Here is a 40,416-nt window from a genome sequence, read left to right as displayed (position 1 = left end):
GCATAAGGCGAACCAAGCGCAGACGCGTCGCCGCCGATCTGACCATATCGGAGGGCGGCGCCGACGTCAAGTACAACGTCTATCTGCGCGAGAACGCGATCATGCTCCAATTCGTCTCGACCGACCGGGGCCGCGCAGAGCTCGCGGCGCGCCTCCTCAAGCTCGCGGGCGTAGACGCGGAGGTGAAGAGGGCGGGCAATAGAGACGAGTGGCATGTCGAAGCCACTACCGACAGGCTTGCGGCGGGCCGCAAGGAGCTTAGGGACGCCCTCGCCGAGATCGTCAGGAAGGCCGCCGAGAGCGGCTGGGTGAACAGGGAGACGGCTGACCGCTGGCTCGACAAGCTAGAGAGCGGCATCACGCTGAGGGAGGGCTGGCCGAAGTACTACGTGGGGCTGGCGCGTAGCGGCGCACTTGAGGTCAGATACGAGACCACCAACCCCGGCAACATAGAGCGGGAGGCCAAGCGGCTTAGGGACATGGGCCTTGAGGAGGGCAGGCACTTCGCAGTCAGGATGCCGGAGGGCGGCAGGGAGGGCTACGTCTCAATCCTCAGGGAGGGCTTGGCGTACGCCGCATGGCTCTCCGTACACGGCGAGGGCGACCAGCAGAGGCTCGCGGCCGAGTTCGTAGACCTCATACCGAAGAGGGCCGAAAAGGAGGGCAAGGAGGTCTTCGAAAAGGCTCAAAAGATCATAGAGGAGGGCAAGGAGAGAGGCTCTCTAAAGCTGGAGGACTTTGAGAAGAAGGTTGAGGTGAACGGCAGGCCATATGTCATGAAGGTGATAGGCGGAGAAGCCGTTGAGGAGGATAGAGGCGGCAGGAAGTTGCTAAGGATTAAGATAAAGGCGGAGGTGGGCCGCGTGGAGGGCGAGCACATTGTAGACCCCGTGGTGCGTGAGTACACGATTACGTTTGGCAGGTATGGGAAAGACAACGCGGCCGTGGGCTACGCTGTGGCTAGGGCCGACGCGCCGGGGGGCAGGGAGGCGGACGCCGAGAGGCTCGCCGCCGTGATTAAGGCCCTGACGGGGAAGGAGCCGAGGATACGCCGGAGGAGCGACGGCACCATAGAGATTATATGCAACAGAGAACACCTCGACGGCCTCGCCCGCTTCGCCGAACTTGCAGACGCCATAAGGAGATGGCTCGAGGAGACGGGGCGGTAGGCCATCCCGAGGACGCCCGAGCCTCGGCCGTGGGGCCCGTGGGCCTTGCAGATACAGGCCGAGCTCGCGAAGTCGAGCCGCCGCTGAGGCGAGCCCGCCGCTCGGGGCCGGCATCCACTATATACAACACAAAGCCGCGTTGCGTACACACAGCCCCCACCGCGAGGGGCCTCCAGCAGGCGCCTCATGTTCTCTTAATTGCGCTTATATGTATTGGATTCTCATACCGCCTAACCAGCGAAAATCTGATCACAGAAACCACGTCGCCCAGCTCTATTCTCGGGTACAACTCCCTCAGCTCCGACAGAGCCTCGTCGAGGTCTCTGAAGCCCTCCTCCCTCAAGACGTCCTCGCCGAGATCCCTCAGCCGTATGTACTCCACCTTGGTTATTACAGCCTCGCCGTACAACATGCCGCAACACGCTACGTATACCAGCTGGAAGCGGGGCCTTAAGGTGCCCAGCCTGATGGTCACGCGCTTCTCCCCGCTCAATACCCTCGCCAGGTATTTCTCCTTGAAGCTCAGCAACGGGCCCATCTCCCCCCGCACGGACGGTCATAAACCTTTATATTAATACGGTGCGCCCTCTCCGTGTGTCTGGCGTATAGGGACGGAGACGCCTTGGTCTTCGAGGCCCCCGAGCTTGAGCGCGTCGTCGCCTACCTCTCCCTGAGGGGCCTGGCCGAGAGGGTCGAGGAGGAGGGGGGACGCATAAGGGCGGTTCCCTACGTCGACGGCGTCGAGGAATCCCTGAGATCTCTATGCGCCACGATGCCCAGCGACCTCAAGCTGGACCTCCTCTACGCGTTGGCGAGCGACGGATGGATCGTGGACAGAGATCTGTCCAGGATGCGCAAATCGGCGCCTTCGGGCTCCCGCATAACCGTCGTGGAGTGCGACTGCGTCAACAGGCGCCTCCAGCTCTTCTCGACGGCCGACTGCAGCGACCACCTGAAGCAACTCGGCTTCTCCGTGCGGAGAGTGGGGGCGGGCGTCGAGGCCGAGAGGGAATTCAAGACGTTGGTCGAGGCGCTGGACGTCTCCGACGCCGCCCTGCAGAGGGCAGGCGCATGCTAGGCTATCTGTTGCTGGCGCTGGAGCTCGCCCTCCTTGCCCTTGCAACGTACACCGGGCGGCGGCGCATCCTGAAGGCGCTCAACAGCTCGCCGAAGGAGGAAAACCTCGACGGCCCGGCCGACGTCGACGAGCAGATACTCAACTACCTAAGAGCCCGCGGCGGGCTGGCCTATCAGGGGGACATAGTCAAGGACCTCTATCTGCCCAAAAGCACGGTGCATAAGGCGGTCAGAAGGCTCGCCGAGCGGGGCCTCGTCGAGGTGAGGCGGCAGGGCCGCATAAATATAGTCGCGCTCAGAGGGCCGGCCCAGCAACAGCCCTCCTAGGGTTGGACAGAAATACGTCCAGCAACATGGACGGCGATAGGGCCAGCAGTCTGCCCATATAGGCCCAATGCACGCCGTAGGCCTCCCTGAAGAGACCTACGGCCATCTCCCTGAATTCGTCGGCCCTCTGCGCCGAGGCGGCTATCTCCACCACGGCGCTCGACCTCCCCCTCGGCTCCACGTACACCGCAAGTCCGGGGGCATAGTATATCCTCCCCCTGCGCTCCAGCGCAGCCTTCGGCAGAGGCACCTCGGAGAGCCCGGCCAACGCCATCGAGGCCAGGCACCCGAATATGCAGCTGGACACATATTCCCTGACGTAGTTCTCAAAGGCCTTCTCCACGGCCCTGTACTCGCCTGATTTGACAAATCCATTGAAAAGACCTATCTCGTGTATACGCCTCAAGGAAGCCCTCCCGCCCCTCACGACCATTCTATATCCGCCCAGCCCGAAGCCGCCGACCACGTAGAAGTCGAAGAACTCGACGGCGCTGTCGCTGAACGGCCTAGCCGGCGCGTTGCGCCGCGACACGCCTCTGTAGGGCTCCAGCACCAGGTAGTCCACGTCCTCGCAGTCCCTCCTAACCAAGGGGCCGCCGCGCGCGTACTCGACGCAGATGCCTCCCCCGGCGTCTATCCGCAGACGCGGATGCGACTCCGTTATCAGATATGACGGCAACACGCCATCTTCCGACGGCGTTAATTTAACTACAGCAGTTACTTCAGGGGCTTCAGCAACTTGACGTCGCCGTATTTCTCGAGGACGTCTATGATCAACGGCAGAGGCTCCTCGTCGAGCGATGAGAAGCCGGCGATCCTCACCCCGTCGACAAGCCTTATGAACCCCCTCCCAACCCTTATCGTCGCCTCCCTGGGGCCGAACACCACCTTGAACGCTATCCTGTTCTCGGCAAGCCTCCTGGCGATCTCGCCGGCGGCCTCCAGCTGCTTCTTGGCAGGCCCGCCCCGCGGCCTTCTCTTCTTGAGGTCGGAGAGCTCCTCGGCAGATATATCGCCCTTGACTATGCCCCTCACTCTGTCCACGAGCGCGTATTCGCCCTCATATCCGCCGACCTCCAGATTCTCGCCGGCCTTGATCCTCTCGACTAACGCCGACAGCGAGATCCTCTCCATGGACCTACCGATAGTGGACGGTTATTTAAGCCTCAACCTTTTAATAGTGCCTTGGTGGCGCCACCGTGGCCGTGGATCTCGAGCTGTTGTCGATATGCCCGTCCTGCGGAAGGCCCATGAACGAAGACAGCAGAATCATGAGGGTTGAACACCTGACTGGCAATAGGGTGCTGGAGCGTCTGCTCATCTGCCCCCACTGCAAGGTGAAGATCAGGGAGGTAGTCTATCTGACCAGATGAGCCGAGCGCGCGCATTGAGGGAGATCGAGGACAGGAGGGCCCAATATAGCAGGTATATATGGGTAGCCGTGGCCCTCTCCATGTCGGCCGCGGTGGCCGGCATAGCGATATATATAGCGTTCGGGCTACCCAGCTACTTCCTCTTCGGGGAGCTGCCTAGCGGCATGTTGATCGCATCGTATTTCCTCTCCATCGTGGCCGCGGTAGCCGGCTATCTGTCCAAGTCGGGCGTAGTGAGGGGGGAGTACGGATCGGCCGCCAAGTTGCTTCTAGCTGCGTTGCTCTTCTCGGCGGCGGCCATAGCTCTGTCGGCCGTCGCTTTCACCCCGTTGATGTACGGCATAGTGCAGATGATCTGCCAGACCCAAGCCGTGGCCGCGTCAGAAATTTCCGCCTGTATATCTAATTTTAAGATGAATATATATATCGGTTTCGGGGCGTATCTAGTTATAAATATAATTGCGACGATTATGTATATATTATCTCGGAGGATCTTGGGCGCGTTGTTCGCCTACTACGCCCCGAGGGCGGTCAGACGTAGTTAAAGTACCGGGAGGGGTCGGCAACGCCTTCTATCAACGACAGGCTCAGTATAGATGCGAGGAGGTTCGATAGGGGGGCCTCGAGGCCGCGGCATCCGAACTCGGCGCAGAACCACCTGAACTCCTCGTAGAAATCCCCGGCGAATACGTATGGCGTCCTCGCCAGCTTGGCCACGGCGTCGCGTCTCAGGACGGCGGCTACCCAGGCCGGGAACGCGACGTTCGGCGGGGCCTCCCTCAGCGCCTTGACGAGCCCCATGAGCGACTTCATGAACGCCACGGCCACGTCGACCCTCCCGTACTTCTCCGCCTTGCTGACAACTCTGCGCGACACGTCCACGAAGACGTCCAGCCGCGGCTCGAGCGACTTGACGAACCTCAGACCCTCCAGCGCGGAGTCGCAGCGGGCCTTCTCCGGACAACGGGCGCAGGCGTCCCCCAGGGACTTGCGGGCGCACTCCACGCATGTGCCGGTCAGTTCGCATATGTCCAGACCGGGCATGGCGAATCCGCAGGAGGGGCACATGGCGACCCCACCGCTTGGGCGCAGCCTCACTTGAGGCATGTCGTCTATTTATATAAGCTGAAATACGGCCCCCTCCGTGGAGGCGCTAGTGGTTGCGGAGTCCTCGATACCGGACGAGCCCGCCAGAGACGTCTTGCTGGAGCTGAGGAAGAGGGGTATTAACTGCAGATATGTGCCCATCCAGCGGCTGTCCGTCAGAATGTCCCAGGAGGGGGTCTTCGTCGAGACCAGGAGGGGGCCCGTGAGGCCCGACGTGGTGGTAATACGGGGCATCGGCTTCCTCCTGGACTCCAACACGATGATAAGGCGGGTGACCACCCTCGAGATCTTGGAGGAGGAAGGCGCCACGGCCATAAACCCAGTCCGCGGCCTGATGGCCTCCAGGGATAAGTTGATGAGTCTATACATACTGAGGAGGGCGAAGATACCGGTGCCCCCCACGGTCGTCACCGAGGATCTCTTCTACGCATACAACGCGACTAAGGCCCTCGAGACCGTGGTCGTCAAGCCCATACAGGGCAGTAGAGGCTTCGGCGCAATGCTCTTCTCCGACCCCGATCTGGCCTTCCAGGTGATGAGGACGCTCCTGATATCTCGCAACCCGCTCTACATCCAGAAATACGTCGAGAAGCCCAACAGGGATATCCGCGTGATAGTGGTCGACGGAAGGGCCATCGGGTGTATGTACAGAATCTCCAATATGTGGAAGACGAACATAGCCCAGGGGGCGAGGGCGGAGCCGTGCAGCTTGAGCCCCGAGCTCGAGGACATAGCGGTGAGGGCCACCAAGGTGCTCGGCCTGGTCTACGCGGGTATCGACATAGGCGAGGCCAAGGACGGATATGTGGTCTTCGAGGTCAACGCCTCCCCCGACTGGAGGGGCTTCAAGTCGAGCACCGGCATAAACCCTGCCCAGCATATAGCAGAATATATCGCTCTGCTCAGACGATGACCAAATGGCTGCTCCGCTGCACCGTCTGCGGCAGTGAGCGCGTGCTGGACGTGGGATTCAACTTGACGGCGTTCAGAGGCCGCCTCTACATATATTGCAGGAGGTGCAAGGCGAATAGGGAGCACGCCGTGCTGGGCTACTACGACGACAGCGGGCGCCTCGCCCCACCGGGCGATTTCGCCGGGGTCGATATCGCCGACTAGCAGACCAGCCTCAGCTGCAGCAACAGGGTGTTCAACATCTGCTCTATCGACGTTATGCTGGACTTCAAAACCGTCAGGTTGGCCAGCGTCTCCTCCTCGCCCCTATCTAATCTGTCCAGGAGCCTCTTGGCCTCCAGCGCCTCCCTCTTCGACTCGACGTCGCCCAGAAGCCTCTTCAAGTCGTCGTTTATCTTCACGAAGCTCCTCTCGGCCTCCATGCACGAGGCGACCAGCCTCTTCTCCTTCTCGGCTATCCTCTTCTTCGACTCCTCGTATATCTGCATGCTGATCGCCCCCCTTATCAGCGCCTCCTCGAGCTTCCTGTACGAGCCCTCTATGTCCCTCCTCTCGTCGCCGAGCTTCTTCACCACGTCGTTGAGCTCGCGCATCTTCACCTCGAAGAACTTAGGTACTGCAGATATCTCCAGGTCCACGCTCTCTTTAGATATCTTGACCTTGACGTCGCTCGTATCCAGCCTATATTGGCTCGAGCCGTCCCTTATATATATAGCTATCAACTTGTGCCTCCTCACGTCGAACTCGCCGCGCTCCGCCGTGCCCAGAAGCAGCATTCCCCCTATGTATACAGGCTTCCCGCCCACCTTAGGCACCTCTCTCCGCCTCTGGGGCGCGAACAAACGCCAGAACACGACATTGGGCGCGCGGAGCGATAAAAAGGGTAATAGTTAATTGCATGTATTAAGCGGCATCTGTGGATAGGCTGCTGGAGATAGCCGAGCGGATACGTAGATGCGCGAGGTGCAGGTTGCACGAGACCAGGCGGCTGGCGGTTCCAGGCGAGGGAAGGGCGGAGAAGGGCGTCATGATCGTCGGCGAGGCGCCCGGCGAGAAGGAGGACGAGGAGGGCAGGCCGTTCGTGGGGCCCGCCGGCAAGCTTCTGACCGCCATATTGGCGAGACACGGCGTAGATAGGGGGCGCGACGTGTTCATAACAAACGTGGTTAAGTGCCGGCCTCCGGGCAACAGAGAGCCTCTGGAGGACGAGATAGCCGCGTGTACGCCCTATCTGGTGGAGCAGATAGCGGCGGTTAGACCCAGGCTGATAATAGCCCTTGGCGTACACAGCGCCAGGACGCTGATGGGCCTCGCCGGCCGCAAAATCGCGAAGATCGCGGACGTGAGGGGCAAGTGCTTTGAGGTCCGCATAGGCGCCGTCGACACCACCCTCTGTGTGACGTACCACCCGGCGGCCGCGCTCTACAACCCCAAGCTGAGGGGCGCCCTCGAGGAGGATCTCGCGAGATTCATCGGAGGCGGGGGAGGCCTATTAAAATACATGTAGCGGAGAGAGGCTGTGATGACTTATCCCCGGCTGGATCGGTGAAGAGCGCTCGATTGTCTGAAAAATTATTAAAGGGCTTGTGGTTCCGTGGATCTGCTCTGCGCCGCGAGGCTCTCGTGCACTCCGGCCGACTATAGGGGCGAGGCCGAGAGGGCCGGCGAGCTCTATCCCCAGGAGGCAATACTGGAGAGGGTAGTCGAAGTGCCCGGCGAGGCGCTGAGGGCCCTAGCCTCCCTGAGGAACAACGGCATAAAGAATAGGGCCTTCGGCTTCCTCTCGGGGAGCCTCCTCGTCGACTGCTCCGGCGGGTCTGGAATATGCCGGCAGCTTCAAGCGATGTCGAGGGCCGGGCTGGCGGAGGGCTTGGGCGATTTCTACTACGTGCCCCACACGGCGCTGAACGAGAGGTTGCTCGACTATCTACCTGTGGAGGACGAGGGGGCGCAACAGATCAAGAGGCCCTACGCGGTGAGCCTTTCGGGCATCTCCGGGGGGGATCCCATAGAGGCGTTTACCGGCTATGTGGGCTCCGCCGGATATTTTATGTGGGGAAAAGTCGAGAAAATATTAACTAAAATATCATTTATACCTCAGTTAATAAATAAGTATAATACACAAATAGATATTTTGATAAAGCTTGATAATAAATATATTATCAGTATTAAGTATATGGATATCACTAGGACGGTGCACATGGGCTTCTCCGCCGTGAACGACTACTTGAGGTACGGCGTTGACTACGCGGTCCTCATGCATCCCTACGTGAATCCCGGAGTCCATAGGTCCGTCGCCAACAGGCTGGCCGAGCTCGAGATCTCGCCGAGCGGATACATGGCGCTGGATCTCGTAAACGAAATGTTATACATATATAGATTTCCTAGGCATAATACATATCTCAGCAAGTATATCTCATCTCATTCACAATCCATGGCTTTACGTTCATATATTGAAAGTCTATGAAGAGGACGTTCGAGGAGGCATATAGCAACATCTTCAGCGAGGCGCCCAATATATTATCATATATTTTAATTATAGTTATTCTAATTGATACTATTATTAAAAGAACTTTATTATATATAATATTCTTTTTAATTTTCTACGCGTTCTTCTTCTTCGTCGGGCGGCGCCTATGGACGCGGACCACCGTGTTTAAGGTCACCTCCTTCGCCCTAGGCCTCGGCGCGTTGTTCGACCTGCTTTTGGGCAGACCTCCTCTGCACTACCTGCTGATCTCGTCCGTAATAGCCTCCTCCATGTCCATGTCCCTACACTGCAGGGACGGCGTATATCTGGCGCCTGTCGTATTAACTCCGCTATATTACCTCTATGTAGGCGACTACCCGCTCGCGGCAGTCGCCGCGGCCTACGCCGTCTCCATGCCGCTGTTGAGGAAATATCTGGCGGGCAGAGTCAAGGGCAGCGACGCGCTGTGTATGTTCAGCAGCTTTCTCTACTCCTCGGTCTCGGCCGAGGGCATGTTCGACCACGTCTTCAAGCCTCTGGGGGTTAAGGACTTGGGTAAGATCCATCTATACCTCATAGAGGGGAGGCACTTGGTTGTCGTCTCGGATTTCCACCCAGGGCCGTTTAGGAACGTCGGCGGGGGCATCCTGGTGGAGAAGCTCGTCGCCAGAGGGCTCAGAGGAGGCTACGACGTTGTGTTCATCCACGGCGTAGGCGGCCACGAGCGCGATCCGGTGTCTTCCGACGACGTCGAGAGGATAGTCAGCGAGGTCTTCAGGGCCGCGTCCTCCATGCAGGCCGTCGACGTGCTGAGGGGCATAAGGCCTAGGAGGATAGAGGTCGGCGACGTGAGGCTGACGTCCTATTCGCTGGGGGTCGGCCCGCCGCTGGCCATAGTGTCGCGGGTCAACTCGGCCTCCGACGACGTGCCTCTGGACGTGGCGCAGAGGGTGGACCCCAGAGGCTACGTGATGGTGGACGCGCAGAACAAGTTCGACGGTCCTCTTCGGTGGGATGACGACGACGTGGCCTCCCTCCAGAGGGCTCTCGACGACGCATCGAGGGCCGAGGGCTGCCGCGACTTCAAGATAGGGATAGGCAGAGCCGACTCCTCGCTGGTGGACCCCTTGAGGCTTGAGCTGGGGGCCGGGGGAGTTGCTGCCGTCGTAACCGACTGCGACGGGCAGAAGAGCCTCTTGCTGATATTCGACGGGAACAACATGGACGGCTCGTTCTATAGGGAGCTGCGGGACAGACTTAGCGGCGCCTATGCCCTAGTCGAGGCCATCACCACAGACACCCATGCGTCTACCGGCATGGGCGTCGGCGGAGGCGGCTACAGGGTGGTGGGCTCCGGCATACGGCGCGAGGAGCTCCTCAAGCTGGTCAACAGGGCCGTCGCCGCGGCCGAGAGCTCCCTGGGGGCCAGGAGGGGGGCCTACAGGGTGCTGGAGATCGAGGCGGACGTGTTCGGGCCCAACTTCGCCAAGATAAGGAGCGTGGTGGAGAGCTACAAGAGGCTGGGGGCGTTGGCAGTGGTCTATCTGATACTGGCCCCGCTGCTGTTCGCCTCCCTTCTCTAGCCTCGGCGGAAACATAACTTTATTAATGTCGGACGATGTGCTACGTATGTCGGATGTACCGGCCTCAGAGCCGATAATGGACTACCTGGAGAGCATGATAGAGCGGCTGGAGCAGTGGGTCAAGGAACAGCAACGGATAGTGAACGACCTGGAGACCCACGGAAAGGTCATGGAGGTCGCCGACCGGCTGACCCTGCTCTACTCGGCCCAGGCCATGCTGAACTATATAGGCCGCGTGTTGAAGGACTTCGAGTCGTGGCTGAACAACCCGCTCGTCACCGCCATAATGCCGCTGGACATGCTCAGACGTCTCGAGAGCATGTTGCGCGAAGTCGCCGTGAAGTTCATCCAAGTCGACATAGACCACACGTCGGAATACCGCGATCTGCTGGCGAAATACGCCAAGGAGGGCAAGGTCCCCGAGGTCGTCACCCTCTACATAATGCAGAGGGGGGCACAGGGACAGGGCGAGGGCGGCGGAAGGAGGAGGGGAGGCGGCCAGGAGACCCCTAGGTTCTTCTGACCCTTACGTCGATCCTTATTTTGTATACATGCGGAGCGTAGTCCCTCACGATTTTCCGGCTCACTACGGCGCATCCGCCACATAGAGACCTTACGAGCTCCTCAGCCTCGCCGAATGGATCCTCCTCGGGCCCGGTGTAGTAGAAGTGGAGATATCCGCCGTCCTCGACGCACCTGAGGACGAGGTCCAGATAGTCCTTCGCGCCCAGCGGCAACGTCATCAAGACCCTGTCGGCTCTGGCGGCGAAGGCTGAGCAGAAATCCGCCACGTCGGCCTTGACCGGCACCACCGAGGTCAGCTTGTTCATCTTGACGTTTTCCACCATATACTTGAAGCCCCAGGGGTTCAGCTCGACGGCGTATATCCAGCGGACTTTCCGCCTCTTGGCTATGGCCACGGCGTACGGCCCGACGCCGGCGAACAGGTAGAGTATCCGCTCGCCGTCTTGGGCCATATCGGCCAGCTCGGCTCTGTCGCTCTGATCCCTGGGAGAGAAGTAGACCTTTGTGGGGTCCACCTTTATGAGGTAGCCGTGCTCTCTGTGCACGACCTCCGTCGGCCCCTCTATCAACACCTCGTAGTTGTAGAGCCTGTAGGGACCGGACCTGGCCCCCCTGCGTCTAAGCACAGCCTTGATGTTTTTATTCAGCCGCCTCACGGCATCCGCTATCTCCAACTTGTAGGGCTCTAGCTCGTCGGGCAGCTCCACGATGGCGAGGGCTCCCTGCCGCGAGCCTATTATGTCGAACGACGAGGGCACGGCCGCCAGAAGATCCTCGGGGACGACCCCCTTCAGCATATTCCTGAGGGCCACGATACGTAGTGCGCACTATAAAAGTCAGTCCCTGACCCCGGCCTCATCCATCGGCGCCAGTAAGCTCTCCATCAAGTTTATAATGTTCGGACCGATATTTAAGACGTGCCGAGGCCGAAGAAGAGGGAGGAGGCTCAGGAGGAGCCGGAGGTGGAGGTGGTGGAGCGGCCTGCAGCCGGACAAGCCGAGCTGGACGTAGAGGAGCTGGAGGGCATCGGCAAGGTGACGGGCCAGAAACTTAAAGAGAGAGGGTACTACACAGTGAGGGATCTCGCCTTCGCCTCCGTCAAGGAGATAGCAGATATCATAGGCAATGAGGAGAGGGCCGTGCAGATAATAGAGGCGGCCAGGAGCATGCTGGGGCTGTCCGGCTTCATATCGGCCCTTGATGTATACAGAAGGCGCGTCAACATAAAGCGTATATCCACCGGCGTGCGTTCCCTGGACGAGCTGCTGAACGGAGGCGTGGAGACGGGCGCGGTGACCGAGGTCGCCGGTGAGTTCGGCGCCGGGAAGACGCAGTTCTGCCACCAGCTGGCCGTGATGGTCCAGCTTCCCGAGGATAGAGGCGGGCTCAGCGCCAAGGCCATATACATAGATACGGAGAACACGTTCCGCCCTGAGCGCATTACGCAGATGGCCAGAGCGCGGAGCCTCGATCCGGACCAGGCGCTTAAGAACATATACTACGCCAGGGCCTACTCCTCTGACCACCAGATGATCTTGGTGGAACAAGCCAGGCGGATCATAAAGCAAGATAACGTAAAGTTGCTGATGGTCGACTCGATAGTGGCCCACTTCCGCGCCGAGTTCCCGGGCAGGGAGAACCTGGCCGAGAGGCAACAGAAGCTCAATAAACACATAGCGGATCTCCTGAAGGTGGCCGACGCCTACGATGTGGCTGTCGTCGTGACCAACCAGGTGATGGCCCAGCCGGACGTGTTTTTCGGCAATCCGCTGAGGCCCGCCGGAGGCAACGTGCTGGCCCACGGCGCAACCTACCGGCTGTGGCTCAGGAAGAGCAAGGAGAACATAAGGATAGCGAAGATCTTCGACTCGCCCTACCACCCCGAGCGGGAGGCCACATTTAAAATAACTGAGGACGGCCTCACGGACTAAATAGGGATAAATAATTGTATATATACTCGAACTTAAAGTTCTTTATGACAAAATCCCTAAATCTGCCGTAGAGGTTGTATATCGGGATCCTTCTGGCGCGTAGGTAGAGCTCCTCGGCGAGGCTTTTGAAGCCGGCGACCGCCATGCTGACAGTCGCGTCCAGAGCCAGCGTGTAGACCAAGGATCTCCTCACGTCGTCGGCCTCCACCGGTATGTCCTGCGGGTTGAAGCGGGCCGCCAACAGCCGGACGTCCCTCCGCGCTATATATAGATCCACCACGCGTCTATAGAGGGCCGCCGACAGAATCCCCGCGAGCTCGCCGACGGCGTGCTCGGGCCGCGCCCATATGGACACGGCATCCACATCGTTCAACGCGCTTATGGCCGCCAGCTCGCGCCACAGCGACAGCTTGTCGGGACTCACCACGACTACGGCGTAATGGCCCCCGCTCTCGACGGCCTTGGCCCCCTCAACGTCGGCTCCGGCCAGCTCCCTCGCAGAGTCTCTGTCCGCAAATATCAGGACGACGTCGGCGGGCACCTCCCCGAATTCCCTCAACGCGGCGAGCACCTCCTCGACCTCCCGCCTGTCCACAGGCCGCAGCTCTATCACGTCCATGGCGGCCTACGACTGCAATACTTTAAATTGACGTAACGGAACTCGTCTATGGGTTTCGACGTTGTGTTGACCACGGATAGGGGCATGATGAGCAACTACCACGGGAAGGAGTTTTTGGGCTTCGGCACCACCGGGCCCGTTTTCGTCGAGCTCCCCTTCGGTTTCTCCGAGAGATTCCACACCTTCCTCTTCGCGCCGAAGATCAAGACGGACAAGATGGGGAGGCCCGCGCAGGCGCCCTACGGCATGAGGAAGATAGAGGCTAAATTGCTAGATGCGGGCATAAACGCCGTCATAATAGATCCAGACCACGTCCCTAGATACCTCAAGAGCGCCAAGATCCTGATGTTGAGCCACCACGACTACTTCGGCGTAAATCCCCCGTCGAGCACTTGGGGCGTCATACTCGGCAGAGAGACCCTCAACGCTTACCTCTTCAGGAGGTTCATGGAACGGATAGAGGGGCATATACGGGAGGCCAAGAGGGCGGGCGGCTTGAAGGTCATGGTCGGGGGGCCGGCGGCCTGGCAGTGGCTCTACTACCCAGACTTGGTGGAGCGCTGGGGCATAGACACGATATTCGACGGGGAGGGTGACAGGCTGATAGTGGAGATAGTCAAGAATACTCTGGAGGGGAAGACGCCGCCGAGGTATATCTACGTGGGGGCCTCCGAGGCCCCGAGCGTCGAGGAGATCCCCACCATCAAGGGAGCCTCCATAAACGGCTTGGTCGAAATAGGCAGGGGATGCCCCAGGGGCTGCGCCTTCTGCTCAGTCACGTTGAGGCCTCTGAGGTGGTATCCCCTCAGCAAGATCGAGGAGGAGCTGAAGGTCAACGCGAGGGCCGGCGTAATCGACGGCATTCTGCACTCTGACGAGGTGCCTCTATACGGGTCCAACGGGGTTGAGCTAAACCCCACGGCCCTCATAGAGCTACATAAGCTGGCCAAGAGGTACTACAGAAAGGTTGGGTGGAGCCACACCACCTTCGTGGCGGTTCTGCTCGCCGAGAGGAAATACGGGAAACTCATGACGAAGATAGCCGACATAATAGAGGATGAGCATCAGGACTGGTGGGGCGCCGAGATAGGGCTGGAGACCGGGTCCGTGAGGGTCGCCAAACAGATAATGCCGGGCAAGGCGGCGCCCTACAAGATAGAGCAGTGGCATGATATCGTTGAGGAGTCCATGGCCATAATGCACGAGCTCAAGCTCATACCCGCGGTGACCCTCATAGTGGGTCTCCCCGGCGAGCAGCCCGACGACGTGGTTCAGACCATAGAGCTGATAGAGCGGCTGAGGCCGTACAGATCCCTCATAGTCCCGCTGTTCTACGTGCCCATGAGCCACGTCAAGGCCGAGAAGACAGGCTGGCTGGATAAAATGAACCTATACCCTGAACATATAGACCTCTTGAAGGTGGTCGCGAAGCACTCCATCTTCTGGGCCCGCGATATAGTCAACAAGTTCTATTTCAAAGGCCTCCGCTACTCGCCCATTAGATTATTAACAAATTATTTCATAAACTATGCAGAGAAGAAGCTGGACAGCATAGAGCCTGACATAGAGCGGTATAAGGAGATGTTGAGAGCCAAATGGAACGAGAAACGCCTAGATGTGTTGAGATACGCCTAGGGCCTCGGCCAGCTTCCTCGTCAGATCCACCACGACCCCGCGCCTCATGTTGGCCTCCAGCTTGGCCAGCTCGCACAAGGCGCCGCAGCTCGATCCGCAACACGACAACTTCGTCTCGCCGTCGCACTCCGCCGCGTCGATCCCCCCGCAGATATGTCTGGATAGATAGGCCCACGCCGCCTCGAAGAGGGCCGAGCGGCCTACGCCGCTCTTCAGGGCTACCCTATTTACTATGCCATAAATATCTGTTATATATATTATAGATTCATACTTATATTTTTTCAAGAGAATTTCTATACATGATAATTTATACCTCGGCAGCTCCGCTGTATTTAAGGTGGAGACCCCGCAGGACGACATCACGTGCGCAACCGCGTCCCTCACGGACTCGTCCGCCTTGACCACGGCTATTACGCCGTCTCTCCAGTCAGGCATAGCTATGCCGAACACGTGGAGGCCGGCGTCAAATTTAATAAAAGCTACTCCCCCAGCCGCATGGCCGGCGAAATCTGCCTGATCTGCCAGGCCAGGGGCAATGGGTATTTCGTGGCGGCGACTGAGTATAAATGCACCATATGCGGCGCCGCGATAGATTGGGACAACGCCGTGTCCCACTACATGAAGCACGTGAAGCCGTCGGGCAACGACGTCATCTGCGGGATATGTAACGCCAAGGTTAAGAAAAACGATGTGAGGAACCACATCCGTGGCCACTTCGCGGTGGGCGAGGACAATAGGTATTTCTGCGGCGTCTGCGGCAGGGAGTTCGTCGATCGGGAGGCTTTGCTCGTCCACATAACGAGGACCCACGAATGAGCCCGCTGGACCTCCTGGCGTATTCGCTGGTGCTTATATGGCCCCCCTACGTGGCCAACGGATTGGCCGTGTTGGCCTCCGCCCTGCCGAAAAGGCACCCGATAGATTTCGGCAGGAGGTGGCGCGGCTCTAGGATATTCGGAGACGGGAAAACCTTCGAGGGCTTCGCGATAGGCCTCACCCTAGGGACCACCATAGGGTGGCTTCCCAACCTACTGTACAACGTCCTCAGCATAGGCGACGCCGCGGTTCTCTCCGCGTCCGCCCTCCTGGGGGATCTGCTCGGCGCCTTCATAAAGAGGAGGCTATGCCTCCCGCGCGGACACCCCGCGTTTCCTCTCGACCAGCTGGACTTCTTGCTCATGTCTCTGCTCGTCTATTCCCTATATACATATATACCGATAGCCGCTATATTCATCTCGGCCTTAATAACGCCGGCGATCCACAGAGCGACCAATATCGCGGCCTACCGGCTACGGCTGAAAAAAGAGCCTTGGTAATCCTTTAAAACTGGCGTGGACTATCCGCTATGTCTATAGTTCTCGGCGATAGGTACACTGTCGATTTATTCAAGTTGATGGGATTCAACGGACGCGCTTTCACCGATGCGAAGGAGCTATATGAATATATATTAAAAAATATTAATATATATAATATATTTTTTATTTCATCAAACTTCGCTAGACAGCTCAGAAAAGAGCTAGACGAGCTCAGGCTTAGAAATACAAATAAGATATTCGTGGAGATACCAAGCGTCCTGGAGAACATGGAGAGGGAGGTCAACTACCTTCAGCTCGTCCGCCAGATACTCGGCGGATAACGGCGCCGAAAACACTTTAAAAATAGGCCGTTAAGGCCTCCATGAGCCTTTTCGAGGATCTAGTGGATCAGCACATCAAGGAGCTCGAGGCCTTGAAGCAGAGGCTTCTTAGCGAGGTCGAGACTAAGATTAAACAGAGATCCTATGAACTGTTATCTAAATATTCTGAAGAGATAGGCAACGTTCAGAGCCAAGTTACGCTGGAGCGGGAAAGGATTCTCTACGAGGCGCTTGTGGAGAGCAGGCGGATTATATCAAATACCTATGAAGATTTATTAAAAGAAATTGAAAAAGATATAAGGGATTACATTGATAAAAATAGGACGAATGAGCGGTATATAAAATTCCTGGAGAACGTGCTTCTGAAGGCCAAGGAGGTAATCGGGGAGGACGTGTTGGTGTATTCATCTCCGAAGGATAGGAACGTCCTGACCATATTAATGCGAAAACATGGCCTGAGGGGAGAGGTCGTCGATAGGGACATGTCGGGGGGGCTTATCGCGTCTTCACGCGATGGAGCCATTGTGCTCGATATGACGCTGGACACCTTGCTGGAGACCAACGTGGATGAGATAAAGAGGGCGATGTCGTCGGTGCTATGAGCGGACGGATAGAGTATATATCGGGCCCTGTGGTGAAGGCCGATCTGCCCGGCGCCAGGCTCTACGAGCTCGTCTTCGTCGGCGAGCTCAAGCTATTCGGCGAGGTGGTCAGAATACAGGGCGATAAGGCGTTTATACAGGTGTATGAGGACACCACCGGTATAAGGCCCGGGGAGCCCGTTGTCAGAAGCGGCGAGCCTCTAAGCGCTTGGCTCGGGCCGGGCATCCTGGGCAGGATATACGACGGGGTCCAGAGGCCTCTGAAGGCCATATTCGAGATGTCAAATACGCCGTTCGTGGCCAGGGGGATAGGCTACGACCAGGCCCCGCCTCTGGACCTCAAGGCCGAGTACGACTTCAAGCCCCTCGTCAAGGTGGGGGAGGAGGTGCAGCCGGGCGACGTGCTGGGGGCCGTCCAGGAGACTTCGTTGATAGAACACAGAATTATGTATCCGCCTCTGCCCGGCAACGGGCCTGGGGTGGTGGAGTGGATAGCTGAGGGCAAATATAGGGTCGATGACGTCATAGCTAGGATAAGGATGAGGTCGGGCTCTGTGGAGGTCAAGATGTGGCATAAATGGCCTGTGCGTAGGCCTAGGCCCTTCCGCGAGAAGCTCCCGCCGACGGAGCCGTTGATAACCGGCGTGCGCACCATCGACACGATGTTCCCCATAGCCAAGGGCGGCGCCGCCGCTATACCGGGGCCGTTCGGCTCCGGGAAGACTGTGACTATACGCACGCTCTTCCTCTACGCGCAGAGCAGAATAATAGTGCCTGTGCTCTGCGGCGAGAGGGGGAACGAGGCGGCCGACGCGCTTCAAGGTCTGCTGAAGCTGAAGGACCCGTATACCGGCAAGTCGTTGCTTGAGAGAACCACGATAATAGTGAATACGTCGAATATGCCCGTGGCGGCGAGGGAGGCCTCGATATACACCGGCGCGGCCATCGGCGAGTACTTCCGCGACATGGGCTACGACGTGCTCGTGTCCGCAGACTCCACGAGCAGATGGGCGGAGGCCATGAGGGAGGTGGCTCTACGTATCGGCGAGATGCCGAGCGAGGAGGGATATCCGGCCTATCTGCCCACGCGCCTGGCCGAGTTCTACGAGCGCGCCGGCCGCGTGTTCCTAATAGGCAGCAAGGAGCGCATCGGCTCGCTCACCATAGCGGCCTCCGTGAGCCCGCCGGGAGGCGACTTCACGGAGCCCGTAACGTCCAACACGTTGCGCTTCATAGGGGCTTTCTGGCCTCTATCCCCCCGCCTGGCCTATTCGCGCCACTACCCTGCGATAGATTGGCTGATGGGGTTCTCCCGCTACGTGGACGCCGTACAGGAGTGGTGGTCTAAGGGCGTAGATCCGGAGTGGCGCCGCATCAGAGACGTCTTCCAGTCGATTTTGAGCAGAGAGGCGGAGCTGCAGGAGGTGGTCAGGATCCTCGGCACGGAGGCCCTCAGCGAGCAGGAGAAGCACATCTTGAACGCGGCATTTCTAATAAGGGAGGGCTTCCTGAAGCAAGACGCGTTTAATCCCACGGATACCCCGTCTATGCCCAAGAAGCAAGCCCTCCTGATGAGGGCCATCTATACGTACTACGAGGCTGGGCTGAAGGCCGTGGAGGCCGGGGTCCCCGCCTCGTCGCTCAGAGAGCTCGACTTGGTCAAACGCCTTCCCAGGCTGAGGATGGAGATCAAGAACGATGAGGCCGAGAGGGAGCTCGGGAAATTCATAGAGAGCCTCAAGGCCGAGATCAACGCTCTCATCGCGAAGGCCAGGGGCTGACGGCAAGAGAAAAAAGGTTTTATATCGACAGATGGAGGGGCATGTGAGCCGGAAGATACTGGAGCATGTGCTGGGCCCCGTAGAGGTTTCTATACTCACCAAGGAGGAGGCCAGAGCTCTCTTGAGGAGGCTTCACGTAAGGCCTTGGCAGATACCCTGGATCAGGTCGAGCGATCCTCTGGTGAAGGCCGTCGGCGCGAAGCCCGGCGACGTGCTGAAGATAGTCAGGCGCTCTGAGACCGCGGGAGAATCAGTTATATACCGCCTCGTGGTGCCCGGCTGATGGTCGATCTGCTCCCGTTACCGATAAGGTACAGGTCTGAGGACGGCGGGTTCCCCACGTCGGATGATAGGTGGACGTTGGTCAAGGCCTTCATCAGAGACCGAGGGATAGCGGATCACCAAATAAGGGCCTTTAACGACTTCATAGACAGGAAGTTGCCCAAGATAATAGAGGAGATGGGCGTCGTCGAGACCGAGATAAAGGGCTTGAAGGTGGCCATAGAGCGCGTCGAGATAGGGTGGCCGAGGATAAAGGAGCCCGACGGCTCCGAGACCGCCATATACCCCATGGAGGCCCGGCTCAGAAACGCCACGTACAGCGCCTCGATGTACTTGACGGTGACTCTCTACGTCGAGGACGAGCCGTATGCGACAGAGACCATATACGCCGGCGAGCTGCCCATAATGGTCAAGTCTAAGAAGTGCAACCTCACCAGGCTGAAGCCCGAGGAGTACCCCAAGCGGTTCGAGGACCCGGAGGACCCCGGCGGCTATTTCATAATAAACGGGAGCGAGCGAGTCGTCATAAGCCAGGAGGACCTGGTCACGGACAGGCCTATCTACGACGCGGGCGACAAGCCCACCATCAGGTATCTGGCCAAGGTCATATCGACGGGGCCCGGCTACCGCGCCACGATGACCGTCGAGTACCACAAGGACGGCGTCATATACGTGACCCTATCCGCCATACCCGTCAGGATCCCGTTCACGGTGTATATGCGCGCCATGGGGCTCGAGAGCGACCAGGACATAGTCCTGGCGGTCTCGGACGACCCAGATATACAGAAGGAGCTGCTGCCCTCGTTGCTGGCAGGCCAGGAGATAGCCACGACTAAGGACGACGCGTTGGACTTCATTGGCGGGAAGATCGCGGTCGGCCAGCCGAAGCCCATAAGGATAGAGAGGGCTCTCCAGATACTCGACAAATACTTCCTGCCGAACCTCAACCCCCAGAAGCCCGACGAGAAGGCCATGGAGGAAGCCAGGATAAAGAAGGCGTTGCTGCTGGGGCAGGTGGTTAAGGGGCTTATAGAGATGCAGCTGGGCAGAAGGAAGCCTGACGACAAGGACCACGTGGCCAACAAACGCGTGAGGCTCGTTAACGACCTCCTGGCCCAGCTGTTCAGAACCGTCATGAAGCAATTCCTCCAGGAGCTCAAGAACCAGCTAGAGAAGTACTACGCAAGGGGCAAGATACCGCATCTCCAGACCATAGTCAGACCCGATATCATAACCGAGCGCGTCAAACAAGCGCTGGCGACGGGCAACTGGGTCGGCGGCAAGACAGGCGTCTCGCAGATACTGGACAGGACCAACTACCTCTCCACGCTCAGCTATTTGAGGAGGGTCGTGTCGTCGCTCAGCAGGACCCAGCCCCACTTCGAGGCCCGCGACCTCCACCCGACCCAATGGGGCAGGCTGTGCGCCGTCGAGACCCCCGAGGGTCAGAACGTCGGGCTCGTCAAGAACCTGGCCCTACTGGCCGAGGTAACTATAGGGGTGGACGAGGCCGCCGTCGAGAAGATGTTGACCGAGCTGGGCGTGGTGCCCGTGCTGGAGGCAAGGAGGGGAGGGCTCGAGGGCGCCGAGGTCTACCTAAACGGGCGGCTCGTGGGCGTACACCAGAACCCCGAGGAGCTCGTCAAGACCCTCCGCAAGATGAGGCGGCAGGGCAGAATCTCGGACGAGGTCAACGTGGCCCATATAGGCGACGCCGTCTACGTCAACTGCGACGGCGGACGCATCAGGAGGCCCCTGCTGGTCGTCGAGGACGGCAGATTGAAGCTCACCAAGGAGCACGTCCAGAAGCTCGCATCGGGCGAGCTCACCTGGAACGACCTGGTCAAGATGGGCGTCGTGGAGTACCTAGACGCAGACGAGGAGGAAAACGCCTACATAGCGGTCGGCCCAGAGCCCGATATGGGCAAGTACTCCCACATGGAGATAATCCCGTCGTCTATCCTAGGCGCGATAGCGTCCATAATACCCTACCTGGAGCACAACCAGTCGCCCAGAAATCAATACGAGGCCGCTATGGCGAAGCAGTCCCTCGGCCTGCCGCAAGCCAACTTCATGTACAAGCTGGACTCGCGCGGCCACATGCTCTACTACCCCGAGAGGCCCATCGTTACTACCAGAGGGCTCGAGCTGGTCGGGTACTCCAGGAAGCCCGCGGGCCAGAACGCCGTGGTGGCCCTCCTCACGTACACCGGCTATAACATAGAGGACGCCGTCATCATGAACAAGTCGTCGGTGGATCGCGGCTTCCTCCGCTCCAACTTCTACCGCACCTACGAGACCGAGGAGCAGAGATATCTGGGAGGCGAGGAGGATAGGATAGAGGTGCCCGACCCCTCGGCCAGAGGATATAGAGGGCCGGAGGCCTACAGCCATCTGGACGAGGACGGAATAGCTCCCCCCGAGGTGTACGTCACAGGCGGGGAGGTCATCATAGGCAAGACCGCCCCGCCGAGATTCTACATGACCCTCGAGACCGAGAAGATCCTGAAGGAGAGGCGCGACGCCTCGATACCGGTGAGGCGGGGCGAGAGGGGGATCGTCGACAGGGTCGTCATAACCGAGTCGCCCGAGGGCAATAAGCTGGTCAAGGTGCGGCTGAGGGAGCTGCGCGTGCCGGAGCTCGGCGATAAATTCGCCTCGCGCCACGGCCAGAAGGGCGTCATCGGCATGTTGTTGAGACAGGAGGACATGCCGTTTACAGAGGACGGGATAGTCCCCGATATAATCGTCAACCCCCACGCCATGCCCTCGCGCATGACGGTCGGCCAGCTGCTGGAATCGATAGCGGGCAAAGCCGGCGCATTGACGGGGCAGCTGGTGGACGCGACGCCCTTCGAGGGAGTCACGGAGGGAGAGCTGAGGGAGCTCCTCATGAAGCTGGGATTCAGATGGGACGGGAAGGAGGTCATGTACAGCGGAATAACCGGCGAGAAGCTCGTCGCCGATATATTCATAGGCATAACCTACTACCAGAAGCTCCACCACATGGTGGCTGACAAGATACACGCCCGCTCCAGAGGGCCCGTCCAGATACTCACGAGACAGCCCACCGAGGGACGTTCGCGCGAGGGCGGGCTGAGGCTCGGCGAGATGGAGCGCGATGTGCTCATCGCCCACGGAGCCTCCGCCCTCCTCTACGAGAGGATGGTCGAGTCGAGCGACAAGTACATCATGTACGTCTGCGAGCTGTGCGGTCTCCCCGCCTATCTAGACGCCAAGACGAACAGGCCGAAGTGCCCCATACACGGCGAGTCGGGCCAGTTCGCCAAGGTAACGGTGCCCTATGCCTTTAAGCTGTTGCTTCAAGAGCTGATCGCGCTGGGGATTTATCCGAAACTAGAGCTCGCGGAGATCTTGGAATAACGAACTTAGGTCCCCTCTCGCTCTCCCGATTAGTAAGACGGGGTGCGTTGTCGTAGATGGCTAGGGCAACCTTGCTGTGCGACGACATAAAGCTCGTATGAGGTGAATGGTCAAGAAAGCGGAAAATGAATAGGTACATTCTTGTAGGAAAAATTCCGGCGATATTTGACGTATGGAGATCTAATTACTCGCTAGATCTTCCTAGTAATTTCTCGTTGAACCAAGGAACTAACGAGTTCCTTACTGCGGTAATTATCGTGCCTAATCTACCATGGATTAGCTCGTGAACTAGGAACTTAGGTCTACTGTAGAATTTGACATAGGCCCACTGTAGCATCCTCTGCGCCTGCTCCCTCGTAAACCTATAACCCCTCATAACCGCTCTGAGCGTTGTGTAGTGCTCCCAGTTCCAGTCCTCGATTAGGTTCTCGTTGACGGCTTGGTAGTAAAGTGGCGTTCCTGGATATGGAGTGGCCACAGTGAGTTGGGCGTAGGTCGGGTTCAGCTTCATGGCGAACCTCACGGTATTCTTCATGTCGTCTATGGTCTCCCACGGGAAACCTATTATGAATGAACCAACATGGTCTATGTTAATCTCCTTAGCCCATTGGAACACTCTATTGGCTTGTTCCAACGTTATGTTCTTGCCAACTCTGTTTATGGTGTCTTGACTTCCCGATTCGACGCCGAAGTAAAGCGCCGTGCATCCATGCTCCTTCAATTTCGCCATCATATCTCTATCTATTGTATCGACCCTCGAACCACATGAGAAGCTTATGTCAAGCCCTCTCTCCCTAATTTCCCTAAGGAAATCATAAACAAACCTCTTACCTAGCGTGAACTCATCATCGGTAAATACGACAATATTTGTCTTGTATTTATTAACCGCATCCTCGATCTCGTCGGCCACAGCCTCAGCCGACCTATAGCGGATCATTCTGCCCCAGAAATACGACGTGGAGCAGTAGGAACAACCGTATGGGCAACCCCTACTAGCCATCGCATGTATTATCCTGATGGGTTTGCCAAACAAGGTGTACTTATCCATCGGCAATAGGTGGCGGGCTGGCGGCGGCAATTCATCCAAGTTCCTAATGGGCGGCCTATCGGGCGTTCTCACAATTTCGCCACCGCGCCTAAACGCCAAGCCCCTTATCGACTTTAGACGCTCTGCGTCGAGACCGGCCTTCTCCATAGTGTTCACCAACTCCAAGGTCGTGTACTCGCCTTCGCCTCTAACCACAACATCGACTCCGTTGCTGAGCGCCTCCTCGTACATAAACGTGACGTGAGGACCGCCCATTATCACGGGCAAGTCCTTATCGTACTCCTTAATCGCCTTAGCCGCATCGTAGGCCTTGTATATCGTCGGCGTTATAGAGGTAATACCCACTACGTCGGGGCTCCAAGACTCGACCTCGTTTATGAACGTTTTTAAGTCGACGCCCTCCGTAGGCGAGTCAATTACCCTAACTTTATGGCCGGCCATCTCCAGAACTGCGGCTATCCAGGCGAGACCCAGCGGCGGCGCCTTAAGGCCGAGCACTTTGTACAACTCAAGTTTATCGATACCTGGCGGGACCGCCAGCAGGACTCTCATGGCCTCACTTAAACGCCATCGGCGATACTTTAATCTTAATCCGCTTTAGATCCTCCGTCAATTTACGCCACTCTGCCGAGTTGTAGATGCAGCCTGGGTCCGGCGCCAACACATCGCCGAAGTAGTTGTACGCCCTAGCCCTACAACCGCCGCATATCAGCTTGTACGGACACTTGCCGCAGAAGCCTTCTAGCCTATCCCTATCTCTGAAGTTTTCCATAAATGGGTCCATCCATATGTCCCAGAAGGACTTGGTCCTCAGGTTGCCCACCGGATATGGCAGGAAAACGCAAGGCGTTAAGGTGCCCTCAGGCTCGATAGCCGCATAGACCCTGCCGGCGCCGCAACCGCCGATGAATTCGGTCAATTCCCTAGTTATTGGGTCGTTGGCTATGACGAAGTGCGTCGGCGATACGTCCTCGCCAGCACTTAGTTGATTGACCACCCTACCGTACTGGGGGGCCGTGCTGATTATCTCCATCTTCCTTTTCTTCGTCTCAGTATAGATATGTCTAAGGAACTCCTCCCTCTCCTCTGGCGACAGATCGATCTCGAGATTCTCACGGCCTCTACCCACCGGCACGAAGTTAAAGAACACAACCTTATTGACGCCAATTTCTTGGGCTAAATCAAGTATGCTATCGACCTCTTGTATGTTGACCTTCGTTACCGTAAACGCAAGGGCTGTGGTGAAGCCCAGCTTGACGGCGTTCCTCAACCCCTGAACGGTCTTGGACCAAGCGCCAGGGACGCCCCTGAATTTGTCGTGAACCGCCGGATTGGCGGCATCTATGCTCATCTCAACGTACCTAAGCCCAAGCTTCTTGGCTCTCTCAGCAAACTCCAGACTCGCAAAAGTTATCCCATTCGTGGCAATGGCCGGGTAGAAGCCCCTCCTACTTATCTCAGCCAGGACTGGCCAGAAGTCCCTGTGCACCGTCGGTTCGCCGCCAGATAGGGCAATTGCCGGCACGCCTGCCTCATCAAGCTCCTTGACAACTCTAAGCTTCTCCTCAAGCGTTAGCTCGTTAGGCAACGGCCTTCCTGCGTTCTGATAGCAATGTATACACTTTAGGTTGCAGACGTTTGTGAAATTCCACACAATGAAAAACGGAGCAGGCAATTTCTGGGGCGTGGTTACGCCGAACAGCGCAATGCCGCGCAACGTCGTAACTATACCCCTCCTCAATGCCGGGTCGCTCAACAATTCCTTGATGGAATCCTCGTCGGCGTGAAGCCACGCCGTAGCCAGCTTCATGCCCATCTCGAAAAACGGCGCCACGAAGTGGACGACCGTTGGGCACTGCTCCTCGCCGACGTATTTTGCCAACACCCAATCCATCAACGGCTTCCTTTCACCGTTGAACTCCACCTCCTTCGTGAACAGTCTTAGGACCCGCCTAACAGCGCCCTTGTTCAATATCCTAATCGCCGCAATCAACGCGCCAGCCCCGCTTCCTGAGTTCTTATTATTTTTCTCTATAATCTTATCAAGGTTTTCACCTAACGATGACACAATAATTTTAATTCCCGTTTCCTATATTTAAATATACATATTAACTGCCGTTCAAATGATTTTTTGAACAACGCCGAAGATGGAGAGCCTAGAGGCTGTGGCTCAGGCTGGACTGTGTATCTGGGAGACGGGCAGGCGTCGAGGATAATAATAGAGGGCGAAAGGACTGCTTGACGGAGGCAGGGCTGTTGATTGGGGTTAGGGCGGCGCCGCTATAGTTGAAGACTTGTCTAGGTGGCGCATGCGGCCTTCCGGCGCAGGCGGTTCGATCCATCGAGGGGCGGAGTTGAGGGCACAGTTGCTGGGGCCTTGGTATGGCTATTTAGTCGCAGGATGCCGGAAGAAGGGGAGCCATATCTGCATTACACCTGACATGGCTATCGATGTACCTGCGGAGATCTTGGAGTGAGGCCTAGGGAGCCCGCCGCGTCGATATATGAAAACTTATATAGCGGGTCTCACCGGTTGCCGTGGCCGTTCAGCAACAGGATTACATCCCCACTAAGACTATAAGAGATGTAAAGTTCGGAATCCTCAGCTCCGACCTAATAAGGCGATATTCGGTCCTCGAGATAACTACGTCAGAGATTTACGACGAGGGCGGGTTGCCCATCCGCGGCGGATTGATGGATAGGAGGCTCGGCGTCGCGGAGCCGGGAGCCCGATGCGAGACCTGCGGACAGCCCTACGACGTGTGCCCCGGCCACTTCGGCCACATAGAGCTTGTGAAGCCGGTGATACACGTGGAGTTCGCCAGGTTTATATACGACGTCCTGAGGGCCACCTGCCCCAACTGCGGCAGGATAATGCTGAAGGACGAGGAGATCAGGAGGTACAGCGAGCGTCTTCAGAGGCTCAGGGGCAGGTGGAAGCTGCTGGCCACGAATCTCCACGAGAAGATCCTCAGGAAGGCCGCCGAGAGGACCACCTGCCCTCACTGCGGCTATAGACGCAACAAGGTGAGGTTCGAAAGGCCCTATAATTTCTACGAGGAGACCGAGGCGGGCGCCTTGGTGAAGCTGGACCCCGAGACCATCTTGGAGAGGCTGGTCAAGGTGCCCAACGGCGACCTCGAGCTCCTGGGGGTCGACCCCACGGTGGCTCGCCCCGAGTGGGCGATCCTCAGGACGTTGCCGGTCCCGCCCCCCCACGTGAGGCCCTCCATACAGCTCGAGACCGGCATAAGGAGCGAGGACGATCTGACCCACAAGCTGGTCGACATAATGAGGATGAACGAGAAGCTGAAGATAGCGCTGGAGACAGGCGCGCCTACCAACGTGATAGACAACCTCTGGGACCTTCTCCAGTACCATACCGCGACCTATTTCGACAACGAGCTGCCGGGCATACCCCTGGCCAAACACAGAGGCGGCAGACCCCTCAAGGGCATAGCGCAACGGCTTAAGGGCAAGGAGGGGAGATTTAGGGGGAGCCTTTCCGGCAAACGCGTCAACTTCTCGGCCCGCACGGCGATAAGCCCGGACCCCAACCTGAGCATAAACGAGGTCGGGGTCCCCGTCGACATAGCCAAGGTGTTGACTGTGCCCGAGAGGGTCACCGAGTGGAACCTCGACTACCTCAGACAGGCCGTGATGAGGGGGCCCGAGACTTGGCCCGGCGCCAACTACGTGATAACGCCTGAGGGCAGACGCGTCGATCTGCGCTACGTCAAGGACAGAAAGCAGCTCGCCGAGAAGCTGGCCCCCGGCTGGATGGTCGAGCGCCACATAAGGGACGGGGACATAGCCCTCTTCAACAGACAGCCGTCGCTACATAGGGTGTCCATGATGGGCCATATAGTGAGGGTCCTGCCGGGCAGGACCTTCAGAATCCACCTCGCCGTATGTCCGCCCTACAACGCCGATTTCGACGGAGACGAGATGAACCTCCACATACCGCAGACGGAGGAGGCGAGGGCCGAGGCGCGGACCTTGATGCTGGTCCAAGAACACATAGTGACTCCGCGCTACGGCGGCGCCATAATAGGCGCCAGGCAGGACTATATTATAGGCGCCTACCTCCTATCGCGCAAGACTACCCTCCTCACGAAGAAGGAGGCGGCCTATCTGGCCGGCGCCATGAAGCTGGAGGGAGATCTGCCGGAGCCGGCCATAATGCACCCCGTCGAGCTGTGGACGGGGAAGCAGATCATAAGCATGGCGTTGCCCAAAGACCTCAACTGGGTTCAGCCGACTGCGTTCAAGTCCACCTGCAAGGAGCCCTATGGATGCGAGACGGACGAGTGGATAATAATAATAAACGGCAACATGGTGACGGGCACTCTGGACAAAAAGTCCATAGGCGCCGAGCAGGTGGACTCGCTCTGGCACCGCATAGCTAGGGACTACCCGGCCGATATAGCCAGAAGGTGGCTGGACTCCTCTCTGCGGGCGTTCCTGAGGTACCTGGACCTCAAGGGCTTCTCCATAGGCCTCGACTCGCTCCATATACCCGACGAGGCCATGGCCGAGGTGGATAAGATCATAAGGAGCGGCATAGACAAGGCGATGGAGCTCATAGAGCTCTACAGGGAGGGCAAGCTGGAGGCCATGCCCGGCTACACCGTGCAGGAAACCCTCGAGAACAGGCTGGCCGAGATACTCTCTAAGGTGCGCAGCGACGCCGAGGGCGTCGTGGACAGATACATCAACAGGAGCTCGGAGGCCTACCTCATGGCCAAGACGGGGGCGCGCGGGAGCTTGACCAACATAGTCCAGATGGTGGCCACTCTGGGCCAGCAGACCATAAGGGGCGAGAGGATCAAGAGGGGATACAGGACGAGGACCCTGCCGCATTTCCCCGTGGGAGATATAGGGCCGTTCTCGGGCGGCTTCGTGTCGTCTTCCTTCATCAAGGGCCTTACGCCGGTGGAGTACTTCTTCCACGCAGCGGGCGGTAGAGACGGCTTGATAGACACCGCCGTGCGCACGGCCCAAAGCGGATATATGCAGCGCAGAATAATCAACGCGCTACAGGACGCCTATGTGGCCTACGACGGCACTGTGCGCTACGGCTCCGGACTTCTCCTACAGCCCCTATACGGCGACGACGGCACCGACGTATCCAAATCCGACCACGGCAAGTCTGCAAACGTAAATATAATGAGGCTCTACATAAGGTGATGTCGGTCGCGAAGCTGCTCGAAGACCTATCGTCGGCAATCCCCAGAACTCTCTACGAGGACCTCAAGAAGGCCGTCGAGGGGCTCGACGAAGAGACGGCGCTACGGCTGATCTACAGGACGTTGAGGCTCTACGCCCTATCTCTTATAGATGCCGGCGAGGCCATAGGCATAATAACCGCCCAGTCCATAGGCGAACCATCGACGCAGATGATCCTGAGGTCTTTCCACTTCGCCGGCCTGAGGGAGTTCTCCATGGCGCGCGGCCTGCCCAGAATGATAGAGATAGTCGACGCCAGAAGGAAGCCTTCGACGCCTCTTATGTATGTCTATTTGAAACATCCCCACAATAAATCTAAGGAATCAGCAACAGAGGTCGCTAAGAAGATACAGCTGACCACCATAGAGAACCTAGCTAAATTTGTCGATGTAGACTATATAACGTACGGCATCACTATAGAACTAGATCCGGAACAGATGAAGTATCGAGGAATAAATATTAAAGATGTAGAGAGGATACTTTCTAGAATGCGCGGTAAAGGCGTATCTATAGAGATAGAGAGATATACTATAACCATTAGGCTCGAAACCCCCGACATGTTGAAGCTGAGGAAGCTACGCGACAAGGTGCTCCAGACGAGGATAGGCGGCATAAAGGGCGTCAGGAAGGTCCTGGTCGATCAAGACAGAAACACCGGGGAGTGGTACATCATAACCGAGGGCAACAATCTGGAGGGGGTACTGCAGCTGGAGGAGGTCGACCACACGAGGACCTACAGCAACGATCTGCACGAAGTCGCGGAGGTGTTGGGGATCGAGGTAGCCAGGACTTTGATAGCGCTCGAGATCAAGAGAGTCCTCGCGGAGCAGGGCCTCGACGTGGACAGCAGACACATGTATACTGTAGCCGACGCCATGACCTGGCTGGGCAAGGTGAGGCCTATCGGCAGACATGGAGTCGTGGGCTCAAAGGAGTCGCCGCTGGCCAAGGCCGCCTTCGAGGTGACCGTGAAGACGTTGGTCGAGGCGTCGGTGAAAGGCGAGGTAGAGCCGTTCAGAGGGGTCTTCGAGAACATAATTGCGGGGCGCCATATCCCCATCGGCACGGGCATGGTCAAGCTGCTGATGCGCCTCTAGCCTAAAACTTATATATGTGCCTTAATTCCAAGGGCCGTGAGCTCGTCGATAGATCTGGCTAGGGAGCTCCAGGTGGCGATCGCGACCGGCAAGGTGTCCATCGGCTACAAAAGCGTCAAGGACGCCGTGCTCGGCGGACGCGCCAAGATGGTGGTTCTAGCGGCCAACGCCCCGCCGAGAGTTAGGGGAGATCTCGAGTATTACTCGAAGATCGCGGGCACTCCTATCTTCGTCTTCCCAGGCTCCAGCCTGGAGCTGGGCGCCGCCGCCCGAAAGCCCTTCAAGATATCGGCCATAGCGATTATAGATCCAGGCCAAAGCGAGATACTGAAGTTGGCTGGACATGCCTGATATAAGGCTAACCGACGAGGAGATCAGGTACGCCACTCTCTTCGAGTCGATGACCGGAGTGACGCCCCTAGATGTGGTGGTCGACGGCGACTACAACAGGATAATTTTCGTCGTCAGCAAGAACCAGGCGGCGCTGGCGGTGGGCAAAGGCGGCAACAACGTGAGGATGTTGAGACAGATCATAGGGAGGGACATCGAGGTTGTCGAATACGCGGAGACCCCCGAAGAGCTCATAAAGAACAGCCTATACCCAGCCAGGGTTATAGCGGTTAAGGTGACCAAATCGCCTTCCGGCAACTTGGTGGCCATAACCACAGTTGTGCCGGAGGACAAGAGCATCGCCATAGGCAAAAACGGGAGGAATATAGCCAAGGCCAAGCTACTGGCTAAGAGGTATTACGACGTGGATAGGGTCGTGTTAACTTAACGGGCTCCGCATCAAACTTTATATACTGCCAGAAGTAAGGCCCTGTGCCCGGCAAGAAGTCCCCTGTCGGTTTATTCGCGGCGAGGAAGCTGAAAGAGAAGAAGCAGAGGTTCAAGTGGAACGACATAACCTATAAGAGGAGGGTTCTAAGGCTGGCCGAGCGGTTCGACCCGCTGGAGGGCGCCCCGATGGCGAGAGGCATCGTGCTCGAGAAAGTCGGCGTCGAGGCGCGTAAGCCCAACGCAGCCGTGAGGAAATGCGTCAGGGTTCAGCTGGTGAAAAACGGCAAGGTCGTGACCGCGTTTGTGCCCTACGACGGCGGGCTTAACCTCATCAACGAGCACGACGAGGTCATAATAGAACGTATCGGCGGGCCTGAGGGCAGATCCCTCGGCGATATCCCGGGGATAAGGTTCAAGGTCACTAAGGTCAACGGAGTTTCGCTTCTTGCCGTGCTACGCGGCAAAAAGCAGAAGCCCACGCGTTAATGCCGTCTGCAAAGGTCCTAGAACGGGATTCCCTACACCTAAAAATCTACGTAGAGGGGGTAAAACCCTCTTTGATAAATTCCATAAGGCGAATTGTTATATCTGAGGTTCCAGTTTTCGCTATAGATCAAGTACTTATAGTCAACAACACATCCTCTATGTACGACGAGATGTTGGCCCACAGGCTCGGGCTGATCCCCCTCACCACCCCCCTTGACCTCTTTCCAAAGATAGAGGAATGCGAAACCGGCATGGTGGACCCCGCCGAATGCACCGTCAGGTTGACGCTGCAGATAACCGCCGACGACGCCAGGACCGTATACTCCGGCGATCTTGCGTCGGACCACCCCGACGTGAAGCCGGTATATAGCGACATACCCATAGTTAAGCTTGTTAAAGGCCAGTCCATCTCGCTTGAGGCATACGCCAGACTCGGCCGCGCCAAGGAGCACGCCAAGTGGCAGGCCGGACTGGCCTCCTATTACTACTTCCCCAAGTTGACGGTTAAGGGCGAGGATCCCCAATGCCTCGCTCGATGTAAATCCATATGTCCCGACGCCTTTGGAGACAGCCTAAACGAGTTCGACCCGTATAGATGCAGTTTTGGCAAGCTCAAGACGTGCGAGAACCTCTGCAACGGCCTATTGACCGTGGATTGGGATCGGTTTAAATACATAATGAATATCGAGTCTTATGGCAACATGTCTGTCGATAAGATGTTGAGCGAAGCCTTCCGCATATTCAAGGTTAAGCTGAATACATTTATCGAAGCTCTGGAGAGAGAAATCTACAGACGGACAAGCGCAGAGGCGGGGGAAGCCAAGGCCGATAACGTTTAAATACGGCCAGAGAAGAGGCGGCGTGCCGCCTAATCCCACAGGCCCTACTAACGTACGGCTGAGGATGTTGGCTCGATTCCTCAGAAAGGCAGCTAAGTCCAACGAGGCGCCTATCTGGGCCTACGTGGCCGACTTGATATCTGCGCCGCGGAGACGGAGAGTGGCCGTAGGTGTAGGTAAGTTGAACAAGCTTGTGAACGACGGCGATGTGGTTGTGGTGCCAGGGAAGTTGTTGGGCGGCGGCAGGCTACAGAAGAAGGTGACCGTGGCCGCCTTGGCCGCCTCCAGGACGGCCGCCGAGGCCGTGCTCGAATCCGGCGGACGGCTAGTGCCCATATCTGCTTTGGTCAGGGAGAACCCGAAGGGCACCAACGTCAAGATAGTGATATGAGCAAGCCTCTGCCTCAGCGGATAGAGAGGGGGACCGTCGTGATCGACGCGACGAACCATGTGGTGGGGAGGTTGGCTTCTGCTATCGCCAAGATCCTCCGAGATAATAAAAACATAAACGTCATAGTTGTCAATATAGATAGAGCCTTTATAGTAGGTAGCAGAAAGATGGTGGTGAATTGGTACGCTAGGAAGATATCTCTGTGGAGGACCCACTACAATCCGGAGAAGGCAGGCCCCAAGATACCCAGGAGGCCAGACCGCATATTCAAGAGGGTCGTCCGCGACATGTTGCCCTATAAACAGAAAGAGGGGAGGCTCGCATTGAAGAGGCTTAGGGTATTCATGGCCATGCCCCCCGACCTAAAGGGGGAGCTCTACTACGTCCCTGAGGCCTTGATAAAGCCCAGGCCTCTATATAAGGCCGTGACGCTGGAGGAGCTCTGGAGGCTCATAGACCCCAAGGCCTGGGGCAGATGGAGGGAGGCGCAGATGCTGTCGGAAAAGTTAAAACCCTCGACTAGATAGGGGCTATGACAGAGGCCGCAGAAGCCGCAACCAGGGCTCCCGGCGCCTATGTGGCGCAGGAATCCCCGCGCGTGGTGCTCGCCGTTGGGAGGAAGAAAACAGCCGTGGCAAGAGCCGTGGTGAGGCCTGGCGTGGGGCGTGTCAGGGTGAACGGATACCCCTTGGAGCTCTGGCCCGTCGAGATGGCGCGCCAGAAGATGGCCGAGCCGTTGTTGCTGGCAGGGGATCTGGCCAACAAGGTGGATATAGATGTGGACGTACATGGCGGCGGATATATGGGCCAGGCTGTCGCGGTCAGAATGGCGATCGCGAGAGGCCTTGCGAAATACTTCGAGGACCAGAAGCTGAGGGATCTATACATTAGGTACGACCCGTACATGCTGAAGGGCGATCCCAGGAGGGCCGAGCCCAAGAAGCCCGGCCTTAAGCACGCGCGCTCCAAGAGACAAAAGGCATACCGCTAACGCCATGATGGCCCCCGTCCGTTGCTTCACCTGCGGGAGGCCTCTGGGGCATCTATGGGAGCCCTTTAGGCAAAGGGTCCTGGCCGGCGAGGATCCCGGCAGAGTGCTCGACGAGCTGGGCGTGTCTAGGTATTGTTGCCGCAGGACTCTGTTGGCCCACGTGGATTGGATCGACGACGTCCTCAAGTTCGAGGCCCGCTGAGAGGCTTCCGTAAAATTTTATTAACGGGCTTGAGGTGCTGGGCAATGTCGAACAAAGGCCAGCAATTGAAACTGCCCTCGCCGCTGAAGGTGCTCTCCAAAATGGTGAATAAGGTGGTCGTCGCCAGGCTTAAAGGCGATGTGGTCGTTCGAGGTGTCTTGAGCATATACGACTCGTGTATGAACTTGGTCCTGGACGACGCCGAGGAGCTCGACAAGGCCGGCGCCGCCAAGATGAAATACGGCAGGATACTCATAAGGGGGAGCCAGGTAATTTATATCTCCAGCGAGGAGGCGGCGGCATGATCACCGTAACGAGGGCCAACAGGGCGCCCGTAGAGGAGCAGGACATCGAGATCGTGGAGCGGAAGGGCCAGGGACATCCTGACTATATCGCCGACGGCATCTCGGAATACGTCAGCCTCTACCTATCTAGATACTACCTTCAGAAATACGGCGTGATTCTCCACCACAACGTGGACAAGACGTTGGTGGTCGGAGGCCAGGCGAGGCCTGAGTTTGGAGGCGGCGACGTGATCCAGCCGATATATATACTCGTCTCGGGGCGGGCCACGGTGGAGGTGAGGCGTGGCAACGGGGTCGAGCGGGTACCTATCGGGCCTCTGGTGCTTGAAGCCGCCAGGAAGTGGATTAGGGAGAACTTCAGATATCTGGACCCCGACAGACATGTGATAGTGGACTACAGGATCGGGCAGGGCTCAGCTGACCTCACCGGAGTCTACGACCTAGGGGCCAAGTCGATACCTCTTGCCAACGATACATCTATCGGCGTGGGCTACGCCCCTCTATCCCCACTGGAGAACCTCGTGTATAGGGTCGAGCGCACTCTGAACTCGGTAGAGCTGAAGTCGAGGCTGCCCGAGGTCGGCGAAGACGTCAAGGTCATGGGCGTAAGGATCGGCCGAGACATCAAGCTCACCATAGCGGCCGCCATGATCAGCCAGCTGGTCAAGGATAAAGACCACTATATATCGGTCAAGGAGGAGGTCAAGAGGCGCGTTGAGGACCTCGCGGCGAAAATAGCGCCTGGATACAACGTATCTGTGGACGTAAATACGGCGGACAAGCCCGAATACAACATATTCTATCTAACCGTGACGGGCACAAGCGCGGAGCACGGCGACGACGGCATGACCGGGAGGGGCAACCGGGCCAACGGCCTCATAACTCCCATGAGGGTCATGTCGATGGAGGCCTCCGCCGGCAAAAACCCGGTATCCCACGTGGGCAAGATATACAACGTGCTGGCCCAGAGGATAGCCGACAGGATCTATGCCGAGGTGAAGGGAGTGAGGGAGGTCTCAGTCGAGGTGGTTAGCCAGATAGGGAAGCCCATAACCGAGCCGAGAATACTCAACGTCGAGATTATCACAGACGGCGGCGAGCTGACAGGCGAGCTGAAGAGGGAGGCTGAGGCCATAGCGGCCGAGGAGCTGAGCCGCGTGACCGCGATAACGCAACTGGTGCTTGAGGGTAAGGTCAGGCTGTTCTAGCCCGGCAGACGCCTTCTATATTCGTCAAGCAGTTTCTTGAGATCAAACCTTTTCTCAGCTAAGGCCTTCCTTATCGCTTCGGCTATCTCTCGCCTCTTGGATTCGTCAATTATGTAGTAACCTTTAGATTTATATCTAGTGACAAGGCCTACGGGCACGCCGGACACGCCGTTGCTCACAGCCTCCTCGACCGTCGAGATGTCGCTACACAGGGCGCCGCCGGTCTTCCTGCATTCGGCCACCTCGTCCTCTCTATACAGCCTGTATCTGCCCGACAGTAGACCCAAGACGATTTCCATGAGCTCCTCCGCGAATTTCTCCTTCTCCTCCATGCAGGCCTTCAACGAGCTGGAGAGGTCCTCGACGCGTCTCTGCAGCTCCCTATATTTCGCGTCCCTCCACAGGGAGTCGCTGAGGGCGCGGGACAGCGAGGAGACTCTGGATCTAAGTTCCTCTAGTTCTTTTTCAAGTTGTCTTTTTTCATATTCTAGAGCATTTATCATAATTTTATTATATTCATCTATATTTTTACAGGATTTTTCTATAGGTATATATATTACTTTTGTATAACCCGCTTCTCTATCGCCCTTAAGGACCTCGGCGGCGGCCTGCGCTATCGACTTGCCCTTAGCCACGAGCGCCTTGGCCTCGGCCAGCTGCCGCCTGGTCAGCACAGCTCCGAAATCCCTCTCGAGTTTCTCGAACTTGGTCCTATACTCGGCGAAGGCCTTGTAGGCAGCCGCCAGGGCGTCCCTCTCGTGGCTGGTCCCCACGGGGTATCCTATCTTCTCCACGATCGAGCTCTTCTCGCCGACCGACAGATCCCTGTCGGGTTTGTATAGAACCGCGCCGCTCATGGCGGCCAGCTTCTTGACGTATTCAGGGACGTCCGACACGTCTGTGGCTATTACGACCGGCACGCCCCACTGGTAGATCCTCCTGAGCGACTCCCCTCTGGGCAGATTCCTCCTGGCCTCTGTATGTAGCACCTTGCCCTCCAGGTCCATTATGGCGATTCCGGTAACCACCCCGGGATCGACCCCCACTATCAGATACCGGCCTCCCTGCTCCGATCCGTAGGACTTCACAGGCTCGGAGAAAACCCTTATCACCACGTCGGAGCTCTTAAGGGGCTTGACGTACCTCCTGACCAGATCCCTCCTGGCGTAGACCACGAATTTCGCCGAGGTTATGTCGCCCGACTCCTCCTTGAAGAAGAGGTCGTAGTCGAGCCCGACCTCGTTGAGCCGTCTAGATATGCGGTCGGCCAGATCCCTTATCCTGTGTTTAACGTTCCGCATATACCTATTGCGGCTCATCCCGCCGGGGCTTGTGGAGGAGACGCGCTTTATCAATACTACTGTCTCCTCCTCGTACAGCTTGATCTTGGCCCCGAGTCCCCTCTCGGCCAGCAACGCCGCGAAGAAAGACGTCTCTAGAGGGTCCAGCCGGCCCCGGACGACCTTGAAGTGTTTCTCCACCAACGCCTCCATGGGCAGGCTCACGTTGTCCTCGCCACGCGTCACCTCGACGACCTCCACGTTGAAGGGCAGTCTGCCCAACGCCTTGACGACGATCCTCCCGTGCTCCATCAGCTCCGAGATGCTGTCCACGGCGAGGATCCCGGGCCTGTACTTCTTGATGACCTTCAGCAGATCGGCCGCCGACGCGGTGCCTTGCTCCAGCGCCGAGCCGGCCTCCACTACGGTATAGGCGAATTTATCCCTGCCGCTTATATCTAGGCCCAATATCCTCATGTCTTTATAAATGATCTCAACACTCTCTCATATACATTACTAAAATCTATTTGTTTATATTTGTTGTTTACTATAATATTAATTAATCTATTTTTATCTATAGATATATTGAATCCAGAAAAGAGCTCCTCCAGGCGCGCTATATCCCTCGACAGGGCCTCGACAGAATTGGGGCTAGACGCGGGGATCCACTGGGGCCAATCTATGACGTACGCCCTATCGCCCACCAGTATATTGTACGGCGATAGGTCGCCGTGTATTATGCCGTTCTCCAGCGCGACCTCCACGGTCTCGACGACGTCTCTAGCGGTGGGCAGGGCGTCCTCCGGCCTGATCCTGCGCGCATCTACCCCCTCGATGTATCTCATCACCACCACGTGTCTGTTGACCGCTATGGGCTCGGGCACGAGGCCGCCTCCGTCGAACACGGCGCTCAGCGCCGCGAACTCCGCATGGGCTGAAAGCCTGGCTTCGTAGAGCTTAGTCAAATGCCTTCTCCTGGCCAGGAAGGCGCGCGCCTTCCTGGCTCTGATAAACGAGGAAGTGCCGGTCCTGTGGAACTTGACGGCCGCCTTAACGCCGCTGGGGATTTCCCCAGAATAGACCACCGACTCCTTGCCTACGCCTATGGGCGTCGGGGATATGCTGACAAGCTTCCCCGATTTCCTTAAGGTGTGTAGGGCCAGCACGTCGTATGCGTTAAACGTCAGCCGGAAGCCCTCGTAGGGGCCCTTGATCCTCTGTATCAGCCCGAGCCTATTCAGCTTGGAGAGAGATCTGCCGACGGCCCCCTCGTCCCTTCCGGCCCACCGCACGACCAATCCGTACGGTATGTACTCACGCCTGACGTGCGCCGCCTCGAGGAGTCTGAGGACCCTCAGGTCGAGCCTATCCAGGGCGTTGTAGGCCTCCACCAGAGACCTAATGGACACCGAAAAATATACCGGAATAAAAATTATTGCAATGCCGCCGCTCTCCCGCGGCGCTGTTGGGCATAAATATTTTATCGCCACTCCGCGCTCAGCAACTGTGGGGAGGGCCATAGTGACCCTGGTGTCTAGGGAACAGGCCGAGGTTGGCCATAGGTTTAGGGTTGTCAGAATACCCGACGAGTGCTCCAGCTGCAGGCTGTACCAAGTCTGTATGGGGAGGCTCAAGCCGGGCAGGACCTATGTGGTGGCTGAGGTACGCCCGTCGTTAGGCCAGAGGTGTAAGATCACAGGCGGCGAGATGACGCCGGTAGTCGTGGAGGAGGTCCCCCTGAGGCTTCCACTGCCCAGGAAAAAGGCGCTTGAAGGCGTCGTAGTCACCTACGAGGGCGAGTGCAGAGGGTGTAGGGACTGCCCCGGCGAGGACACGCTGAGCCCCGGCGAGAAGATACTGGTGGAAAAGGTGTTGGGCAAAACCGTATGCAACGGGCGCGAGTTCTTCGTCGTCGAGGCTAGCCCCGTATGAGCCTCTCGACCCTTCTGAAAAGTCCGGCGAAGCCCCTATAGAGCCTCTTCTCAAGCGCCTGTTTCTTCAGCTCTCTGTATAGCTTCTCGGCCTCCTCCCTCTTGCCCTGTCTAGCCAGCTCCTCCGCCTGCCTCAAGCCGACAACTATGGACCTAGCCGCCTCCTGGAGTTCCTCCGCCATCGAGCGAGCTACTCCCGCTATATTTAAAGATGACTAAAGGCTTATAATACGTCAGAGCCTCCGCCTCGTGGAGCGGGCCGAGATCTACGTGAAGAACCTAGAGCGGGCTCTGGAGACCTTGAAGCTCGCCGACAGCAGAGCCAGAGAGGTGGCCGAGCTGGCCGAGGCGTACCTGAGGGACTCCAAACACTACCTCTCCAGAGGCGACGTGATTACGTCGATAGCCGCCGCGTCGTACGCCGAGGGTCTGCTGGACGCCTTGAGGCTCTTGGGCTACGCCGAATTCGCGTGGAGCAGGCCGAGCGAGATCGAGAAGAACTACAAGAAGGTCCTCATAGCGGGGACCTTCGAGCTTTTGCACCCAGGCCATATAAGCTATATGGAGCAGGCCTGGCGCCTAGGCCGCGTGGTCGCCGTAGTTTCCCGGGACGTAAATGCGGCTAAGATAAAAGGCCGTAGTATAGCTATACCGGCCGAGAACAGGGCCAGAGTCGTATCGAGCATATATTACGTACATAAGGCGAGGATAGGCTACGAGGACGACATGCTGAGGGTGGTTGAGGAGGAGAAGCCGGACGTGGTCCTGCTGGGGGCCAACCAGCCCTTCGACGAGAGACCCCTCGCCGAGAAGCTCAGGCGCAGAGGCGTAGAGGCCCAGATACTGCGCGCCAATCCCTACGATTGCGATCTATGTTCCACCACGAAGATTATAAATAAAATACTGGAGACCTTCTGTGAGAGTTCCAGAAGGATTTAGAATAGATCTAGCGAGGAGGGTACAGAGCAGGCTGGCCGCGAAAGTCGCCGAGGAGCCCCTGGGCGATTTCGACGTGGTGGTGGGGCTCGACGTCGCGTATAGAGGAGATGTGGGCATCTCGGCCGCCGTCGCCTATTCGGTCCGCGAGGGCAGGGCGGTGGGCTACAGCTGTTCGGCCAATATGGTCATCTTCCCCTACGTGCCGACGCTTCTATCCTTCAGAGAGCTCATGCCGATGGTTAGAGCCTTGAGGAGGCTGACTGTCCGCTACGACCTAATCATGGTGGACGGACAGGGGGTCGCCCACCCGTACGGGCTGGGCATAGCGGCCCATCTGGGGGTCGTCCTCGGGGCGCCGACCATAGGCGTCGCCAAATCCAGGCTGTTCGGAGAGATCGTCGGCGATAGGCTGGTGGATCCGCGCAACGGGAAGGTGATAGGCGCCGTGGTGAAGTGCCGGAGGCCTCTGTACGTATCCATAGGCAATAGGGTGACCTTGGACGACGCGGTCAGAGCCGTGAGGACGCTGTGCGCCGACGGCGGCATGCCTCTGCCGATACAGCTGGCCCACAACAAGGCCAACGAGCTTAAGAGAAGCGTCGCGGCGGCCTCCTTCGACAAGTGGGGCGAGGCCGGTTGTTAGACCATCGTGGTGGAGACCTTGACCTCCTCCTCAGCGACGCCGCTGGCGGTAACCACGGCCAGATCTATCCCGCCGCCGGAGACGGGGTCCCTCTCGAGCGCCGCCCTTATGGCGTTTACGGCCAGCTTCCTGGCTCCCTGCACGTCGATATCCTTGCTGTAGTTCGCGTCGAGGATGCTTATGGCCATCTTGGCCCCGGTCCCCAACGCGGCGTAGTCGTCCTCGATCAGACTGCCCACCGGGTCCAAGACGAAGATGTGGGGACCCTCCTCGTCGTAGCCCCCCACCAGCACCTCGGCGATAAACGGCATGATCCTCCTGTTGAACATGATCACCGAGAGGAGCTTGGCCATAGCCGCTACGCTGGGCTTCCTCCTGGACTCCAGCTCGTACATCTTGGAGTTGACCCTCAATATCTTCGATATGGTCTGCATGTCGGCGATGACGCCTGCGGAGGCCAGCGCCAGCCTGTCGTTGACCACATACACCTTCTTGCCGGACGAGCTCAGAGAGTAGAACCCATAGGTTATCCGCTTCTCCGCCGCGAGGACGACGCCGTCCTTAGCCTTTATGCCGACAGCCGTAGCGCCGATGCCGTACTCCTCGGACATGGCCCCACCTCCATGCCACCTTT

Annotated in this window: 49 protein-coding genes; 35 read left to right on the top strand and 14 right to left on the bottom strand. The window is 57.9% G+C overall.

Features of this window, described 5'->3' with window-relative positions; translation table 11 throughout:
• A partial coding sequence (locus tag B7L68_RS01250; protein WP_162008386.1) for a PaRep2b protein occupies positions 1-1,169 on the top strand: 1,169 nt, incomplete at its 5' end.
• 184 nt (positions 1,170-1,353) lie between these two features.
• Here B7L68_RS01250 and B7L68_RS01245 read toward each other — a convergent pair.
• Complete coding sequence (locus B7L68_RS01245; protein ID WP_238136265.1) at positions 1,354-1,719, bottom strand: ASCH domain-containing protein; 366 nt, start codon at positions 1,717-1,719, stop codon at positions 1,354-1,356.
• A 42-nt stretch (positions 1,720-1,761) separates the two neighbouring features.
• Here B7L68_RS01245 and B7L68_RS01240 point away from each other — a divergent pair, with 42 nt between their 5' ends.
• Both B7L68_RS01240 and B7L68_RS01235 read left to right on the top strand, forming a co-directional pair.
• A complete protein-coding gene (locus tag B7L68_RS01240) occupies positions 1,762-2,247 on the top strand; it encodes a hypothetical protein (RefSeq protein WP_081245871.1) in 486 nt (161 codons plus the stop codon).
• Complete coding sequence (locus tag B7L68_RS01235) at positions 2,241-2,573, top strand: MarR family transcriptional regulator (RefSeq protein ID WP_081245870.1); 333 nt, start codon at positions 2,241-2,243, stop codon at positions 2,571-2,573. Before B7L68_RS01240 ends, B7L68_RS01235 begins: the two co-directional genes overlap by 7 nt.
• Here B7L68_RS01235 and B7L68_RS01230 read toward each other — a convergent pair.
• Complete coding sequence (locus B7L68_RS01230) at positions 2,542-3,255, bottom strand: hypothetical protein (RefSeq protein WP_081245869.1); 714 nt, start codon at positions 3,253-3,255, stop codon at positions 2,542-2,544. The genes B7L68_RS01235 and B7L68_RS01230 overlap by 32 nt on opposite strands.
• Before the next feature lie 35 nt (positions 3,256-3,290).
• Positions 3,291-3,707, bottom strand: a complete 417-nt coding sequence (locus B7L68_RS01225) for a hypothetical protein (RefSeq protein WP_081245868.1) — start codon at positions 3,705-3,707, stop codon at positions 3,291-3,293.
• A 65-nt stretch (positions 3,708-3,772) separates the two neighbouring features.
• Between B7L68_RS01225 and B7L68_RS08820 the strand changes: the two genes are divergently transcribed.
• The gene (locus B7L68_RS08820) at positions 3,773-3,946 is read left to right on the top strand and encodes a hypothetical protein (protein ID WP_193432447.1); all 174 of its coding nucleotides are present in this window, start codon (positions 3,773-3,775) and stop codon (positions 3,944-3,946) included.
• Positions 3,943-4,491, top strand: a complete 549-nt coding sequence (locus tag B7L68_RS01220) for a hypothetical protein (RefSeq protein WP_081245867.1) — start codon at positions 3,943-3,945, stop codon at positions 4,489-4,491. Before B7L68_RS08820 ends, B7L68_RS01220 begins: the two co-directional genes overlap by 4 nt.
• On the opposite strand, the gene B7L68_RS01215 is transcribed toward B7L68_RS01220, so the two are convergent.
• Positions 4,478-4,990 (bottom strand): hypothetical protein, encoded by a 513-nt coding sequence (locus B7L68_RS01215; RefSeq protein WP_193432449.1) that lies wholly within the window; start codon positions 4,988-4,990, stop codon positions 4,478-4,480. The genes B7L68_RS01220 and B7L68_RS01215 overlap by 14 nt on opposite strands.
• Positions 4,991-5,090: 100 nt before the next feature.
• On the opposite strand from B7L68_RS01215, the gene B7L68_RS01210 reads away from it, so the two are divergent.
• Positions 5,091-5,966 carry a RimK family alpha-L-glutamate ligase gene (locus B7L68_RS01210; RefSeq protein WP_081245866.1) on the top strand — a complete coding sequence of 292 codons (876 nt, stop codon included), beginning with the start codon at positions 5,091-5,093 and terminating at the stop codon, positions 5,964-5,966.
• Complete coding sequence (locus B7L68_RS01205) at positions 5,963-6,169, top strand: hypothetical protein (RefSeq protein ID WP_081245865.1); 207 nt, start codon at positions 5,963-5,965, stop codon at positions 6,167-6,169. Before B7L68_RS01210 ends, B7L68_RS01205 begins: the two co-directional genes overlap by 4 nt.
• Here the strand turns inward: B7L68_RS01205 and B7L68_RS01200 are convergent.
• Complete coding sequence (locus B7L68_RS01200) at positions 6,166-6,819, bottom strand: hypothetical protein (protein ID WP_081245864.1); 654 nt, start codon at positions 6,817-6,819, stop codon at positions 6,166-6,168. The two genes, B7L68_RS01205 and B7L68_RS01200, sit on opposite strands and share 4 nt — an antisense overlap.
• Before the next feature lie 62 nt (positions 6,820-6,881).
• Here B7L68_RS01200 and udg point away from each other — a divergent pair, with 62 nt between their 5' ends.
• The 4 genes from udg to B7L68_RS01180 all read left to right on the top strand — a co-directional run bounded on the left by udg (position 6,882) and on the right by B7L68_RS01180 (position 10,541).
• Entirely contained in the window at positions 6,882-7,472 is a 591-nt protein-coding gene (gene udg / locus B7L68_RS01195) for a type-4 uracil-DNA glycosylase (RefSeq protein ID WP_081245863.1), read from the top strand.
• 87 nt (positions 7,473-7,559) lie between these two features.
• The gene (locus B7L68_RS01190; protein ID WP_081245862.1) at positions 7,560-8,432 is read left to right on the top strand and encodes a hypothetical protein; all 873 of its coding nucleotides are present in this window, start codon (positions 7,560-7,562) and stop codon (positions 8,430-8,432) included.
• Complete coding sequence (locus B7L68_RS01185; protein WP_081245861.1) at positions 8,429-10,018, top strand: DUF2070 family protein; 1,590 nt, start codon at positions 8,429-8,431, stop codon at positions 10,016-10,018. The genes B7L68_RS01190 and B7L68_RS01185 overlap by 4 nt, the downstream gene beginning before the upstream one ends.
• A gap of 46 nt (positions 10,019-10,064) precedes the next feature.
• On the top strand, positions 10,065-10,541 hold the full coding sequence (locus B7L68_RS01180; protein ID WP_081245860.1) for a DUF2153 family protein: 477 nt from the start codon (positions 10,065-10,067) through the stop codon (positions 10,539-10,541).
• Here the strand turns inward: B7L68_RS01180 and B7L68_RS01175 are convergent.
• A complete protein-coding gene (locus tag B7L68_RS01175; protein ID WP_081245859.1) occupies positions 10,528-11,355 on the bottom strand; it encodes a class I SAM-dependent methyltransferase family protein in 828 nt (275 codons plus the stop codon). The genes B7L68_RS01180 and B7L68_RS01175 overlap by 14 nt on opposite strands.
• A 150-nt stretch (positions 11,356-11,505) precedes the next feature.
• Here B7L68_RS01175 and radA point away from each other — a divergent pair, with 150 nt between their 5' ends.
• Positions 11,506-12,474, top strand: a complete 969-nt coding sequence (radA, locus tag B7L68_RS01170; protein WP_193432448.1) for a DNA repair and recombination protein RadA — start codon at positions 11,506-11,508, stop codon at positions 12,472-12,474.
• On the opposite strand, the gene B7L68_RS01165 is transcribed toward radA, so the two are convergent.
• Complete coding sequence (locus B7L68_RS01165) at positions 12,464-13,093, bottom strand: hypothetical protein (protein WP_081245857.1); 630 nt, start codon at positions 13,091-13,093, stop codon at positions 12,464-12,466. The genes radA and B7L68_RS01165 overlap by 11 nt on opposite strands.
• Before the next feature lie 48 nt (positions 13,094-13,141).
• Here B7L68_RS01165 and B7L68_RS01160 point away from each other — a divergent pair, with 48 nt between their 5' ends.
• Positions 13,142-14,728, top strand: coding sequence for a radical SAM protein (locus B7L68_RS01160; protein WP_081245856.1), 1,587 nt, complete (start codon positions 13,142-13,144; stop codon positions 14,726-14,728).
• On the opposite strand, the gene B7L68_RS01155 is transcribed toward B7L68_RS01160, so the two are convergent.
• Positions 14,705-15,178, bottom strand: coding sequence for a hypothetical protein (locus tag B7L68_RS01155; RefSeq protein WP_238136264.1), 474 nt, complete (start codon positions 15,176-15,178; stop codon positions 14,705-14,707). The two genes, B7L68_RS01160 and B7L68_RS01155, sit on opposite strands and share 24 nt — an antisense overlap.
• 45 nt (positions 15,179-15,223) lie before the next feature.
• Between B7L68_RS01155 and B7L68_RS01150 the strand changes: the two genes are divergently transcribed.
• From B7L68_RS01150 to B7L68_RS01120, 7 genes are read left to right on the top strand one after another with little or no spacing between them, the layout of a single operon-like run.
• Entirely contained in the window at positions 15,224-15,544 is a 321-nt protein-coding gene (locus tag B7L68_RS01150; protein WP_081245855.1) for a C2H2-type zinc finger protein, read from the top strand.
• A 5-nt stretch (positions 15,545-15,549) separates the two neighbouring features.
• A complete protein-coding gene (locus B7L68_RS01145) occupies positions 15,550-16,044 on the top strand; it encodes a CDP-2,3-bis-(O-geranylgeranyl)-sn-glycerol synthase (protein WP_369907386.1) in 495 nt (164 codons plus the stop codon).
• Positions 16,045-16,073: 29 nt separating this feature from the next.
• A complete protein-coding gene (locus B7L68_RS01140; protein ID WP_081245853.1) occupies positions 16,074-16,364 on the top strand; it encodes a V-type ATP synthase subunit F in 291 nt (96 codons plus the stop codon).
• A 41-nt stretch (positions 16,365-16,405) separates the two neighbouring features.
• Positions 16,406-16,966 (top strand): V-type ATP synthase subunit E, encoded by a 561-nt coding sequence (locus tag B7L68_RS01135; RefSeq protein ID WP_081245852.1) that lies wholly within the window; start codon positions 16,406-16,408, stop codon positions 16,964-16,966.
• Positions 16,963-18,747, top strand: a complete 1,785-nt coding sequence (locus tag B7L68_RS01130) for a V-type ATP synthase subunit A (RefSeq protein WP_081245851.1) — start codon at positions 16,963-16,965, stop codon at positions 18,745-18,747. The genes B7L68_RS01135 and B7L68_RS01130 overlap by 4 nt, the downstream gene beginning before the upstream one ends.
• A gap of 43 nt (positions 18,748-18,790) precedes the next feature.
• The gene (locus B7L68_RS01125; protein WP_238136263.1) at positions 18,791-19,030 is read left to right on the top strand and encodes a DNA-directed RNA polymerase subunit H; all 240 of its coding nucleotides are present in this window, start codon (positions 18,791-18,793) and stop codon (positions 19,028-19,030) included.
• On the top strand, positions 19,030-22,413 hold the full coding sequence (locus B7L68_RS01120; RefSeq protein WP_081245849.1) for a DNA-directed RNA polymerase subunit B: 3,384 nt from the start codon (positions 19,030-19,032) through the stop codon (positions 22,411-22,413). Before B7L68_RS01125 ends, B7L68_RS01120 begins: the two co-directional genes overlap by 1 nt.
• Before the next feature lie 184 nt (positions 22,414-22,597).
• On the opposite strand, the gene B7L68_RS01115 is transcribed toward B7L68_RS01120, so the two are convergent.
• Positions 22,598-24,013 carry a radical SAM protein gene (locus tag B7L68_RS01115; RefSeq protein WP_081245847.1) on the bottom strand — a complete coding sequence of 472 codons (1,416 nt, stop codon included), beginning with the start codon at positions 24,011-24,013 and terminating at the stop codon, positions 22,598-22,600.
• Between the two features lie 4 nt (positions 24,014-24,017).
• Entirely contained in the window at positions 24,018-25,529 is a 1,512-nt protein-coding gene (locus tag B7L68_RS01110) for a radical SAM protein (protein ID WP_081245845.1), read from the bottom strand.
• A gap of 470 nt (positions 25,530-25,999) precedes the next feature.
• On the opposite strand from B7L68_RS01110, the gene rpoA1 reads away from it, so the two are divergent.
• From rpoA1 to B7L68_RS01050, 12 genes are read left to right on the top strand one after another with little or no spacing between them, the layout of a single operon-like run.
• Entirely contained in the window at positions 26,000-28,651 is a 2,652-nt protein-coding gene (gene rpoA1, locus B7L68_RS01105) for a DNA-directed RNA polymerase subunit A' (protein ID WP_081245842.1), read from the top strand.
• Positions 28,648-29,787 carry a DNA-directed RNA polymerase subunit A'' gene (rpoA2, locus tag B7L68_RS01100; RefSeq protein ID WP_081245840.1) on the top strand — a complete coding sequence of 380 codons (1,140 nt, stop codon included), beginning with the start codon at positions 28,648-28,650 and terminating at the stop codon, positions 29,785-29,787. The genes rpoA1 and rpoA2 overlap by 4 nt, the downstream gene beginning before the upstream one ends.
• Positions 29,788-29,823: 36 nt before the next feature.
• Positions 29,824-30,138 (top strand): 50S ribosomal protein L30e, encoded by a 315-nt coding sequence (locus tag B7L68_RS01095; protein WP_081245839.1) that lies wholly within the window; start codon positions 29,824-29,826, stop codon positions 30,136-30,138.
• Positions 30,131-30,565: a NusA-like transcription termination signal-binding factor gene (locus tag B7L68_RS01090; protein WP_081245837.1), complete on the top strand. Its 435-nt coding sequence runs from the start codon at positions 30,131-30,133 to the stop codon at positions 30,563-30,565. The genes B7L68_RS01095 and B7L68_RS01090 overlap by 8 nt, the downstream gene beginning before the upstream one ends.
• A gap of 44 nt (positions 30,566-30,609) precedes the next feature.
• Positions 30,610-31,053, top strand: coding sequence for a 30S ribosomal protein S12 (locus tag B7L68_RS01085; RefSeq protein ID WP_081245835.1), 444 nt, complete (start codon positions 30,610-30,612; stop codon positions 31,051-31,053).
• On the top strand, positions 31,053-31,892 hold the full coding sequence (locus B7L68_RS01080; RefSeq protein WP_081245833.1) for a DNA-directed RNA polymerase subunit D: 840 nt from the start codon (positions 31,053-31,055) through the stop codon (positions 31,890-31,892). Before B7L68_RS01085 ends, B7L68_RS01080 begins: the two co-directional genes overlap by 1 nt.
• Positions 31,882-32,283: a 50S ribosomal protein L18e gene (locus tag B7L68_RS01075; RefSeq protein WP_238136266.1), complete on the top strand. Its 402-nt coding sequence runs from the start codon at positions 31,882-31,884 to the stop codon at positions 32,281-32,283. Before B7L68_RS01080 ends, B7L68_RS01075 begins: the two co-directional genes overlap by 11 nt.
• The gene (locus tag B7L68_RS01070; RefSeq protein ID WP_081245828.1) at positions 32,280-32,810 is read left to right on the top strand and encodes a 50S ribosomal protein L13; all 531 of its coding nucleotides are present in this window, start codon (positions 32,280-32,282) and stop codon (positions 32,808-32,810) included. The genes B7L68_RS01075 and B7L68_RS01070 overlap by 4 nt, the downstream gene beginning before the upstream one ends.
• 5 nt (positions 32,811-32,815) lie before the next feature.
• On the top strand, positions 32,816-33,274 hold the full coding sequence (locus B7L68_RS01065) for a 30S ribosomal protein S9 (protein ID WP_081245826.1): 459 nt from the start codon (positions 32,816-32,818) through the stop codon (positions 33,272-33,274).
• A gap of 4 nt (positions 33,275-33,278) precedes the next feature.
• Positions 33,279-33,476 (top strand): DNA-directed RNA polymerase subunit N, encoded by a 198-nt coding sequence (locus tag B7L68_RS01060; protein ID WP_081245825.1) that lies wholly within the window; start codon positions 33,279-33,281, stop codon positions 33,474-33,476.
• Positions 33,477-33,520: 44 nt separating this feature from the next.
• Positions 33,521-33,781, top strand: a complete 261-nt coding sequence (locus B7L68_RS01055) for an LSM domain-containing protein (protein WP_081245824.1) — start codon at positions 33,521-33,523, stop codon at positions 33,779-33,781.
• Entirely contained in the window at positions 33,778-34,989 is a 1,212-nt protein-coding gene (locus tag B7L68_RS01050) for a methionine adenosyltransferase (RefSeq protein ID WP_081245822.1), read from the top strand. The genes B7L68_RS01055 and B7L68_RS01050 overlap by 4 nt, the downstream gene beginning before the upstream one ends.
• Here B7L68_RS01050 and B7L68_RS01045 read toward each other — a convergent pair.
• The gene (locus B7L68_RS01045; protein WP_081245821.1) at positions 34,986-36,746 is read right to left on the bottom strand and encodes a DUF460 domain-containing protein; all 1,761 of its coding nucleotides are present in this window, start codon (positions 36,744-36,746) and stop codon (positions 34,986-34,988) included. The genes B7L68_RS01050 and B7L68_RS01045 overlap by 4 nt on opposite strands.
• Positions 36,743-37,678: an RIO1 family regulatory kinase/ATPase gene (locus B7L68_RS01040; RefSeq protein ID WP_081245820.1), complete on the bottom strand. Its 936-nt coding sequence runs from the start codon at positions 37,676-37,678 to the stop codon at positions 36,743-36,745. Before B7L68_RS01040 ends, B7L68_RS01045 begins: the two co-directional genes overlap by 4 nt.
• A gap of 97 nt (positions 37,679-37,775) precedes the next feature.
• On the opposite strand from B7L68_RS01040, the gene B7L68_RS01035 reads away from it, so the two are divergent.
• Positions 37,776-38,201, top strand: a complete 426-nt coding sequence (locus tag B7L68_RS01035; protein ID WP_101957994.1) for a UPF0179 family protein — start codon at positions 37,776-37,778, stop codon at positions 38,199-38,201.
• Here the strand turns inward: B7L68_RS01035 and B7L68_RS01030 are convergent.
• Entirely contained in the window at positions 38,188-38,382 is a 195-nt protein-coding gene (locus B7L68_RS01030; RefSeq protein WP_081245819.1) for a hypothetical protein, read from the bottom strand. The genes B7L68_RS01035 and B7L68_RS01030 overlap by 14 nt on opposite strands.
• Before the next feature lie 67 nt (positions 38,383-38,449).
• On the opposite strand from B7L68_RS01030, the gene B7L68_RS01025 reads away from it, so the two are divergent.
• Positions 38,450-39,139 (top strand): DUF357 domain-containing protein, encoded by a 690-nt coding sequence (locus B7L68_RS01025; protein WP_081245817.1) that lies wholly within the window; start codon positions 38,450-38,452, stop codon positions 39,137-39,139.
• Complete coding sequence (locus B7L68_RS01020; protein ID WP_081245816.1) at positions 39,117-39,782, top strand: endonuclease V; 666 nt, start codon at positions 39,117-39,119, stop codon at positions 39,780-39,782. Before B7L68_RS01025 ends, B7L68_RS01020 begins: the two co-directional genes overlap by 23 nt.
• Here B7L68_RS01020 and psmB read toward each other — a convergent pair.
• Positions 39,779-40,393, bottom strand: coding sequence for an archaeal proteasome endopeptidase complex subunit beta (gene psmB, locus B7L68_RS01015; RefSeq protein WP_081245815.1), 615 nt, complete (start codon positions 40,391-40,393; stop codon positions 39,779-39,781). The two genes, B7L68_RS01020 and psmB, sit on opposite strands and share 4 nt — an antisense overlap.
• Positions 40,394-40,416: the final 23 nt, after the last annotated feature.

This window comes from Thermoproteus sp. CP80, assembly GCF_002077075.2.
Classification (GTDB): Archaea; Thermoproteota; Thermoprotei; order Thermoproteales; family Thermoproteaceae; genus Thermoproteus.
The sequence above is the reverse complement of the archived record's forward strand: the minus strand, read 5'-3'. Positions and strand labels throughout refer to the sequence as shown.

Excerpts from the sequence above, each read along its gene's own strand:
- B7L68_RS01130 (WP_081245851.1), top strand. The coding sequence starts at position 16,963 with ATGAGCGGACGGATAGAGTATATATCGGGCCCTGTGGTGAAGGCCGAT.
- B7L68_RS01135 (WP_081245852.1), top strand. The coding sequence starts at position 16,406 with ATGAGCCTTTTCGAGGATCTAGTGGATCAGCACATCAAGGAGCTCGAG.
- B7L68_RS01150 (WP_081245855.1), top strand. The coding sequence starts at position 15,224 with ATGGCCGGCGAAATCTGCCTGATCTGCCAGGCCAGGGGCAATGGGTAT.
- B7L68_RS01055 (WP_081245824.1), top strand. The coding sequence starts at position 33,521 with ATGTCGAACAAAGGCCAGCAATTGAAACTGCCCTCGCCGCTGAAGGTG.
- B7L68_RS01115 (WP_081245847.1), bottom strand. The coding sequence starts at position 24,013 with ATGAGAGTCCTGCTGGCGGTCCCGCCAGGTATCGATAAACTTGAGTTG.
- B7L68_RS01080 (WP_081245833.1), top strand. The coding sequence starts at position 31,053 with ATGCCGTCTGCAAAGGTCCTAGAACGGGATTCCCTACACCTAAAAATC.
- psmB (WP_081245815.1), bottom strand. The coding sequence starts at position 40,393 with ATGTCCGAGGAGTACGGCATCGGCGCTACGGCTGTCGGCATAAAGGCT.
- B7L68_RS01225 (WP_081245868.1), bottom strand. The coding sequence starts at position 3,707 with ATGGAGAGGATCTCGCTGTCGGCGTTAGTCGAGAGGATCAAGGCCGGC.
- B7L68_RS01120 (WP_081245849.1), top strand. The coding sequence starts at position 19,030 with ATGGTCGATCTGCTCCCGTTACCGATAAGGTACAGGTCTGAGGACGGC.
- B7L68_RS01220 (WP_081245867.1), top strand. The coding sequence starts at position 3,943 with ATGAGCCGAGCGCGCGCATTGAGGGAGATCGAGGACAGGAGGGCCCAA.
- B7L68_RS01235 (WP_081245870.1), top strand. The coding sequence starts at position 2,241 with ATGCTAGGCTATCTGTTGCTGGCGCTGGAGCTCGCCCTCCTTGCCCTT.
- B7L68_RS01165 (WP_081245857.1), bottom strand. The coding sequence starts at position 13,093 with ATGGACGTGATAGAGCTGCGGCCTGTGGACAGGCGGGAGGTCGAGGAG.
- B7L68_RS01140 (WP_081245853.1), top strand. The coding sequence starts at position 16,074 with ATGTCTATAGTTCTCGGCGATAGGTACACTGTCGATTTATTCAAGTTG.
- B7L68_RS01045 (WP_081245821.1), bottom strand. The coding sequence starts at position 36,746 with ATGAGGATATTGGGCCTAGATATAAGCGGCAGGGATAAATTCGCCTAT.
- B7L68_RS01185 (WP_081245861.1), top strand. The coding sequence starts at position 8,429 with ATGAAGAGGACGTTCGAGGAGGCATATAGCAACATCTTCAGCGAGGCG.
- B7L68_RS01050 (WP_081245822.1), top strand. The coding sequence starts at position 33,778 with ATGATCACCGTAACGAGGGCCAACAGGGCGCCCGTAGAGGAGCAGGAC.
- B7L68_RS01070 (WP_081245828.1), top strand. The coding sequence starts at position 32,280 with ATGAGCAAGCCTCTGCCTCAGCGGATAGAGAGGGGGACCGTCGTGATC.
- B7L68_RS01160 (WP_081245856.1), top strand. The coding sequence starts at position 13,142 with ATGGGTTTCGACGTTGTGTTGACCACGGATAGGGGCATGATGAGCAAC.
- B7L68_RS01205 (WP_081245865.1), top strand. The coding sequence starts at position 5,963 with ATGACCAAATGGCTGCTCCGCTGCACCGTCTGCGGCAGTGAGCGCGTG.
- B7L68_RS01030 (WP_081245819.1), bottom strand. The coding sequence starts at position 38,382 with ATGGCGGAGGAACTCCAGGAGGCGGCTAGGTCCATAGTTGTCGGCTTG.
- B7L68_RS01215 (WP_193432449.1), bottom strand. The coding sequence starts at position 4,990 with ATGCCCGGTCTGGACATATGCGAACTGACCGGCACATGCGTGGAGTGC.
- B7L68_RS01090 (WP_081245837.1), top strand. The coding sequence starts at position 30,131 with ATGCCTGATATAAGGCTAACCGACGAGGAGATCAGGTACGCCACTCTC.
- B7L68_RS01065 (WP_081245826.1), top strand. The coding sequence starts at position 32,816 with ATGACAGAGGCCGCAGAAGCCGCAACCAGGGCTCCCGGCGCCTATGTG.
- B7L68_RS01060 (WP_081245825.1), top strand. The coding sequence starts at position 33,279 with ATGATGGCCCCCGTCCGTTGCTTCACCTGCGGGAGGCCTCTGGGGCAT.
- B7L68_RS01180 (WP_081245860.1), top strand. The coding sequence starts at position 10,065 with ATGTCGGATGTACCGGCCTCAGAGCCGATAATGGACTACCTGGAGAGC.